At 67.5% G+C, this 57671-nt stretch carries 51 protein-coding genes and 3 riboswitches (1 of these 54 cut by a window edge); of the genes, 30 read left to right on the top strand and 21 right to left on the bottom strand.

What is annotated here, in order from left to right; genetic code table 11:
* The 3 genes in view from R5O87_RS09450 to R5O87_RS09440 are tightly spaced (at most 12 nt apart) and all read right to left on the bottom strand, a layout consistent with a single transcriptional unit that may run on beyond the window.
* Positions 1-1330, bottom strand: the 5' portion of a protein-coding gene (locus R5O87_RS09450) for an APC family permease (protein ID WP_410555281.1). Its footprint begins 233 nt before the window's first position; 1330 of the gene's 1563 nt are visible here — the first part of the coding sequence; its start codon is at positions 1328-1330; its stop codon lies off the left edge, out of view.
* A gap of 12 nt (positions 1331-1342) precedes the next feature.
* On the bottom strand, positions 1343-2368 hold the full coding sequence (locus R5O87_RS09445) for an agmatine deiminase family protein (RefSeq protein ID WP_410555282.1): 1026 nt from the start codon (positions 2366-2368) through the stop codon (positions 1343-1345).
* Positions 2365-3432: a nitrilase-related carbon-nitrogen hydrolase gene (locus R5O87_RS09440; RefSeq protein WP_410555283.1), complete on the bottom strand. Its 1068-nt coding sequence runs from the start codon at positions 3430-3432 to the stop codon at positions 2365-2367. The genes R5O87_RS09445 and R5O87_RS09440 overlap by 4 nt, the downstream gene beginning before the upstream one ends.
* A 215-nt stretch (positions 3433-3647) precedes the next feature.
* On the opposite strand from R5O87_RS09440, the gene R5O87_RS09435 reads away from it, so the two are divergent.
* A complete protein-coding gene (locus R5O87_RS09435; RefSeq protein WP_387105017.1) occupies positions 3648-4127 on the top strand; it encodes a Dps family protein in 480 nt (159 codons plus the stop codon).
* A gap of 126 nt (positions 4128-4253) precedes the next feature.
* Here R5O87_RS09435 and R5O87_RS09430 read toward each other — a convergent pair whose 3' ends face one another.
* Positions 4254-5867 (bottom strand): MFS transporter, encoded by a 1614-nt coding sequence (locus tag R5O87_RS09430; RefSeq protein ID WP_410555285.1) that lies wholly within the window; start codon positions 5865-5867, stop codon positions 4254-4256.
* Positions 5868-5934: 67 nt separating this feature from the next.
* Between R5O87_RS09430 and R5O87_RS09425 the strand changes: the two genes are divergently transcribed.
* The 6 genes from R5O87_RS09425 to R5O87_RS09400 all read left to right on the top strand — a co-directional run bounded on the left by R5O87_RS09425 (position 5935) and on the right by R5O87_RS09400 (position 14733).
* Positions 5935-6474, top strand: a complete 540-nt coding sequence (locus tag R5O87_RS09425; protein WP_410555286.1) for a TetR/AcrR family transcriptional regulator — start codon at positions 5935-5937, stop codon at positions 6472-6474.
* 100 nt (positions 6475-6574) lie between these two features.
* Positions 6575-6673, top strand: a riboswitch (glycine riboswitch).
* A gap of 189 nt (positions 6674-6862) precedes the next feature.
* Positions 6863-9721, top strand: coding sequence for an aminomethyl-transferring glycine dehydrogenase (gene gcvP / locus R5O87_RS09420; RefSeq protein ID WP_410555287.1), 2859 nt, complete (start codon positions 6863-6865; stop codon positions 9719-9721).
* A gap of 26 nt (positions 9722-9747) precedes the next feature.
* Complete coding sequence (gene gcvT, locus R5O87_RS09415; protein ID WP_410555288.1) at positions 9748-10896, top strand: glycine cleavage system aminomethyltransferase GcvT; 1149 nt, start codon at positions 9748-9750, stop codon at positions 10894-10896.
* Between the two features lie 621 nt (positions 10897-11517).
* Positions 11518-11901: a glycine cleavage system protein GcvH gene (gene gcvH, locus R5O87_RS09410; RefSeq protein ID WP_410555289.1), complete on the top strand. Its 384-nt coding sequence runs from the start codon at positions 11518-11520 to the stop codon at positions 11899-11901.
* Positions 11898-13223, top strand: a complete 1326-nt coding sequence (gene glyA / locus R5O87_RS09405; protein WP_410555290.1) for a serine hydroxymethyltransferase — start codon at positions 11898-11900, stop codon at positions 13221-13223. Before gcvH ends, glyA begins: the two co-directional genes overlap by 4 nt.
* 112 nt (positions 13224-13335) lie before the next feature.
* Complete coding sequence (locus R5O87_RS09400; RefSeq protein ID WP_410555291.1) at positions 13336-14733, top strand: L-serine ammonia-lyase; 1398 nt, start codon at positions 13336-13338, stop codon at positions 14731-14733.
* Between the two features lie 58 nt (positions 14734-14791).
* On the opposite strand, the gene R5O87_RS09395 is transcribed toward R5O87_RS09400, so the two are convergent.
* Positions 14792-15409: a TspO/MBR family protein gene (locus R5O87_RS09395; protein ID WP_410555292.1), complete on the bottom strand. Its 618-nt coding sequence runs from the start codon at positions 15407-15409 to the stop codon at positions 14792-14794.
* A gap of 88 nt (positions 15410-15497) precedes the next feature.
* On the opposite strand from R5O87_RS09395, the gene R5O87_RS09390 reads away from it, so the two are divergent.
* From R5O87_RS09390 to R5O87_RS09380, 3 genes are all read left to right on the top strand, one after another.
* Complete coding sequence (locus R5O87_RS09390; protein WP_410555293.1) at positions 15498-16328, top strand: DNA/RNA non-specific endonuclease; 831 nt, start codon at positions 15498-15500, stop codon at positions 16326-16328.
* 108 nt (positions 16329-16436) lie between these two features.
* Positions 16437-17510 carry a lipid II:glycine glycyltransferase FemX gene (locus tag R5O87_RS09385; RefSeq protein WP_410555294.1) on the top strand — a complete coding sequence of 358 codons (1074 nt, stop codon included), beginning with the start codon at positions 16437-16439 and terminating at the stop codon, positions 17508-17510.
* Positions 17511-17567: 57 nt separating this feature from the next.
* Positions 17568-19064, top strand: a complete 1497-nt coding sequence (locus R5O87_RS09380) for a threonine/serine exporter family protein (protein WP_410555295.1) — start codon at positions 17568-17570, stop codon at positions 19062-19064.
* 6 nt (positions 19065-19070) lie between these two features.
* Here R5O87_RS09380 and R5O87_RS09375 read toward each other — a convergent pair whose 3' ends face one another.
* Both R5O87_RS09375 and R5O87_RS09370 read right to left on the bottom strand, forming a co-directional pair.
* Entirely contained in the window at positions 19071-19910 is an 840-nt protein-coding gene (locus R5O87_RS09375) for a siderophore-interacting protein (RefSeq protein WP_410555296.1), read from the bottom strand.
* 10 nt (positions 19911-19920) lie between these two features.
* Positions 19921-20730: a uracil-DNA glycosylase gene (locus R5O87_RS09370; protein ID WP_410555297.1), complete on the bottom strand. Its 810-nt coding sequence runs from the start codon at positions 20728-20730 to the stop codon at positions 19921-19923.
* A gap of 139 nt (positions 20731-20869) precedes the next feature.
* Between R5O87_RS09370 and R5O87_RS09365 the strand changes: the two genes are divergently transcribed.
* From R5O87_RS09365 to R5O87_RS09340, 6 genes are all read left to right on the top strand, one after another.
* Positions 20870-21232, top strand: coding sequence for a DUF3263 domain-containing protein (locus R5O87_RS09365; RefSeq protein WP_410555298.1), 363 nt, complete (start codon positions 20870-20872; stop codon positions 21230-21232).
* A 49-nt stretch (positions 21233-21281) separates the two neighbouring features.
* Positions 21282-21920: a LytR C-terminal domain-containing protein gene (locus R5O87_RS09360; protein WP_410555299.1), complete on the top strand. Its 639-nt coding sequence runs from the start codon at positions 21282-21284 to the stop codon at positions 21918-21920.
* 158 nt (positions 21921-22078) lie between these two features.
* A complete protein-coding gene (locus R5O87_RS09355) occupies positions 22079-22282 on the top strand; it encodes a cold-shock protein (protein ID WP_146033096.1) in 204 nt (67 codons plus the stop codon).
* Positions 22282-23571: an ABC transporter substrate-binding protein gene (locus R5O87_RS09350; RefSeq protein ID WP_410555300.1), complete on the top strand. Its 1290-nt coding sequence runs from the start codon at positions 22282-22284 to the stop codon at positions 23569-23571. Before R5O87_RS09355 ends, R5O87_RS09350 begins: the two co-directional genes overlap by 1 nt.
* Before the next feature lie 290 nt (positions 23572-23861).
* Positions 23862-25490 carry a chaperonin GroEL gene (gene groL / locus R5O87_RS09345; protein WP_410555301.1) on the top strand — a complete coding sequence of 543 codons (1629 nt, stop codon included), beginning with the start codon at positions 23862-23864 and terminating at the stop codon, positions 25488-25490.
* A gap of 104 nt (positions 25491-25594) precedes the next feature.
* Positions 25595-26749, top strand: coding sequence for an RNase H family protein (locus R5O87_RS09340; RefSeq protein ID WP_410555302.1), 1155 nt, complete (start codon positions 25595-25597; stop codon positions 26747-26749).
* A gap of 46 nt (positions 26750-26795) precedes the next feature.
* Here R5O87_RS09340 and R5O87_RS09335 read toward each other — a convergent pair whose 3' ends face one another.
* The 6 genes from R5O87_RS09335 to R5O87_RS09310 all read right to left on the bottom strand — a co-directional run bounded on the left by R5O87_RS09335 (position 26796) and on the right by R5O87_RS09310 (position 33936).
* Positions 26796-27083 carry a WXG100 family type VII secretion target gene (locus tag R5O87_RS09335; RefSeq protein WP_410555303.1) on the bottom strand — a complete coding sequence of 96 codons (288 nt, stop codon included), beginning with the start codon at positions 27081-27083 and terminating at the stop codon, positions 26796-26798.
* A 128-nt stretch (positions 27084-27211) separates the two neighbouring features.
* Positions 27212-28696: a sensor histidine kinase gene (locus tag R5O87_RS09330; RefSeq protein ID WP_410555417.1), complete on the bottom strand. Its 1485-nt coding sequence runs from the start codon at positions 28694-28696 to the stop codon at positions 27212-27214.
* Positions 28697-28770: 74 nt separating this feature from the next.
* A complete protein-coding gene (locus R5O87_RS09325; protein ID WP_410555418.1) occupies positions 28771-29484 on the bottom strand; it encodes a response regulator transcription factor in 714 nt (237 codons plus the stop codon).
* A 61-nt stretch (positions 29485-29545) separates the two neighbouring features.
* Complete coding sequence (locus R5O87_RS09320; RefSeq protein WP_410555304.1) at positions 29546-31189, bottom strand: DNA repair helicase XPB; 1644 nt, start codon at positions 31187-31189, stop codon at positions 29546-29548.
* Between the two features lie 13 nt (positions 31190-31202).
* Positions 31203-33692 (bottom strand): helicase-associated domain-containing protein, encoded by a 2490-nt coding sequence (locus R5O87_RS09315; protein WP_410555305.1) that lies wholly within the window; start codon positions 33690-33692, stop codon positions 31203-31205.
* Between the two features lie 10 nt (positions 33693-33702).
* A complete protein-coding gene (locus R5O87_RS09310; protein WP_331568581.1) occupies positions 33703-33936 on the bottom strand; it encodes a hypothetical protein in 234 nt (77 codons plus the stop codon).
* A gap of 184 nt (positions 33937-34120) precedes the next feature.
* On the opposite strand from R5O87_RS09310, the gene R5O87_RS09305 reads away from it, so the two are divergent.
* Both R5O87_RS09305 and R5O87_RS09300 read left to right on the top strand, forming a co-directional pair.
* A complete protein-coding gene (locus R5O87_RS09305) occupies positions 34121-34504 on the top strand; it encodes a cold-shock protein (RefSeq protein ID WP_410555306.1) in 384 nt (127 codons plus the stop codon).
* A 7-nt stretch (positions 34505-34511) separates the two neighbouring features.
* A complete protein-coding gene (locus R5O87_RS09300) occupies positions 34512-35105 on the top strand; it encodes a DUF3027 domain-containing protein (protein WP_410555307.1) in 594 nt (197 codons plus the stop codon).
* Positions 35106-35254: 149 nt separating this feature from the next.
* On the opposite strand, the gene serC is transcribed toward R5O87_RS09300, so the two are convergent.
* Positions 35255-36385 carry a phosphoserine transaminase gene (serC, locus tag R5O87_RS09295; RefSeq protein ID WP_410555308.1) on the bottom strand — a complete coding sequence of 377 codons (1131 nt, stop codon included), beginning with the start codon at positions 36383-36385 and terminating at the stop codon, positions 35255-35257.
* A 345-nt stretch (positions 36386-36730) separates the two neighbouring features.
* Between serC and R5O87_RS09290 the strand changes: the two genes are divergently transcribed.
* From R5O87_RS09290 to R5O87_RS09245, 10 genes are all read left to right on the top strand, one after another.
* A complete protein-coding gene (locus tag R5O87_RS09290; protein ID WP_410555309.1) occupies positions 36731-37426 on the top strand; it encodes a metal-dependent transcriptional regulator in 696 nt (231 codons plus the stop codon).
* Between the two features lie 187 nt (positions 37427-37613).
* Positions 37614-37856: riboswitch (cyclic di-AMP (ydaO/yuaA leader) on the top strand.
* An 11-nt stretch (positions 37857-37867) separates the two neighbouring features.
* Positions 37868-38689: a M23 family metallopeptidase gene (locus R5O87_RS09285; RefSeq protein ID WP_410555419.1), complete on the top strand. Its 822-nt coding sequence runs from the start codon at positions 37868-37870 to the stop codon at positions 38687-38689.
* A 136-nt stretch (positions 38690-38825) separates the two neighbouring features.
* A riboswitch (cyclic di-AMP (ydaO/yuaA leader) is annotated at positions 38826-38995 on the top strand.
* A 160-nt stretch (positions 38996-39155) separates the two neighbouring features.
* Complete coding sequence (locus R5O87_RS09280; RefSeq protein ID WP_410555310.1) at positions 39156-39758, top strand: C40 family peptidase; 603 nt, start codon at positions 39156-39158, stop codon at positions 39756-39758.
* Positions 39759-39860: 102 nt separating this feature from the next.
* The gene (locus R5O87_RS09275; protein ID WP_410555311.1) at positions 39861-40643 is read left to right on the top strand and encodes an NlpC/P60 family protein; all 783 of its coding nucleotides are present in this window, start codon (positions 39861-39863) and stop codon (positions 40641-40643) included.
* A 222-nt stretch (positions 40644-40865) separates the two neighbouring features.
* On the top strand, positions 40866-41366 hold the full coding sequence (locus R5O87_RS09270; protein WP_003804664.1) for an HNH endonuclease: 501 nt from the start codon (positions 40866-40868) through the stop codon (positions 41364-41366).
* A gap of 35 nt (positions 41367-41401) precedes the next feature.
* Entirely contained in the window at positions 41402-41995 is a 594-nt protein-coding gene (mobA, locus tag R5O87_RS09265; RefSeq protein WP_410555312.1) for a molybdenum cofactor guanylyltransferase, read from the top strand.
* Positions 41996-42030: 35 nt separating this feature from the next.
* Entirely contained in the window at positions 42031-42396 is a 366-nt protein-coding gene (locus tag R5O87_RS09260) for a DUF6457 domain-containing protein (RefSeq protein WP_410555313.1), read from the top strand.
* Positions 42393-43949, top strand: a complete 1557-nt coding sequence (locus tag R5O87_RS09255; protein ID WP_410555314.1) for a molybdopterin molybdotransferase MoeA — start codon at positions 42393-42395, stop codon at positions 43947-43949. Before R5O87_RS09260 ends, R5O87_RS09255 begins: the two co-directional genes overlap by 4 nt.
* A 113-nt stretch (positions 43950-44062) precedes the next feature.
* A complete protein-coding gene (gene fdhD, locus R5O87_RS09250) occupies positions 44063-44935 on the top strand; it encodes a formate dehydrogenase accessory sulfurtransferase FdhD (RefSeq protein WP_410555315.1) in 873 nt (290 codons plus the stop codon).
* A gap of 175 nt (positions 44936-45110) precedes the next feature.
* The gene (locus R5O87_RS09245) at positions 45111-48173 is read left to right on the top strand and encodes an alpha-mannosidase (RefSeq protein ID WP_410555316.1); all 3063 of its coding nucleotides are present in this window, start codon (positions 45111-45113) and stop codon (positions 48171-48173) included.
* Positions 48174-48262: 89 nt separating this feature from the next.
* On the opposite strand, the gene R5O87_RS09240 is transcribed toward R5O87_RS09245, so the two are convergent.
* The 7 genes from R5O87_RS09240 to R5O87_RS09210 form a co-directional block, all read right to left on the bottom strand.
* Positions 48263-49117 (bottom strand): amino acid ABC transporter ATP-binding protein, encoded by an 855-nt coding sequence (locus tag R5O87_RS09240; RefSeq protein WP_410555317.1) that lies wholly within the window; start codon positions 49115-49117, stop codon positions 48263-48265.
* Positions 49104-49769 carry an amino acid ABC transporter permease gene (locus tag R5O87_RS09235; RefSeq protein WP_410555318.1) on the bottom strand — a complete coding sequence of 222 codons (666 nt, stop codon included), beginning with the start codon at positions 49767-49769 and terminating at the stop codon, positions 49104-49106. The genes R5O87_RS09240 and R5O87_RS09235 overlap by 14 nt, the downstream gene beginning before the upstream one ends.
* Complete coding sequence (locus R5O87_RS09230) at positions 49770-50603, bottom strand: amino acid ABC transporter substrate-binding protein (protein ID WP_410555319.1); 834 nt, start codon at positions 50601-50603, stop codon at positions 49770-49772.
* Between the two features lie 301 nt (positions 50604-50904).
* On the bottom strand, positions 50905-51642 hold the full coding sequence (locus R5O87_RS09225) for a hypothetical protein (protein ID WP_410555320.1): 738 nt from the start codon (positions 51640-51642) through the stop codon (positions 50905-50907).
* Complete coding sequence (locus tag R5O87_RS09220; RefSeq protein ID WP_410555321.1) at positions 51639-52370, bottom strand: hypothetical protein; 732 nt, start codon at positions 52368-52370, stop codon at positions 51639-51641. The genes R5O87_RS09225 and R5O87_RS09220 overlap by 4 nt, the downstream gene beginning before the upstream one ends.
* A 51-nt stretch (positions 52371-52421) precedes the next feature.
* Entirely contained in the window at positions 52422-53156 is a 735-nt protein-coding gene (locus R5O87_RS09215; protein WP_410555322.1) for a hypothetical protein, read from the bottom strand.
* The gene (locus tag R5O87_RS09210) at positions 53153-53899 is read right to left on the bottom strand and encodes a hypothetical protein (RefSeq protein ID WP_410555323.1); all 747 of its coding nucleotides are present in this window, start codon (positions 53897-53899) and stop codon (positions 53153-53155) included. The genes R5O87_RS09215 and R5O87_RS09210 overlap by 4 nt, the downstream gene beginning before the upstream one ends.
* A 195-nt stretch (positions 53900-54094) precedes the next feature.
* Here R5O87_RS09210 and R5O87_RS09205 point away from each other — a divergent pair, with 195 nt between their 5' ends.
* Together R5O87_RS09205 and R5O87_RS09200 are read left to right on the top strand one after the other, a co-directional pair.
* Positions 54095-55759 carry an ATP-binding cassette domain-containing protein gene (locus tag R5O87_RS09205; protein WP_410555324.1) on the top strand — a complete coding sequence of 555 codons (1665 nt, stop codon included), beginning with the start codon at positions 54095-54097 and terminating at the stop codon, positions 55757-55759.
* Positions 55756-57669, top strand: coding sequence for an ABC transporter ATP-binding protein (locus R5O87_RS09200; RefSeq protein WP_410555325.1), 1914 nt, complete (start codon positions 55756-55758; stop codon positions 57667-57669). The genes R5O87_RS09205 and R5O87_RS09200 overlap by 4 nt, the downstream gene beginning before the upstream one ends.
* Positions 57670-57671: the final 2 nt, after the last annotated feature.

Here is a 57671-nt window from a genome sequence, read left to right as displayed (position 1 = left end):
TGGGGAACAGCAGCCGCATGAAGAAGTTGCGGACGCTGGAGAACAGGCTGTGCCGGAAGTACCACGTGCAGGCGAAGGCGGTGAGGCCGTAATAGAAGCAGATCATCAGGCCCAGGGCCAGGATGGTGTCGTTGAGGACGTTCTCGCTGACCACCTTCATGACCGCGTAGAAACCGCCGGAGATCCCGCCCGCGACCAGTGTTGCGAAGCCGGGGGACCCGAAGCGCTTGCTGACCGACGCGAAACGCGGCGGCAGGGCGCCGTAGTGGCCCATCGCAAGCAGGCTGCGTGCAGGGGAGGCCATCGTGGACTGCAGGGACGATGCGGTGCCGGAGAGCACGGCGAGAGACATCAGGATGGCCACCGGACCCATGACCGGCGAGGCCAGCGCGGCGAAGATATTCGACTGGTTGTCCGGGTTGTTCAGGCCAATACCGTCGGCGCCCGTGCCTGCCACCATCATGGTGGCCACGATCACTGCGAGGTAGAGGGCGAGGACGGCGATCGCCGTCGTCGTTCCTGCCTTGCCTGCGGTGCCCCTGCCGCCTTTGGTTTCCTCATTCACGGTCAGGCACACGTCCCATCCCCAGTAGACGAAGACGGCCAGTGACATGCCGGCGGTGAACTGCTCAAAGCTCTCGATCTTCGCGGGGTTGAACCAGTCCCAACTGAACGCGAGGGATGTACCGGTGTCACCGGATGCTGCGTGCGTGAGCGCCATGATGATGAAGAGGACCAGGACCAGGACCTGAAAACCGACGAGGCTGTATTGCACGAGCTTGGTGGCGTGCAGGCCGCGGTAGCTGACCCAGACGGCGAGGGCCACGAACGTGAGGCAGGTGGCAATATTGACTGCCGTGTTGGCGGTCAGGTCTGCGAGCTCGGGGTTGTTGAAGACCTGGGCCAGGAAGAGATAGAAGAAGTCCACCGCGACGCCTGCCAGGTTGGACAAAACAATGATGTTCGCGGCGAGCAGACCCCAGCCGCCCATCCAGCCGACGAAGGGGCCGAACGCCTTTGTGGTCCACGTGAACGTGGTCCCGCTGTCCGGGGAGTCGGCGTTCAGCTCGCGGTAGGCGAACGCCACCAGGATCATCGGGATAAAGGCGACGATAAAGATCGCTGGCAGCTGCACGCCCACGGTCCCGACGGCGGGCCCCAGCGAACTGGTGAGGCTGTAGGCCGGAGCCACCGAGGAAATGCCCAGGACGACGACGGCCAGGAGGCCCAGCTGCCCGCCCTTCAGGCCCTTCCCGGTGATGCCGTGCGTTGCTTGGCCAGCCGGGGAAGTGCTGTTCCCGCCGGGCTGGATGCTCGTGGTTTGGCTCATGACAGGCCCTTTCTAGGCGGCAGCGGGCTGCTGCTGGGTGATGCAGTGAATTCCCCCGCCACGGGCGAAGAGTTCGCGGGCATCGATGCCCACCACCTTGCGCCCGGGATATGCGTCCGCGAGGATGCGGAGCGCCTTCTCGTCGTTCGGGTCGGAAAACGTGCAGGCGATGACGCCGCCGTTGACCACCACGTGGTTGATGTAGCTGTAGTCCACGAAGCCCTCCGGATCCGTCAGGGCGACGGGTGCCGGAACCTCGATGATCGTCCACTCCCGGCCTGCGGCGTCCGTGGTGGAGGACAGGAAGCTGATGATCTCGCGGCTCACCTCGTAGTCCGGGTGGGCGGGGTTCTGCTGGGAGTGGACCAGCAGCGTGCCCGGGGACGGGATGGCCGCGACGATGTCCACGTGCCCGCGCGTTCCGAACCGCTGCGAGTCACGGGTCAGCCCGCGCGGCAGCCAGATCACCTTTGTGGCGCCGATGGTCCTGGCCAGTTCAGCCTCGATGTCGGCCTTGCTGAGTCCGGGATTGCGGCCCGGATCCAGCTGCACCGTCTCGGTGACCAGCACGGTGCCTTCGCCGTCCACCTGGATGCCGCCGCCCTCGTTGACCAGCCCGGACACGAGGTGCCTGGCGCTGGACCGGCCGGCCACCTCGGCGGCGACCAGCGAATCCTTGTCCCAGCTGGCCCAGTCCTGCGCGCCCCAGCCGTTGAAAACCCAGTCGACGGCGCCGAGGGCGCCGTTTCCGTCCAGCACGAAGGTCGGACCGATATCGCGCATCCATGCGTCGTTGAGTTGCGCTGTCAGCACCTCAACGGCGGGGGACAGGTAGCGGGCGGCGGTTTCGACGTCGGACGGGTCAACCACCATGGTGACCGGTTCAAACTCGACGGCGGCGTTCGCGACGGCGGCCCAGACGGAGCGGGCGGCGTGCGCCGCCTCCGCCGTGTCGCCGAGGGTATAGCCGCCGGTGGGGAAGGCCATCCAGAGCCGCTCCTGGCGCGCCGTTTCGGCCGGCATGCGCCACGTGCTCACGCGTTCACCCGCTCGCTGGTTGAGGCCGTTTCCTCGCTGGTTGAGGTCGTAACCCTGGCGGCGCTGCCGAACGGTTCCTCCGGGCGGACCGGCTCGGTGAGCCGGGCGTAGGTGTCCGGGCGGCGGGTGGTCAGGAACGGGAACAGGGTCAGCCAGTCCTTGCGCTGGTCGAGGTCCAGGTCGGCCACGAGGACCGCCGACTCGTCGCGCGGCGCCTGGACCAGGATGCGGCCGTAGGGGTCCGAGATGAAGGACGAGCCGTAGAAGTTCAGGCTGCCCTCCTGGCCCCAACGGTTGGGGACCACCATGAACAGGCCGTTGGCGATGCCGTTGCCCACGATGACCTGCTGCCAGAGGGGCTGGGTGTCAAAGTCCGGGAACAGCGGCTCGGAGCCGATCGCCGTCGGGTAGACCAGCAGCTCGGCGCCGCCGAGGGAGTACATGCGGGCCAGTTCGGGGAACCACTCGTCCCAGCAGGTGGGCATGCCCAGCCGGGCGCCGCCGAGTTCGGCCGGGGCATGGACCCGGTAGGCGTCCCCGGCAGCGGGACCCTGGCGGAAGAACTTGTCCTCGTAGTATCCGGCGGTCACCGGGATGTGCAGCTTGTGGGTGCGGGCCAGAAGCTCGCCGGCCGGGGACACCAGAATGGAGGTGTTCAGCCCGAGGCCGTCATCCGAGCCGTCGGGGTTGCCGGCGTGCTGGTAGAGCGAGGCGTGGACGGTGATGCCGTTCCGGCGGGCGGCCTCGGCCGCGAAGCGGAAGGTGGGGCCGGTCAGCAGGTCCTCGGCGCCGTCGGAGGGGCGCGGCCGGTCCTGGCCCTGCCGAACAAGGTCATTCTCCGGAACCTGGTCTGCGGGGTAGCGGGAGAGGGTCAGCTCGGGCAGGAACACCACGGTGGCGCCCAGCCGTGCAGCCCGGTCGATGCCGTCGTTCAATTCGGCGCGGAGCGCGGCTTCGCTGCTGTGCCAGCGGTGCTGCACGAGGCCGACCCTCAGAGCGGGGCGGCCGGACGGCGCTGTCCGGGCGAGCGAGGCAGGCGCGTTGAGGCAGGTTATTTCGATCATGATGATGATTACTCCAGTGAGACGACCGTCACTAAATGAATGACGTTCATTTAGTATGCACGGGCGGCGGGAGTGTGGCAAGGGGTATTTGAATGCCGATCATTTATGACCCGCAAAGTAGTAAGTAAGCTGATCGTGAAATTCGGGCTCCGGCGCTCCCCGTGCCGGGGCGGCTGGGGTAGCGTCGAAACCACTGGACCAATCGAGGAGGATTCATGAAGGCTTCACCGACACTGACCAACAACATGCAGGCCGTCCTGACGGACCTGATCGAACTGCACATCCAGGGCAAGCAGGCGCACTGGAACATCGTTGGGACCAACTTCAGGGATCTGCACCTCCAGCTCGACGAGATCGTGGACGCCGCCAGGCTCTTTGCCGACGACATCGCGGAGCGCATGCGCGCCCTGCACGCCCTGCCGGACGGCCGCAGCGCCACCGTGGCAAAGGCGACCCACCTTCCGCAGTTCCCGGATGGGCTCATCAACACCAAGGATGCGATCGACCGCATCGTGGCGGCGCTCGAGGCGGCCGTGGGCACCATGCGCAAGGTCCACGACGAGGTGGATGAGGAAGACCCCACCACCGCAGACCTGCTGCACACCTTCATCGAAAAGCTCGAGCAGTTCGCGTGGATGGTCGGCGCAGAGAACATGAAGGCATCCGCCAGCGTCACGCACCCCGACGTCAAGTAGCGGCCCGGCGGGACATGCCCGCGTCGATTGCGGCCGGCAGCACCGGAGAATGTCTCCGGTGCTGCCTTTTTGCCGTGCCGGCTTACTTTGCGTTCCGGCGCGGCTGTTTCATCCGCGGGCGCGGCCTTACTTTGCCTTCGGAATGCGGCGAAGTACGACGGCGGCCAGCGCCGACGCTGCGGCCATCAGTACCAGCGCAATCGCCGCGGTGATATGGACGCCGGAATCAAACGCGCCTCGGGCTGCCGCCGTGAGCCCCTCGGCCAGCGGGGCCGGCAGTGATCCCGAGAGCTCCACGGCGCCCGCCAGCGTTTCCCGGGCCTGGTCCGCCGACGCGGCCGGGACCGTCTGGGCAACGGCCTCCGGCAGGGCGAGGTGCTGCTGGTAAGAGGCCGTCAGGATCGAGCCCAGGATGGCCGTCCCGAGGAGGGAACCCACTTCATAGCCCGTCTCGGAGATCGCCGCAGCCGCTCCCGCTTTCTCCGCCGGCACGGCTCCCAGAATCAGGTCGTTCGAGATGGTCTCAGCCGATCCGACACCCAGCGCCAGGATGAGGAGGGCGGCCAGCAACGCGGTGGGCCCGGCGTCGTGATTCCCGAACGCAACTATGCAGTACCCGGCGGCGCTCAGCGCCAGTCCCGCGGCCACCACGAAGCCCGGCCGGACCTTCCGGACCAGCGGAACCACGAGCAGGCCCGCCACCACGGTGGCCGTCAGGGCCGGCAGCATGGCGGTGCCGGACTCCGACGGCGACATTCCCTCGAGCAGCTGCAGGTGCTGGGCCAGGAACAGGATGAAGCCGTTGTAGGAGAACAGCGCCAGGATGTTCGCCGTGATGGCCGTGCTGAACACGCGGTTCCGGAACAGCGACAGATCCAGCAGCGGGGACCTGCCCACCGCCGGGGACCTCCCCGGCAGCGGGGACCTGTTCGCCAGCGGGGACGCGAGGGCCTGCTGCCGACGGACAAACAGAAGGCCCATGGCCAGTCCACAGGCCAGAACTCCGAACGAAGTCGCGCCGGCCCCATGTGTGGCCAGTTCCTTGATGCCGTAGACCACCGGCACCATGGTCAGCATGGACAGCGCCACGCTGGCAAGATCCACTTTGCCCGGGTTGGGGTCCCTGGATTCCGGAATGAGGAAGCGGCCCAGGACCAGCGGCGGCAGCATGATGGGCACTGCCACGAGCAGGACGGCTCCCCACCAGAAGTGCTCCACCAGCCAGCCGCCAAAGATCGGCCCCAGTGCTGCGCCGCCGGAGAATCCCGCGGCCCAGATCGCCACGGCCAGCCTCCGCCTGCCCGGTTCCCGGAAGATGTTGCGGATCAGCGACAGCGTGGACGGCATGAGCATGGCGCCGAAGAACCCCATGGCCGCGCGGCCCGCGATGAGCCACTCGGCGTTCGGCGCGAAGGCCGACGCCGCTGAGACCGCCGCGAAGCCCGAAATGCCGACGAGCAGCAGCCTGCGGCGCCCGATCCTGTCGCCAAGGCTGCCCATGGCAACGAGGAGCCCGGCGAGGACCAGGGCGTAGGCATCCACCACCCACAGAAGCTGCACGCCCGTGGGGTCGAGGCTGCGGGCGATCGCGGGAAGGGCGAACGTCAGCGCGGTGTTGTCCACGGCCACCAGGAGGACCGGGAACATGAGCAGGGCCAGGGCGAACCAGTCGCGCACGCCGCCACCGCTGGCCTGGGCTGCGGAAGTGCGCTCCGGGGAAAGGGCTGAGTGCGTGGTCATAAGATAACTATACCGTCTGGACGGTACAGTTATAAGCCTTCGCCTGGAACCGGGCATGATGGAAGCCATGCCCAGAAAACCGGTCGCCCGCGGCGCAGTCCTCGATGCGTTTGAATCCCTGCTGATCGAGGTGGGGGAGCGCGCCGCCACCCTTGATGCCGTGGCTGCCCGCGCCGGCGTGTCCAAGGGCGGGCTCCTGTACCACTTTCCGAACAAGGAAGCGCTGATCGGCGTCCTGCTGGACCGGCTCGATGAGTTCGCGGAGGCAGACGCGCAGGCCATGGCTGCGGCTGCCGAGGGTGCTGCCGCCTACTTCATCAGGTCGTCCGTCTGGGCGGACACCCCGCTGGACCGTGCCATCGTCGCCGCGACGCGGCTTGCCGAGGTGGCTCACGAGGAGACCCGCCGCCGGTTCGCCCACATCCAACAGCGGTGGCTGGACGAGATCGCCCGCGACGTGGGCCCGGGCCTGGCCAAGGCCGTCCTGTACATGGGTGACGGCCTCTACTTCAACGCCATGCTCTCCATCGGGCCGGCCGCGACGCCATCCGAGACCGCTGCCGACGTCGAAAGCCTGCTGGCCGCGCTTGACCGGCTGCGGGGGTGAGTGGCGTGTGCCAGGCCACGCTGCCACAGTTTGCGGACGCGTTCACGGCGTAGGACAATAGCCTCTGTGACAGCTGTCACCGCTCAATTGAATAAGCCTTTGATCTGCGGCGGGAGAGTCCTGCAAGTAGGTACAAGCAGGCGCCGTAGGAGCAAAACCTCCCCAGGAATCTCTCAGGCCCATGTACCGCCGCGGCAAGGCAACTCTGGAAAGCAGCAGGCTGCCCGCCTGGCATGTTCCGCCGTTGTGCGGACGGTTCAGGGCATGCTGTGCTCACCGACGGTGCAAGCGGTGCTGTGCGAAAGTGCAGCAGCGCGGAAACTCTCAGGTCCAATACAGAGCGGGGAGGAACCCGAATCAATGTGGCGTACCCTGCGCCGCCTTAGTTATGGAGTTCCTTTTGACCGTTAATTCAGCCTCCTCGTCCTTCGTCGACCGGCATATCGGCGCCCGCCGCCAGGCCGACGTCGAAGCCATGCTCAAGGCCGTCGGCTACGACACCGTCGACGCGCTGGTTGATACGGCAGTGCCGAACGACATCCGCCAGGACTCCGCACTGCAGCTCGCCCCGGCGCTGAGCGAGGTTGAAGCCCTCGCCGAACTCCGCAAGCTTGCGGCCAAGAACAAGACCGCCGTCCAGATGATCGGCCAGGGCTACTACGACACCGTGACGCCGCCGGTGATCCGCCGCAACGTCCTGGAAGCACCCGCCTGGTACACCGCGTACACCCCGTACCAGCCGGAGATCTCGCAGGGCCGGCTCGAGGCGCTGCTGAACTTCCAGACCATGGTCCAGGACCTCGTGGGCCTGCCCATCGCCAACGCCTCGCTGCTGGACGAAGCCACCGCCGTGGCCGAGGCCGTGCTGCTGATGCGCCGTGCCAACAAGAACAAGGCTGCCCACGACGGCAAGACTGTCCTGGATGCGGACTGCCTGCCGCAGACCATCGCCATCGTCAGGGGCCGCGCCGAGGCCCTCGGCTTCGAGGTGGAGGTCGCCGATCTCTCCCAGGGACTGCCCGACGGCGACATCAACGGCGTCGTCCTCCAGCAGCCCGGCGTTTCCGGCCGCGTCTTCGACCACAGTGAGGTCATCGCCGCCGCCAAGGAACGCGGCGCCCTGGTGACGGTGGCGGCCGACCTGCTGGCCCTGACCCTGATCACTCCTCCGGGCGAGCAGGGTGCCGACATCGCCGTCGGCTCCGCCCAGCGCCTGGGGGTTCCGCTGTTCTACGGCGGCCCGCACGCGGCCTACATGGCCGTGCAGAAGGGCCTCGAGCGCTCCCTGCCCGGCCGCCTGGTGGGCGTCTCCAAGGACTCTGCCGGTGTTCCGGCCTACCGCCTGGCGCTGCAGACCCGCGAGCAGCACATCCGCCGCGAGAAGGCCACGTCCAATATCTGCACCGCGCAGGCACTGCTGGCCATCGTTGCCTCCATGTACGCCGTCTACCACGGCCCGGAGGGCCTGAAGGCGATCGCCGAAACCGCCCACGGCCATGCGAAGACCCTGGCCGCATCGCTCAAGGCCGCCGGCCTGGACGTCCTGCACACCAGCTTCTTCGACACCGTGACGGTCTCCGCCCCGGGCAAGGCCACCGGCATCATCGCCGCCGCCGAGCAGAAGGGCATCAACCTCCGCAGCATCGATGCCGACACCGTCGGCATCTCCGCCGATGAAACCACGACGCCGGCCATCGTGGCGGACCTGCTGGCCGCCTTCGGTGCCAAGGCCGTGGAGGCGACGGACGGTTTTGCGCTCGACGCCGCCGTCGAGCGTTCCTCCGCATACCTGCAGCACCCGGTGTTCAACACGTACCGCTCCGAGACCCAGCTGCTGCGCTACATCCGCAAGCTCTCCGACCGCGACCTGGCCCTGGACCGGACCATGATCCCGCTGGGTTCCTGCACCATGAAGCTGAACGCGACGGCTGAAATGGAGGCCATCTCCTGGCCGGAGTTCGCCTCGATCCACCCGTTCGCCCCGGACTCCCAGACCGAGGGCTGGCGCGAACTGATCGCCGACCTCGAGGCGCAGCTGACCGAGATCACCGGGTACGACCAGGTGTCCATCCAGCCGAACGCCGGGTCCCAGGGCGAGCTCGCCGGACTTTTGGCGATCCGCGGCTACCACCGGTCCCGCGGCGATGAGCAGCGCAACATCTGCCTGATCCCGGCGTCGGCCCACGGCACCAACGCGGCCTCGGCCGTGTTGGCCGGCATGAAGGTCGTGGTGGTGGCCACGGCCGCCGACGGCACGATCGACCACACGGACCTGTACGCCAAGATCGAGGCACACAAGGACGTTCTCTCGGCGATCATGATCACCTACCCGTCCACCCACGGGGTGTACGACGGTGACGTGCGCGAGGTCTGCGACGCCGTGCATGCCGCCGGCGGCCAGGTTTACGTGGACGGCGCGAACCTCAACGCGCTCGTGGGCTTGGCGCAGCCGGGCAAGTTCGGCGGCGACGTGTCCCACCTGAACCTGCACAAGACGTTCTGCATCCCGCACGGCGGCGGCGGACCCGGCGTCGGCCCGGTCGCAGCGAAGGCCCACCTGGCACCGTTCATGCCTGGCGACGCGACCACCTGGAGCGAAGGCAACGACGTTCCGATCTCCGCCTCGCGGTTCGGCTCCGCCGGCGTGCTGCCGATCTCCTGGGCGTACGTGAAGCTCATGGGCGGGGCCGGCCTGACCGAGGCCACCAAGTCCGCGCTGCTCGCCGCGAACTACGTGGCGGCCAGCCTGAACGACTTCTTCCCCGTGCTCTACACGGGCGAAGGCGGCCTGGTGGCGCACGAGTGCATCCTGGACCTGCGTGAACTCACGGCCAAGACCGGCGTGACCGCCGAGGACGTGGCCAAGCGCCTGATCGACTACGGCTTCCACGCTCCGACCCTGGCGTTCCCGGTGGCGGGCACCCTGATGGTGGAGCCCACCGAGTCCGAGGACCTGGGCGAGATCGACCGGTTCATCAAGGCCATGATCAGCATCCGCGGTGAGATCGACCAGGTTGCCAACGGCGACTTCAGCGTGGAGAACAGCCCGCTGCGCAACGCACCGCACACCGCGGCCGCCGCGATCAGCTCCGACTGGGACCGCGCCTACCCGCGCGAGCAGGCCGTCTTCCCCGGGCACACCCACAAGCAGGACAAGTACTTCCCGCCGGTAGGCCGCATCGACGGCGCCGCCGGTGACCGGAACCTGGTCTGCTCCTGCCCTCCGATCGAAGCGTTCGAGAACTAGATTTCGCCCCACAAAAGGATTCCTCAATGACTGAGAACTACACTGCCCTCTACGAGGAGCACAAGAAGCTGGGCGCCTCGTTCACCGACTTCGGCGGCTGGCAGATGCCGCTCAAGTACGGCTCCGAACTGGCCGAGCACCACGCCGTCCGCAACTCGGCCGGCATCTTCGACCTCTCCCACATGGGCGAGGTCTGGGTGACCGGCCCCGAGGCCGCCGCGTTCCTCGACTACGCCCTGGCCGGCAAGATCTCCGCCATGGCCGTCGGCAAGGCCAAGTACTCCCTGATCTGCAACGAGGACGGCGGCATCATCGACGACCTCATCGTCTACCGCCGCCCGTCCGGGGCTGAGGGCAGCGACAGGTTCCTGGTGGTCCCGAATGCCGGCAACGCCAAGGTGGTGGCCGAGGCCCTGCTGCAGCGGGCAGCGAACTTCGATGCCGCCGTCGAGGATGCCTCCGCGGAAACGTCGCTGATCGCCGTTCAGGGGCCGAAGGCCGAGGAGATCCTCCTGCGCCTGGTCCCGGCAGCCCAGCATGAACTGGTCACCGGGCTGAAGTACTACGCCGCCGTCGAGGTGTCCTTCCTGGTGGGCGGCGCCGAGCGTAACCTGCTGCTGGCACGCACCGGTTACACCGGTGAGGACGGTTTCGAGATTTTCGTGGAGAACGACGGCGCCGCCGCCCTTTGGCAGTCCGTCGTCGCCATTGCGGACGAGGGGGAGCTGACGCCTTGTGGTCTCGCCTCCCGCGATTCTCTCCGCCTTGAGGCCGGCATGCCGCTGTACGGTAACGAGCTCTCCCTCGAAGGCAACCCCTTCGAAGCCGGACTCGGCCCCGTCGTCGCCCTGTCCAAGGAAGGCGACTTCGTGGGCAAGGCCGCGCTGGCCGCCAAGAAGGAAGCCGGTGCCGGGTCCACCACGGGCCGCAAGCTTGTGGGCCTCAAGGGCCTGGGCCGCCGAGCCGGCCGCGGGCACTACCCGGTCCTGAAGGACGGCAACATCGTCGGCGAAGTCACCTCCGGCCAGCCCAGCCCGACCCTTGGCTACCCGGTGGCCATGGCCTACGTCGACGTCGCCTACGCCGAACCCGGCACGGCACTGGACATCGACCTCCGCGGCAAGCCCGAACCTTTCGAAGTCGTCGCACTGCCTTTCTACAAGCGCTCCAAGTAGCCCAACCGACTGTTTCGACACTGGCCGTCCAACGTCGTCCCGTCGTCCCCGGCTCCGGGGCCGGCAGGCCCCAGTTTTCACGCGTGCTGCTCCTTCGTCGCTTTGACGCACGCTTTCGAAAACCGAGGCCAGCCAGCCCCTCGAGGGCAGTTCACCTTTGATGTTGGGCAGGACACAACCGGTCGCCGGCATGAGCGCCTTCGCAAGCCAAAGGTGCTGGGGGAGGGGCCGCGGCTGGTTGAACCTGTCGAAACCTGGCTGGCCAGAACGTCTCTCGACAAGCTCGATCATTGGGGGTTGAGCTTGCCGAACCGGGCACCAGGATTCTTCCTGGAAACTGTTGGCCCCGAAAACTGAACGTAACAGAGGCGGGTGAGGGGTCTCCGGAAGCGTGCTCCCCACCGTCTCCCTAATCTCGCAAGCTCGGCCAGGGAACCCTGACGGCGTGGGCCCCTACGGGAGCGTCACGTCCGCTTAGCGGGCGTCTTCGCGACCGAGCACGCGGAGGAGTTCCCTCATCCGCCACCCAAGCTACGCGACCGAGCACGCGGAGGAATTCGCTCTCCCGCCACCCAAGCTAGACACGAGATTTTGTACCGAACGTAAAGGAAGAAAGAAAACATGGCAAAAGTTGCCGCTGAACTGCAGTACTCCGACGAACATGAGTGGGTTTCCCGCGAGGACGGGAATGTGGTGTCCATTGGCATTTCCGCCGTGGCCACTGACGCCCTCGGCGACATTGTGTACGTAGACCTGCCCGAGGTCGGATCATCGGTGACCGCTGGGGAGACCTGCGGCGAGGTTGAGTCCACGAAGTCGGTCTCGGACCTGTATGCCCCGGTCACCGGTGAGGTCACGGAGATCAACCCGGCCGTCATCGAGGACCCCGCCCTGATCAACAGCGACCCGTACGGTGCAGGCTGGCTGTTCAAGGTGGCTGCGGAGTCCGAAGGCCCGCTGCTGTCGGCCGAGGACTACGCTGCAAAGAACGGCGGCGAGCTGTGAGCGCCGCACAGGCCGCGACTGCCTCGTTTGAGCAGGTCGTGTCCCCGTCGCTGAACGCGGACCTCGCGGAGCTGGATCCGGAGATCGCGGCGAAGATCGACGACGAGCTCGGCCGCCAGCGCGGTGGCCTGGAGATGATCGCGTCGGAGAACCACACGGCCGCGGCCGTGATGCAGGCGCAGGGGTCGGTGCTGACCAACAAGTACGCCGAGGGCTACCCTGGCAAGCGCTACTACGGCGGCTGCGAACACGTTGACGTGATCGAGCAGCTCGCCATCGACCGGGTCAAGGCCCTGTTCGGCGCCGAGTACGCCAACGTCCAGCCGCACTCCGGCGCGCAGGCAAACGCCTCGGTGATGCACGCCCTGATCAAGCCGGGCGACACCATCATGGGCCTGAACCTGGCCCACGGCGGCCACCTGACGCACGGCATGCGGATCAACTTCTCCGGCCGCCTCTACAACGTGATCCCGTACCAGGTCCGCGAAGAGGACCACCGGATCGACATGGCCGAGGTGGAGCGCCTGGCCCAGGAGCATAAGCCGCAGCTGATCGTGGCCGGCTGGTCCGCCTACGCACGGCAGCTGGACTTTGCCGAGTTCCGCCGGATCGCCGACTCCGTGGGCGCGTACCTGATGGTGGACATGGCGCACTTTGCCGGGCTGGTCGCCGCGGGCCTGCACCCGTCCCCGGTCCCGCACGCGCATGTCACGACGTCGACGACGCACAAGACCCTCGCCGGTCCGCGCGGCGGGATCATCCTGACCAACGACGCCGACGTGGCCAAGAAGATCAACTCTGCGGTGTTCCCGGGCCAGCAGGGCGGCCCGCTGGAGCACGTGATCGCGGGCAAGGCCGTGGCGTTTAAGATCGCCGCGTCCGAGGAGTTCAAGGAACGCCAGGAGCGTGTGCTCGCCGGTGCCCGGATCCTGGCCGAGCGCCTGGTGCAGCCGGACGTTACGGCCAAGGGCATCTCCGTGGTCTCCGGCGGCACCGATGTGCACCTGGTGCTCGTTGACCTGCGGAACTGCGAGCTCGACGGGCAGCAGGCCGAGGACCGCCTCGCCGCGATCGACATCACCGTCAACCGCAATGCCGTGCCGTTCGACCCGCGTCCGCCGATGGTCACCTCCGGCCTGCGGATCGGCACCCCGGCCCTGGCCACCCGCGGCTTCGGCGAAGCAGCGTTCCGGGAGGTGGCCGACATCATCGCCGAGGCCCTCACCGCCGACGCTGATGCGGACTTGTCCGGACTGCGCAACCGCGTAGAGGCACTGGCCGAAGCCCACCCGCTCTACCCGGGCGTCGCGAACCTCGGATGATCTCGCGGGTGGAGTTTTTGTCCAGGTATCGTGACTTCGAGGCCCTTTAGCGGCCATTATCTGGACAAAAACTCCACCCACGCCTGACCACATGTCTAGTTAGGATTGATTTATGGCCGTTGGAGTCTTTGATCTCTTTTCCATTGGGATCGGGCCCTCGAGTTCGCACACCGTGGGGCCGATGCGTGCCGCTGCCGTCTTTGCCGGGGAGCTCAAATCCTCCGGGAAGCTGGAGCGCGTGGCGTCCCTGCGGGTTGACCTGTATGGCTCCCTCGCCGCCACCGGGCATGGGCACGGCACCATGACGGCGGTCCTGCTGGGCCTGGAGGGGTACCACCCGGAGCTGATCCTGCCCGATGAGGTTGAGGAGCGGCTGGCGTCGATCGCGGAGACCGGGACCCTGCAGCTGGCAGGGTCGGTGCCGCTTCCGTATGGCGTGAAGGACATGATCCTGCACCCGCTTACCGTGCTGCCGCGACACACCAACGGCATGAAGTTCGCAGTGGCCGACGCCGAGGGGAACGTGCTGCACGAGGCAACGTTCTTCTCCGTGGGCGGCGGGTTCATCGTCCGGGAGGGCGAGGAGGAGGCCGCGCAACAGGAGCTCGACGAGTCCAAGAGGGAGCTGCCCCTGCCGTTCCGGACCGCCGCCGAGCTGCTGGGCCGCTGCCAGTCCAAGGGGCTGTCCATCGCGGACATCATGCTGGTCAACGAGTGCGCGTCGCGGTCCGAGGAGGAGATCAGGGCGGGCCTGCTGCACATCTACTCCGTCATGGAGGGCTGCGTCGAGGTCAGCCTGAAGCGTGAGGGGCTGCTGCCCGGCGGGCTGAAGGTCCGCCGTCGTGCTCCCGATTGGCACGAACGCCTCCTGAAGGAGGACAAGGACCGGGACCCGAAGTACTGGCAGGAATGGGTCAACCTGGTCGCGCTGGCGGTCAACGAGGAGAACGCTTCCGGCGGCCGGGTGGTCACCGCTCCGACGAACGGCGCAGCAGGGATCATCCCTGCCGTCCTTTACTATGCGCTGCACTTCGCGCCGGGCATGGATAAGGCCACGCAGGAAGACCGCGACGACGTCGTGGTCCGCTTCCTGCTGACCGCCGGTGCCGTCGGGGTGCTGTACAAGGAACAGGCGTCCATTTCCGGGGCGGAGGTGGGCTGCCAGGGCGAGGTGGGGTCGGCGTCGTCGATGGCCGCTGCCGGGCTCGCCGAGGTCATGGGCGGCACGCCCGCGCAGGTGGAGAACGCCGCCGAGATTGCCATGGAACATAACCTGGGCCTGACCTGCGACCCGATCGGCGGGCTCGTTCAGGTGCCGTGCATCGAACGGAACGCCATCGCTGCGGCCAAGGCCATCAACGCGGCCAAGATGGCGCTGTGGGGCGACGGCTCGCACCGGGTCTCGCTGGATGAGGTCATCGTGACTATGCGCGAGACAGGCAAGGACATGAGCTCCAAGTACAAGGAAACCGCGATGGGCGGCCTGGCGGTCAACGTCGTCGAGTGCTGACTGGCTGGTTGGGCCCGTCGGAGCCGGGTTTCGAACAGGCTTAACCAGCGGACCGGACCTAGTTGTTGGCGGCCGCCCACAGGTTCAGGCTCGACGCGAAGACGACCCACGACAGGTATGGCAGCATCAGCAGGCCGGCCGTGCGGCGGATCGGACCAAACAGCAGTACGGTACCTGCCACCGCCAGAGCCAGCGCCACGATGATGCCCAGAGCCAGCCAGAGCGCGGCCGCACCCCACGCCGGATACAGCCCGAAGAACACGGGCGTCCACACCATATTCAGGGCAAGCTGCACGCCGTAGAGGGTGAGCGCAGTCCGGCGGTTGGGGCCGTGGCTTCGCCAAACGAGCCAGGCCGCCACGGCCATGGCCGTGTACAGCACGGTCCAGACCGGCCCGAACACCCAGTTGGGCGGGGACCACGGCGCCTTGTCGGCCGCCGCGTACCAGCCCGTGACGTTGCTGATGGTTGCTTGCGATCCCAACCATGCCACCAGGGCGCTGGCGGCAAGAAAGGCCAGGAGAGCGGCCAGGTCGACGGCGGTGCGCCGCGGCTTGGGCCGCGCGCCGTCACCCCTGGTTTCGTCACCACTGCTACCGTCACCACTCTTTCCGCCGCCCCCGGCGCCGGCGTCCCTTCCGGCTCGCGCGGCCGGCCCGCGGTCCCTGCTTTCCATTGCTCTACAGTTGCCAAGGGGGCGGCCGGAGTCAAGGCGGGCATGTCACCGCACGGGCCGGAGCGGATTGTCAGGCCGGCGTGCCACCATGGGAACCATGGGCGAAGGCTACGATCCCGGCTTCCTGCGCGAGGCCGTTGACCTGCCGGACCCGGACGCGCCCACAATCCTCCTCGACTACACGCACTTCTCGGTGCGGCTGTTGCCGGCGCGCAGGCTCGCAGCCGTGACCGGCGTCAACATCAACGGACAAGCGCTGCTGCCGCTTGGGCGCGAGGGAACCTGGCACTACGATCCCCGGGTGCCGCAGGGGCTCCAGACCGGGCCGGAGGTGTACCAGCACAACGACCTGGACCGGGGCCACCTCGTCCGCCGCCTCGACCCGGTCTGGGGCGATGACAACATCGCGCTCACCGCCAACCAGGACACCTTCTCGTACCCGAATGCGGCGCCGCAGGCCGCCGCCTTCAACCAGGGCAAGGAACTTTGGGCCGGTCTGGAAGACCATGTTCTCCACCACGCCAGCCAATACGACGCCAGGATCAGCGTCTTCACCGGACCCGTCCTCGACGCCGGCGACCTGCCGTACCGGGGCATCCAGATACCGCGGAAATTCTGGAAGATCGCGGCCTGGACCATGGACGGGCAGTTGGCCGCGGCCGGCTTCCTGCTGGACCAGTCCCCGCTGCTGGGTCCGGAGGAACTGGCCCGGGCCGCCAGGGACCGCCTGCTGGCGGACGAGCCACCGCCGCTGGGGCCCTACCGGACCTTCCAGGTCCCCATCCCGCACATTGCTGAGCTGACCCGGATCGCGCTGACGCGCCTGGCCGGCGCCGACCGGTTCACAGCCGTCATTCCGGAGGGCGCGCCGCGAGTGCCCGTCCTGCCTCTGACGGACCTCGGGCAGGTGCGGCTCTGACCAGGATCACGTCCCGGCGGCAAGCGGCGCGCGAGGCCGGACGGATAGACTTGAGGCTGCTTCTCCGGCACCTGCACGAAACGTAAGCGAAGATTGGATACGGCACACTTGCGAGAATTCACTGCCCGCTTTGCCACCTCCGAAGAGGTCGCCAACTGGGACGCCCACGTCACCGCGAATCCGAACGGCGGAAACCTCCTGCAGTCGGAGGCCTTCGCCGAGGTCAAGCAGCATTTCGGCTGGAAGACCCTGCACCTCGTGTACGAAACGGCCGACTACACGAGCTACAACCTGGTGCTGGAAAAGAGCTTCCCGCTGCTCGGCAAGCTCTGGTACCTCATCAAGGGACCGGACGTGGCCGGCGTCGAGGACATCCCCGGCATTGCCGCGGCGAACGCAGAGTTCGTCAGGCGCGCACGGCTGGGCGTCTTCGCCATCAAGATCGAGCCGGACATCATCCTCAGTGACGCCGCCCGCGGGGTCATCGAGGGGGCCGGGCTGGTCAAGACCCACAATCTGCAGCCCAACGACTCCACAGCGCTGCTGGATATTTCCCCCGAGGAGAACCAACTGCTGCGCAACCTCCACTCGCGGGGACGGAACGCCGTTCGCCGCGCCATCCGCGAGGGCGTCGAGGTGCACAACGTGGACCCCAGCGAGGAAAACTTCAAGTCCATGTACGCCCTGATGACGGACACGGTCCAGGCGAAGTCGCAGGTCCGGGTCCGCGAATACGACTACTACCGCCAGTTCTGGACGAACTTCATCAAGCGCGGCCAGGGCCGGCTCATGTTTGTGTACGAAAACGGCGTTCCCTCGGTGGGTGCGTTTGTCATCAACTACGGCCGCAAGGGCACCTACAAGGACGGCGGTTCCCTGCAGAAGCGCAGCCAGTACGGCGATTCGCACCTGGTGCAGTGGACCGCGATCAACCAGCTCAAGGAGCTGGGCTGCACGGAATACGACTTCTGCGGAACGCCGCCCAGCGACAAGCTCAAGGACACGTCGAATCCTTTCCACGGGCTGGGACTCTTCAAGACCAGCTTCAGCAAGACCGTCACGGACTTCGTCGGCTGTTATGACCAGGTCATCAGCCCCCTGAAGTACAAGGCGTGGATTGCTGCCGGCGAACGCGTGGCCCGGCAGCTGTACACCCGCCGCACCGGGCAGCAGTTTTACTGAGCCAGGGAACTGGTAAGGCACTGAACTCCTAAGGCACTGACAAAAGGGGGAGCCCTGATGACCAAACAACCCCGTGGCTCCAACCGGCCGCCCACGGACGGGCTGCCCAAGACGGAGCCGCTGACCGCCTCGCAGCTGCACCAGAACGCGGCCGCCAAGCGCATGCTGCGCCGCCTGGTGCAGGGCGAAAATCCGCCGACGGCGCCCCTGAGCATCGTGGACAGGCTGGCCGGGAGTCCCTACGCCAACCCCATGATCCAGGTGGGCGGGATTGATGAGTCCGCACGCAAGACGATGGACTTCGCGCTGCATCTCGCCGAGTCGATGTTCCGGTACGGTGCCGGCGCCCTCGAGGTCGAAACCAGCATCATTGCCGTGACGGCGGCACTGGGGCTGAAAAACATCGAGGTGGACATCACCAACCAGTCCGTGGGCATCAACTATGCCGCCAAGGACCAGACGCCCATCACCCTCCTTCGGGTGGTCCGGTCCTGGACGAACAACTACGCGGGGCTTGCCCAGGTCCACCAGCTGGTCACCGACATCGTGGCTGGCGGCGTCGGCCGCGACGAGGCTGTCCGCCGGCTCGACGAGATTGTCCGGCGCCCCAAGCCGTTCCCGCGCTGGATGGTGACGGTGGCGTTCGCGGTGTTCTCGGCCGTGTTCGTGGCCGTCATCGGCGGCGGTCCCGGGGCGTCGGCCGTCGCGTTCGCCTCAAACCTGCTCATCAGCCTGATAGCCAGGAAGCTGGGCCGCTGGCGGACGCCTGACTTCTTCATCACGGCGGCCTGCTCGTTTGTGGTGACGGTGATCGCGCTGCTGCTGTGGCGGTTCGGCAGTCCTGTGGGGATCCGGCTGGCCCCCGCCATTGTGGTGGTGGGCGGAATTCTGCTGCTGCTTCCCACCGGGCGGCTCGTGTCCTCGGTACAGGACGCCATCAACGGCTTTCCTGTCACGGCGGCCGGCAGGTTCCTGTCCACCCTGCTGACGTTCGGGGCCGTCGTTGCCGGGATCGCCGTCGCGTTTGTGGTGGGGGACAGGATCGGCATGGAGCCGATCGACGTCACAGAGACCTTCCCGCCCGCGTACCCGCTGTGGGTGCAGGTGATCCTGGTGGCCATCGCCGTCGTGGCGATCGGCGTTACGGAACAGACGGACTGGAAGCTGCTGCTTCCGACGGCGGCCGTCGGTGTGGTGGGGCACCTGGCCCTGATCGGCGGCGAGGCAGTAGGCATTGGCCCGCGGTTCTCGCCGGCGCTCGCGGCGGTGGTGATCGGCCTGCTGGCCCGCGTGGTGGCGCTGAAGATGGGCGCCCCGCAGCTGGTGGTCGCCGTGCCTGCCGGCCTGATTCTCCTGCCCGGCCTCACGATTTTCCGGTCGATGTACGTCCTGACCATCGAGGAATCGGAGATCCTGCTCGGGGCCGGCGGGATGCTCAGCGCCGGTGCGATCGTGTTTGGCGTGGCCGGCGGCATTGTGCTGGGTGACACGCTGGCCCGGCCGCTCACCCGCAGCCTTGCCAGCAACGAGCGGCGGCGGTCCCGCCGCCGCTAGGACCGGCTAGATCTTTCCGATCGGGAGCTTCTTCTCGGCCTGGAACACGTCCTCGACGCGGCCCTTGGCCCAGTAGCCGGACAGCGAAACCTGGCTGCGGTCAAGGCCCCGTTCGCGGAATAGCACGTCCCGCAGACCCTTCATGTAGCCGCGCTCGCCGTGCGCAAAAACGTTCACGCGGCCGTCGGGCCACGCGGCGCTGCGCACCGCGTCCACCAGCTGGCTGCTCTCTCCGGCAGGAATCTCGCCGCGCTGCAGCCAGACCAGCTCCAGCCCGGCCGGGACAGCAATCTCCTGGACATCCGCGTCCGTAGCCACCTCGAGGAAGGCCAGGCCGCGGGCGTGCGCGGGGAGGGACTCGATGACGGCTGCCACTGCCGGCAGGGCAGCCTCGTCCCCGGCCAGCAGGTACCAGTCCGCGTCCGGATCGGGGTTGTAGCCGCCGCCGGGGCCCGTGAAGATGAGGCTGTCGCCCGGTTGGGCAGCGGCAGCCCAGGGGCCGGCCAGGCCTTCGTCGCCGTGGACCACAAAGTCGATGGCAAGTTCGCCGGCAGCCGTGTCCACCCGGCGGACCGTGTAGGTGCGGGTGTTGGGCCACTGCTCCCGGGGCATCGTTTCCCGGATGGCCCACAGGTCCAGGGGCTGGGGGTAGTCCACCCCTGGCTGCGGAAAGACGATCTTGACGTAACGGTCCACGAAGTCGTTGTTGACGTAATCAGCGAACCCCGGGCCGCCGGCGACGATCCGCACCATGTGCGCGGAAAGCTGTTCCCGCCGCAGCACAGTCAGGGTGACCTGCGGGCGGGATTTCTTGGTGGCGGTGGTGTCGGCCGGAAGCGAAGTCATGCGGGTAAGCCTAGCCTAAGCTCCTTGGCGCGGGCTGGGGAGCGGGGACCGCCGGAAGCTCCCAGTCCACCGGGCCTGCGCCCTGCTCTTGCAGGAGGGTGTTGGCGTGGCTGAACGGCCGGGAGCCGAAGAACCCCCGTGAGGCGGACAGCGGGCTGGGGTGGGCGCTGGCCACCACGGGGGTGCTGCCCAGCAAGGGGCGGACGCTCTCTGCGTCCTTGCCCCAGAGTACGGCGACGAGCGGCGCTGCGCCTCCCGCTGCTGTCCGGCGGCCGACGACGGCGGCAACTGCCGCCGTCGTAATTGCTTCCCAGCCTTTGCCGCGGTGGGATCCGGCGGTGCCTTCACGCACGCTCAGCACCCTGTTCAGGAGCAGGACGCCCTGGTCCGCCCAGGCGCCGAGGTCACCGTGGATCCGCGGCGGCAGGCCCAGGTCGGAATCAAGCTCCCGGTAGATGTTGGCCAGGCTCCGCGGGATGGGGCGCGTGCCGCCGTCCACGGAAAAGGCGAGCCCCACGGCATGTCCGGGGGTGGGATAGGGATCCTGGCCCACAATCAGGACTCGCACCCCGTTCAGCGGCTGCCGGAAAGCCCGCAGGACGTTCGACGCCGACGGCAGCACCCGCCGCCCGGCCGCCTCCTCGCCGGCGAGGAAAGTGAGTACGGACCGCAGTTCCGCCTCCACCCCGGCCAGGGCCTCCGCCCAGTCGGGTGCCATCAGCTCGCCCAGGGGCAGCGTGGCCAGCTCCGCAAAGTCCGGGCCGGCCGCCGTCGCGGGTTCGAGGTCGAAGAGCGGTTCAGGTTCCGTCACGGTGTCCATTCTCCCGCAACGCTGCCCGGCCCCGGTGCCCGGTCTGAGAAAAACGACCTGCTGGGGCTCCGCGCCGCAAATGACAATGCTGTTATTCCTCCGTAACATAGGGGAGGTACTTTGACCGGATTCAGCTAAGGAGAGCGCAGTGGCCGAGCCGTTGCAGGACCATCTCACTGAGCAGGATTCAGGGCAGGATTCACCGCTGGAGCAGGGGCTGCGAAGCGGCTCGCTGCTGGACGACTTCAAGCTCCGGGACTCGCCGCTGAGCGAGCGGGAGCAGCAGATTCTCGCCCTGGAGCGGCAGTGGTGGAAGTACGCCGGCGCCAAGGAACAGGCCATCCGCGAGCTCTTCGACCTGTCCGCGACGCACTACTACCAGATCCTGAACGCCCTGATTGATACAGAGCACGCGCTGGCCCACGACCCCATGCTGGTGAAGAGATTGCGTAGACTACGTACGTCACGTCAGCGGGCCCGCACCGCACGCCGCCTCGGATCTGACGCGTAACTGCCAGTGCCGCACAGCCGGCGAAAACCAACAAGGACTCCTGTTTACCATGACTAATTTTGCTCGGGACGAATTCGACAGGGTGCCTGAGGTCTCCTCCCGGCAGGGCGTTCACCGCGCTGTCTCCGCGCCGTCGCGTCCGAAGTTGTGGCCGATTCTTTCCGTGGGAATCGGGGCGCTCGCCGTCGGCCTGGTTGCTTTCCTCCTCCTGCCGCAGCTGGGGTTCCAGCCCGCCATCGCGCCGCCGCCCGCCGCTGCGGCTGACACGCCCACCGCGTCGGCCAGCCCCACGGCGACGCCCTCTGCAAGTGCGGAACCCAGCGCCAGCGCCTCGGCCTCGGCGTCCGCTTCCGAATCGGCTTCGTCCTCCGTGCTGGAACCCGCCACTTCGGAAACCGATGCCCCGGCAGCGGTGGACAAGTCGCAGCCGGTAGCCATCTTCAACGGCACGCTGACCTCCGGACTGGCCGGACGCGTGGGCGCCACAGTCCAGTCCGACGGCTGGGTGCTCGGTGAAGTGGCCAACTGGCAGGGCGCTCCCCAGCAGCAGTCGGTGATCTTCTACTCGGACGCTGCCCACCGGGCCAACGCCGAGGCGCTCAGTGCACTGCTGAACATCCCCACGCTGGTGGAGAGCTCGGACTTCCCCACGCCCGTTGCGGTGGTGCTGGGCCCCGGCTACCAGTAGCAATTCCGGTTACGCCTGAATAACTTTTGCCTCCGCTGCGGGCCGCTGGCCTGCGCCGCGCAGGGCCGGACTGGATAGAGTGAAGGCAGGCTGCGAGGCGTAATTCACGGCACACACCGACGTGGGCCTTACGGAAGCAACCTGAAAGTGTGGGGATCATGGCATTGGGAACCGTGAAGTGGTTCAACGCGGAAAAGGGCTACGGCTTCATCACCGTTGACGATTCGGGCGACGACGTCTTTGTGCACTGGTCGGCCATCCAAACCGACGGGTTCCGGGCGCTGGACGAGGGCCAGCGAGTGGAGCTGGAAGTGGGCGAAGGCGAAAAGGGTCCGCAGGCAGAAAAGGTCCGGCCCGTCTAGTGGTACGCAGCGCAGGTCTCAGGGGTTCTGACGTCTGGGGCGCCGCCGTCTGGTCTGCCGCCGCTGCGCTGGCACTCAGCTCCTGCTCCGGATCCGGGGACAACGCCCGGACCGCTCCGGTTGAAGCCAGCGGCGACGGGACCCTGCGGATCGGGCTGATCCTGGACAACGCCGGACCCCAGGCCTTCCTGAACGCCGCCGAGCTGGCCGCCGCCAAGCTCGCCGTCCAGGAGATCAACGCGGCGGGCGGGCACAAGGGCCGGCCCGTAGAGCTGCTGCCTGAATCCACTGGCGGCGATACCGCCGCACAGGCCCGGGCGCTTGCCGACGCCAGGGCGGACGTCGTGATCGGTCCCACCGATTCCAGCCGCGCCCCGGCCGCCATCGACGTGCTGTCCAAGGCCAGGATCACGCTCATCTCTCCCGCGAATACGGCACCTGAGCTCAGCAGCTACAAGAGCGGCGGCTACTACTTCCGCACGGCGGCTGCGGACATCGCACAGGCTCCAGTCCTGGTGAAACTCGCCAAGGACGCCGGAGCCAAGAGCCTCGCGGTGGTTTACGAGGACGGCAGCTATGGCCAGGACGTGTCAGCCGCAGTTACCGCTTCCGCCAAAGCCGCTGGGCTGGACCCCGTGACCGTTTCCGGCTTCAAGTCGGGCGAGGCGCAGACGTCCGCGGCTGCCATCCGCGACGCGGCGCCGGACGCCGTCGTCCTTATTGCCCGGGACGGAGCGCAGGGCGCCATTGCCGAACTCACCAACGCCGGGGTGCCGGGCAACAAGATCGTCCTGGCCGACGGCGCCTTCAGGCAGTACGGCTCCGCTCTCGGATCGAAGTCCCTGGAGGGTACGCGCGCCCTGGTGCCCGGCGTTTTCCCGTCGGCTCACTTCCAGGCTGAACTCGTGGCCATCGATGCGAAACTCAAGGACACAACGTTCGCGGCTGAGACCTATGACGCCGTGAACCTCGCGGCGGTGGCCGCCGCTGCTGCAGAGGACGACGCCGGTTCCTCCATCGCGGGCACGCTCATCTCCGTCTCCGGCGGCACTTCCGGCAGGCAGACATCTGCCTCGCCGGCGGCCCGGCCGACAGCATGCTCGACGTACAAGGACTGCCTTGCCGCAATCCGCGACGGGAAGGGCATCGATTACGACGGCGAATCGGGCCCCATTCGCTTTGATGTGAACGGGGACATCACTGCCGCGAAGTACATGGTGTTCACGTACGGAGCCGACAATAAGGCCAAGCTCACGGGCAGCGAGGCGGCCGGCAGGTCAGCCGGCTGATCGCTGGCAGCGAATAACTCCGCCCGTTCGCGGGATAAACAAGCTCATCTGCTTGCACTCTCCCCGGGGGAGTGCTAATTATTGATTAGCACTCCAGCGTGCCGACTGCTAAAGGGTCGTCCGGTTCAGGCCGGCACAGCCCCGGCAGCGGCGCAAGGAGCGAAAGAAACACCTGGTTGGGGTGAGATCCGGACTGTTGGGCGTACAGAGGCCTGTGGAAAGGATCGTCCGTCGCGGGCACCGCAGCAAGGTTCCTTCTTAACGACTGTCCCGAAAGGACTACTGCCGTTATGGCCAAGATCATTGCATTTGATGAAGAGGCACGCCGCGGTCTTGAGCGGGGCCTTAACACCCTCGCCGACGCCGTCAAGGTGACCCTCGGCCCGCGTGGCCGCAACGTCGTCCTCGAAAAGAAGTGGGGCGCCCCCACGATCACCAACGATGGTGTCTCCATCGCCAAGGAGATCGAGCTGGACGATCCCTACGAGAAGATCGGCGCCGAGCTGGTCAAGGAAGTTGCCAAGAAGACGGATGACGTCGCTGGCGACGGCACCACGACTGCTACCGTCCTGGCACAGGCACTGGTCAAGGAAGGCCTGCGCAACGTTGCGGCCGGCGCTGACCCGCTGTCCCTCAAGCGCGGCATCGAGAAGGCTGTTGAAGCCGTAACCGCTGAACTGCTGGACTCCGCCAAGGAAATCGAAACCAAGGAAGAGATCGCAGCCACGGCTTCCATCTCCGCCGGTGACGACGAAATCGGCGCCCTGATCGCCGAAGCCCTGGACAAGGTGGGCAAGGAAGGCGTCATCACGGTCGAGGAGTCCAACACCTTCGGCCTCGAGCTCGAGCTCACCGAAGGCATGCGCTTCGACAAGGGCTACATCTCGGCTTACTTCGTCACGGACACCGAGCGCCAGGAAACGGTCCTCGAAGACCCGTACATCCTGATCGTCAACTCCAAGATCTCCAACGTCAAGGAACTGGTTGCTGTCCTCGAGAAGGTCATGCAGTCCAACAAGCCGCTGCTGATCATCGCCGAAGACATCGAGGGCGAGGCCCTGGCCACCCTGATCGTCAACAAGATCCGCGGCACCTTCAAGTCCGTCGCCGTCAAGGCTCCGGGCTTCGGTGACCGCCGCAAGGCGCAGCTGGCCGACATCGCCATCCTCACCGGTGGCCAGGTCATCGCCGAGGAAGTCGGCCTCAAGCTTGAGACCGCTGGCCTCGACCTCCTGGGCAAGGCACGCAAGGTTGTCGTGACCAAGGACGAGACCACCATCGTCGAAGGTGCAGGCGACGCCGACCAGATCGCCGGCCGCGTTTCACAGATCCGCGCCGAGATCGAGAACTCCGACTCCGACTACGACCGCGAGAAGCTGCAGGAGCGCTTGGCCAAGCTGGCCGGCGGCGTTGCAGTCATCAAGGCCGGTGCCGCCACGGAGGTTGAGCTCAAGGAGCGCAAGCACCGCATTGAGGACGCTGTCCGCAACGCCAAGGCAGCCGTCGAAGAAGGCATCGTCGCCGGTGGCGGCGTGGCCCTGATTCAGGCCGGCGCCAAGGCATTCGCCAACCTGCAGCTCGAAGGCGACGAAGCAACCGGTGCGAACATCGTCCGCGTTGCCATCGACGCCCCGCTGAAGCAGATCGCCTTCAACGCCGGCCTCGAGCCCGGCGTCGTGGTGGACAAGGTCCGCGGCCTGCCCGCAGGCCACGGCCTGAACGCTGCAACCGGCGAATACGTCGACCTGCTGGCTGCCGGCGTGAACGACCCCGTCAAGGTAACCCGCTCTGCCCTGCAGAACGCGGCTTCCATTGCCGGCCTGTTCCTCACCACCGAGGCCGTTGTGGCTGACAAGCCGGAGAAGAACGCTCCGGCCGTCGGCGGCGGCGACGACATGGGCGGCATGGGCGGCTTCTAGTCTCCCGCTGATCCCAGCTGACTAAGGAGTGCGGCCCCCTCCACGGAGGGGGCCGCACTTTTCGTTTGCGCATTTTTGTCCTTGCAGTCTGGCAGGATGGTTCGGTGACGATTACTGCAGCAGCCGACGGTTCGGCATTGGGAAACCCGGGCCCCGCAGGGTGGGCCTGGTACGTGAACGACGACTGCTGGCGGGCCGGCGGCTGGCCGCACGGCACCAACAACCAGGGCGAGCTGATGGCCGTGCTGGACCTCTTCCGCTCCACCGCGCACCTCCCCGACGAGGACCTGCACATCCTCTGCGACAGCCAGTACGTGATCAACTCGGTGACAAAGTGGATGCCCGGCTGGAAGCGCAAGGGATGGCGCAAGGCGGACGGCAAGCCCGTGCTGAACGTGGACATCCTCAAGGACATCGACCGGGAGCTCGCCGGACGGAAGTACCGGTTCGAGTGGGTCAAGGGCCACGCCGGGCACGAGCTGAACGAGGCCGCCGACGAACGGGCCAGGGCCGTGGCACTCGCCTACCAGCAGGGCGTCGCCGCCCGCTCGGGGCCGGGGTTCCCCAACGCCGGAACGGCTGCAGCCCGGCGGCCAGTCAAGGAGGGCCGCGGCGGGGGCGGCATCCCGTCGCTCTTCGAAGCTGAAGAGCCTGAAGCGCCGGCTGAACCTGAAACAGTGCCTCGCGGCGCGGCTGACACAGCGGGCCGCAGTGCCGCCGGGACCCCGGTCCGCAGCGAAGCGGCCACCCAGGACCGCTTTGAGGCAGGACGCCCGGCTCTCCCCGGAGACGAGCCCGACCTCGTCAGCGGGCCCAACCTCTTCAGCGAGCCCGATCTCTTCAGCGAGCCCGATCTCTTCAGCGAACTGGGCGACGGCGCACTTGGTGACGAGGCATTTGCCGAACTTCCGGCCGGTGCCGCGCCCGAAGAGATCGTCGAGGCCCTGGAACGTGAACTGCTCCGCCCGGACGTCCGCAGCGACATCGGGCGCACAGGACAGCTCCTGCACCCGGACTTCACCGAGATCGGCACCGCTGGCCGGCTCTGGACCCGTGACGCCATGATGATGTCCCTCGAGGAAAGCCCGGGCGGCCATGTCGATCTGGACGTGCTCAGCGCCGACCGGATCGGCACCGACACGGTCCTTCTGACCTACCGCAGCTACTCCCGCGCCGGCTCAGCGCTGCGCAGCTCCCTGTGGGTCCTGGACGGCGGCCAGTGGCGCCTGCGGTTCCACCAGGGCACACCTGAAGCCTGAGCGCCATTTCAGGCGGAAAGCCGGGCGTCAGCTGGACCGCCCGCCGTCAGCTAAAACGCTGGGCGTTGCCGTGCTCCGCCTGGGCGTAGGTGTCAGCAGCCGACGACAGTGCCAGGTTGATGGAGGCGAGCGAGGCCTCGACCTTGCCCTGCGTCAGCGTCCACTCGGCCACAAGAGCCTGGAAGTTGGTGGCAGCCGAACCCCGCCACGTTCCCTGCAGTTCGTCCAGGCCGTGCTTCATCGCCCGGACGTCGGCGCTGATCCGGTCAACAGTCGCCTTGACGTTGGCTGATTTCACCTGCAGCAGGTCGGTATCGACGGAAATGATGCTCATGGCGGGGCCTCTCGACAACTTTGAAGGACTGCCCGGCAGGACAGCCACTGTGGCTGGCGGGCCGGCCGTTCCGGTCCGCTACGTCGAGCCTAGGAACCTGCCGGCACCCGCCGCCACGGCGGGATTCCCTATGTGGATAAGCCTCTGCCGCCCGCAGCACGGTCCCCGCCGACAGTGTCTGAGAACGTTCCGATGCCGTCCGCCTCAGCGGTGTCCGCATCCGGACCGTCCGCCTCCGGCGAGTCCTCGCGGAGGGGGAGGCTGACCACGAGTGTTGCGCCGCCGCCGTCGGTACCGTCCACCCGGACGGAGCCGCCGTGCGAGCCGACGATGGCGGCCACGATCGCCAGTCCCAGCCCGCTGCCGCCCGTCTCCCGGGTGCGCGAGGTGTCGGCCCGGTAGAAGCGCTCAAAGACCTTGGGCGCCTCAGCCTCGGATATTCCGGGGCCGTGGTCGCGGACCTCGAGGACGGACAGGGCTGAACCGTCGTCGGCCCGCCGGACACCCACAGCGAGCTCAATGGGTGTCCCGGCGGGCGTGTAGCGCAGTGCGTTGCCCACCAGATTGCCGATGACCTGGCGCAGCTTCGCCTCGTCGCCGAGCACGGGTGCCGGTTCGGCGCTGCCGTTGTGCAGGCCGGTCAGGGTGATGGTCCGTTTCCGTTCGCTGGCCTGGGTGTCCACCACGGCGTCGTGGGCGAGCAGCTGCAGGTCGATGGGCTTGCGCTGCAGCGGCCGCTGCTCGTCGAGGCGTGCCAGCAGCAGCAGGTCCTCCACCATGGAGCCCATCCGCTTGGCCTCGCTTTCGATGCGGCCCATGGCGTTGGCCACATCCTCCGGGGACTGCAGCGCGCCGTGCCGGTACAGCTCCGAGTAACCCCGAATCGTCACCAGCGGCGTGCGCAGTTCGTGGGACGCATCCGCGGCGAACCGGCGCATCCGGTCCTCGGACGCCATCCTGGCTGCGAAGGCGGCCTCGATGTGGGAAAGCATGGCGTTCAGCGACCTGCCGAGGCGGCCCACCTCCGTGGAGGGGTTCTCCACATCGACGCGGCGTGACAGGTCGCCGGCGGCGATGGCGGCGGCGGTCTTCTCCACCCTGGCCAGCGGCCGGAAGGATCTGGTCACGGTCCAGTTGGCGATGAAGAAGGCGAGGATGAGCGTCAGCACCCCGACACCCACCCCAACCAGGCTGATGTGGCGCAGGACCTCCTCCACCGGAGACAGCGGCAGTCCGATGACCACCACCGCACGCTGCTGTTCGCTGCCCACGACGACGGGAACAGCCACCACCCGCCAGTTTTTTCCGTCGGTGCCACGCACCTGGTAGGGAACGAAATCACGGTCCCGGGCCTCGTCAACGGAGATCGACGCAATGTCGGGGCGGGCCAGCTTGTCGTCGATGGGGTCCCGCTGGGTTCCCGGATAGTAGAGCGTCACGGCGTAGTCCGTGGGCACTGCCGGGTTGGCAATGGGGGAGATGGAGCGCTGCGACTGGGCGGCGGTGACGGCGGCCCGCAGCTTGTCGTCCACCTGGCCCTCGAGGTAGCCGCGCAGCAGCGTCAGCGCACCGGCCCCGGTCACGGCCAGGGCCACCAGCAGGAGGGCCATCATGATGGCCACCAGCTGGGACCGGAGGGTGGCGGACTTCCAGCGCTCCAGCGCGGACTTCCATCGCTCCAGCAAGGTCAGCGCTTTTCTGCTGTCCGCAGCACGTAGCCGACGCCGCGCTTGGTCTGGATGAGGGCCGGGGCATCGGGATCGATGTCCACCTTGCGCCGCAGGTAGGAAATGTAGGACTCGACGATGGAGGCGTCACCGTTGAAGTCGTATTCCCAAACGTGGTCCAGGATCTGTGCCTTGGACAGGACCCGGTTCGGGTTCAGCATCAGGTACCGGAGCAGCTTGAATTCGGTGGGGGACAGCTCGATCACCTTGCCGCCGCGGCGCACCTCGTGGGCGTCGTCGTCGAGCTCCAGGTCATCCACCCGGATGATGGCCTCGTCGTCCTCCAGCAGCGGCTGGGTCCTGCGGAGCACGGCACGGATGCGTGCCACCACCTCATCGAGGCTGAAGGGCTTGGTGACGTAGTCGTCGCCGCCCACCGTCAGCCCGGTGACCTTGTCCTCGGTGTCATCCTTGGCGGTCAGGAAAAGGACCGGGAAATGCTTGCCCGCCGCGCGCAGCCGGCGCGTGACGGTGAAGCCGTCCATGTCCGGCAGCATGACATCCAGCACCGCCAAGTCGGGCGCATGCGCCTCGACGGCGGCCAGCGCCTCCCGCCCGTTGCCCGCAGAGACCACTTCAAAGCCGGCGAAGCGCAAGGACGTGGAGAGCAGCTCGCGGATGTTCGGTTCGTCATCAACCACGAGGAGCTTCGCTTCGGCGCTGTTCTTTTTCATATTTCCCATGATGCTCCCAGAATCTGGGAGTTTTCTGGATGGATGTTGTGTGTTGCTTGGGTCAGCACGATTCGACGTCCTTGGCGTCCATGATGCGGTAGGCGTACCCCTGCTCGGCCAGGAAGCGCTGGCGCTTCGCCGCGAAATCCTGGTCCAGGGTGTCCCGGGCAACGAGGGAGTAAAAGCGTGCCGCGCGCCCGTCCTGCTTGGGCCGCAGCAGCCGGCCGAGGCGCTGGGCTTCCTCCTGGCGCGAACCGAAGGATCCGGAGACCTGGATGGCCACGGAGGCCTCCGGCAGGTCGATGGAAAAGTTGGCCACCTTGGACACCACAAGCGTCTGGATCTCCCCGGCGCGGAAGGCGTCAAAGAGCTTCTGCCGGGCCCGGACCGGGGTTTCGCCCTTGATGACCGGTGCGTCCAGCCGCTCGCCCAGTTCGTCGAGCTGGTCGATGTACTGCCCGATCACCAGGACCTGCTCGCCCCGGTGGTGTTCCACCAGCTGTTCGGCCACGAGCGTCTTCGTCTCGGACGTGGCGCACAGCCGGTACTTGTCCGCGTCCTCGGCCATGGCATACGCCACGCGCTCATCCTTGGGAAGATCCACGCGGACCTCCACGCAGTCCGCAGGCGCGATGTAGCCCTGGGCCTCGATGTCCTTCCACGGCGCGTCGTAGCGCTTGGGTCCGATGAGGCTGAAGACCTCACCTTCCCTGCCGTCTTCCCGCACCAGGGTTGCCGTGAGGCCGAGCCGGCGCCGGGCCTGCAGGTCCGCCGTCATCCGGAAGATCGGCGCGGGGAGCAGATGGACCTCGTCGTAGATGATCAGGCCCCAGTCGTGGCCGTCAACGAGTTCAAGGTGCGGGTAGATGCCGCCGCGCTTGGTGGTGAGGACCTGGTACGTGGCGATCGTTACCGGGCGGACTTCCTTGACCGCGCCCGAATACTCGCCGATCTCGTCCTCGGTCAGCGAGGTCCGCCGGAGCAGCTCGTCCTTCCACTGCCGAGCCGAGACAGTGTTGGTGACAAGGATGAGCGTTGTGGTGGAGCCGGTGGCCATGGCTGCGGCGCCCACGAGCGTCTTTCCGGCGCCGCAGGGAAGCACAACGACGCCGCTGCCGCCGGCCCAGAAGTTTTCCGTGGCCAGCCGCTGGTACGGGCGCAGTTTCCAGCCCGACTCCTTCAGCATGATGAGGTGCGGCGTGCCGTCGACGTAGCCGGCCAGGTCCTCCGCCGGCCAGCCGATCTTGAGCAGCAGCTGCTTCAGCTGTCCGCGCTGGGAGGAATGGACCACCACCGTCTCGGCGTCGATCCGCGGGCCCAGCAGAGGCTGGATCTTCTTGGCCCTGCTGACCTCTTCCAGCACGGGGTAGTCGCTGGTGCGCATGACCAGCCCGTGCTGGGGGTCCTTCTCCAGCCGGAGCCGGCCGTACCGGGACATGGTTTCTTCGATGTCGATCAGCAGCGAGTGCGGCACGGGGAACCGGGAGTACTTCAGCAGCGTATCCAGCACCTTCTCGGCGTCGAGCCCGGCGGCCCGCGCGTTCCACAGTCCCAGCGGCGTGAGCCGGTAGCTGTGCATGTGCTCCGGCGCGCGCTCCAGCTCGGCGAAGGCCGCAATGGCGTGCCGGGCCTCGGTCGCCTGCTCGTGGTCCACTTCGAGGAGAATGGTTTTGTCGCTCTGGACAATCAGCGGGCCGTCGTTCACGCAGGTAGAACCTTCACTGCTGCATTTCCTCTGCTGCCTCGATGTCGATGATCCGGTGGATGGAAAGCACCCGTTCCGTATCCTTCGCGGGGTCGAAGACGCGGACCCGTCCGCCGGCCACGGATACGGGAACAACCGTTTCCAGTTTCGCATTCCCCAGGCTGTCCACGACGTTCATCACCACCTTCTGCCTGAGCCGGATGGCCTTGTGCAGGGTCTCCAGTCCCAGCTGAGTCGCCTCCTCGGCGCCGGCGGTGGCGGGCCGGGAGCCGTTGGGGCTGGCGTGGTCCGCACGGCTTCGGAGGACGGCCAGCTGGGCGGTGACGTCGGCGTCGGGAAGGGCGGTGCGCGGCGCGCTGTAGACGGGGCGGCCGGTGCCCTGAACAGGGGCGGTCCGGTTAAGGCGTACGACGGCGGATCCGGCCTCTTCGACGGCGGGTGACAGTCCCAGCCCGCGCAGCACGAGCGCCGTCTGCCGGGGCGAAGCCATGGAGACCAGGACGGTGGGGGCGATCCGGACCAGGCCCAGGGACGAGGCCGCAGCCTCCCGGCAGAGCTCGCTGAGCGCGGCTTCGTCGTCACTCTGGACGAAGCTGGCAGCCGCCCCGACCCGCAGCTTGCCGTGCCTTGCGGCGGTGTCCTCCACGAGGTACTGCAGCGGCTGCGGCACCGCGGTGGCGGAGTGCCGGCGGAGGAAATCGAGGATAGCGGCAGCATCCTGGCCCGAGTCCAGTGCGCGCCGGATGGATTCCACGGAGAACCGGTACGTCGTGGCCGGTCCCTGCCCTTCGGCGTCGGCCATCCGCTGGAGCCGCTCTGCCAGGTCGGGGGCCAGGTAACCCGGCGCGACCGCGGTCAGGTCGGCCTGCAGGAGCACGTGGTTGAGGGCCGCAGGGAGGTGTTCGCCGAGGAGGTCCATGGCGTCGTCGGGCGCGTCGGCGGCGATGGCGGCACCCAGCTGGCTGAGCGCGCCGGATCCGATCAGCCCCAGCAGCTCAGCCTCGGCCAGGACGCCGCCGATCAGGGAGCTGAACCGCCGCGCCATCCGGGGCTGGGACCACTCGGCACGCTGCAGCACAGCCTCCGCGTTGAGCACCGGCGCCGTCCCGTCCGGCATCTCCGCCTCGAGCGTCAGCTCCCGCAGGATCTCCAGGATCCTCTTCCGGATGACGGGTGCATCGGACCGCTGCGCCTCGGCGGAGAGGGCGTTGACGGTGGCCGCCGGGGCGGCCCGGTGGTTGGCGGGCCCGGCGGGCTGGCCGTTGATGGGCTGGCCCACGAGTGACGGGGCGCGCTCGCTGGCCAGCCAGGCGTTGACGAGCCACAGCCACTGTTCCTGCCGCGGCAGCCCGAGCCATTCCAGCTGGGGCGGCTGCACCCAGCATGAGCTGTCCACGTCCAGCCGGATCAGGCCGGACAGGGCGCAGAGCTCCAGCAGTACCGCGGTGGTGCGGTGGTCGACGCGAAGCGACTCGGCGAGCCGCCGCATTTCACGGATTCCCACCCCGCCGCTGCGCAGCGTGGCCAGGGGCTGATCCCGAACCGCATGCAGCAGTTCGCCAGTGAGGCGCAGGGTCTCGGCGATGGCCCCAAGCGCGGCATTGCGGCGCAGTGCGGCGGTGGTGACGCCGAGCGTTGGAGCCGGGGGAGTGAGGGAGAAATTGTCGATGATGGCGCCGCCGCGCAGGGAGATGCCCACGCTGTGCGGCAGTTCCACGTGGGCGGCATCCAGCGGCACCAGCAGCCCCCGGGCCAGCAGCCAATCGACGGGCCCGACGTCGTGGCCTTCAGTGGTGACGGAAGCCTTCCGCTGGGCCTGCGGCACGGCACCCATGGCCCAGTTGCTGAACCTCGCCAGCAGCGCCGCCGTCCGTTCCGGTGCGCCGGCGAGGAGCGCCTGGAGACCGGCGGGGGAGGAGGTCCAGTGCTGCAGGGCCAGCGCTGCCTCCATGGGAGTGGTGGCCGCCTGCACCGCGGCGCCGCTGCGGTGCAGCTCCGCGACAAGCTGGACAACCCGCTGGGCGAAGGCTGGCTGCAGCCTGACGAGCTCGGTGTAGCTGCGCCCCAGCCCGGCCGGGTAGATGCCGACGACGTCCTTCAGGCTGCTCACCGGAAGGTAGAAGCGCTGCCGCTGGGCGCCGGGTCCTGCGCCGTGCGGCGGTTCGGCCCGCTGCACGAGGGCCAGGTCATGCAGCGACTGCAGGAGCTGCTCGATGGCCGCCACAGTGGACCCGGCGATGGCCTTCTTCAGCACCGTGGCCGATGCGCTGTGTCCGGTGTCCGTGTTGGTGCACAGGTGCAGGGTTTCCAGGACCTGCATCTGGGGACGGTTCAGGCGCTCCAGGGCCCGCTGCACGCTGACCCGTGCGCTGGCGCGGGCGGCCAGGGCAGGAAAATCGGGAACGCCGGGGGAGATCAGGTCCGGCCGCGCAGCAAACAGGGCCCGCAGGGACTCGTCGCTGCGTGCCTCCAGTTCCTTGCTGAGCGCTCGAATGAGGGACATCAGTCCAACGTTACCGCCCGCCCGGGGTTCCTGCCCGGCGGCGGGCGGCAACGCCGTCGGCTACCAGCACGAGCATCAGCAGGAAGGCCGCCGGAAGGCCGTAAAGCGCCGCCGACGTGATCCACTGCGGCGCGGCCTGGCCCGCAGCGGCCAGCGCCATGACCGCCCCCACGGCAGCGAGGGACAAAACTGCAAGGAGCACTGCGGCGGCCATGAGTGGCCGCCGGATACGCGCGGATGTCATGCAAGTAACGCTAACAGCAGCGCCGCGGCCGCGCCTCAAAAGCGGGATTAGCCTGCCAGTCAGGATAACCTTGAAGGAACAGACCAACATGGACCAGGCAGTCATACCCTGAACCCGCACATCGGTGCGGATGCGGTGACGGCCGGCCATGTCCCAGAACGTCAGAACGAAGAAGGTTGATTAGGTGCCTACCGGCAAGGTCAAGTGGTACGACAAGGACAAAGGTTTCGGATTCCTCGCGGGCGAGGACGGGCAGGAAGTGTTCCTCCCCAAGTCCGCGCTGCCCTCGGGAGTTTCGGAACTGAAGGCCGGCACCCGGGTTGAGTTCGGCGTCGCGGACGGACGCAAGGGCGCCCAGGCCCTGGGTCTGCGCGTCCTCGAAAAGACGCCGTCCATCGCCAAGGCCAAGCGCCCCAGCGCGAGGGATCTTGCCCCGCTGGTGCAGGACCTGGTGACGGTTCTGGACAACCTCTCCGGCACGCTGTCCTCCGGCAAGTACCCGGACGGCAACAAGGGCAAGGCCATTGCCGCTGCCCTGCGTAAGGTTGCCGACGAGCTGGACGCCTAGGCCCCCGATGAACCCGGAACCTGAACAGGCCGAATCCAAGGTGGAACCGAAGGCACCCAAGCGGCGCGCCGGAGTCCCGGTGTGGCGGACGGGCAAGCCCGACGCCGTACTGGCCGCTGCCGTGGACACCGCCCGGACCGCCGTCGAGGGCATTGCGAAGGCATCCGAAATCGGGGACCACCTGGCCGCCCGCACGGAGGGCGACCGCGTGGTGACGCACCTTTTCGAATCGAGGCTGCCGGGATACATCGGCTGGCAGTGGTATGCCGTCCTGACCCGCAACTCCCGCTCCAAGGTGATCACGGTCAACGAGCTCGGTCTGCTCCCCTCCGAAGACTCGATCCTCGCCCCCGAGTGGGTGCCGTGGGCCGAGCGCGTGCGCCCGGAGGACGCCCAGGAGCAGGACGCGGAGGACACGCAGGACTCCCGGGAAGACCAGGGGCCGGCTGGCGGCGCGGCTGCGGACGCAGCTCCGGACGAGACCGCCGCGGAAGCAGAATCAGAGTCCGACGGCGTAATACAGTCCGACGACGATACAGAGTCGGGTGACGAAGCAGCGCCTGGTGCCGAAACAGAGTCGGCCAGCCCGGACCAGGGCTGACAACGGCGAACTGACCACAACGCAAACGGCGCCGTCGGGACGAAAGTCCGGACGGCGCCGTCGTGCTTAACCGAAGAGTTTTTGTCCAGATAATGGGGCCAAACGGCCTTCGAACCCCGATTATCTGGACAAAAACTCCTTACGGGCGGCTACTTCTTCAGCTCGCCCACCACGTAGTCGATGCACTCCAGCAGGGCGGAGACATCGGACGGCTCGATGGCCACGAAGGTGGCGATGCGCAGCTGGTTGCGTCCCAGCTTGCGGTAGGGCTCGGTGTCCACGATGCCGTTGGCGCGGAGCACCTTGGCGATGGCGGCGGCGTCGATCGACTCATCGAAATCGATGGTGGCGATGACGTTGGAGCGCTCGGCGGCGTTGGCAACGAACGGCGTGGCGAATTCGGAGGCTTCCGCCCACTTGTAAATGCGGCCGGCCGAATCGGCAGTGCGTCCGGCCGCGAAGTCCAGGCCGCCGTTGGCGTTGAGCCACTGCACCTGGGCGTCCAGCGTGACCAGCGTGGACAGTGACGGGGTGTTGTACGTCTGGTTCAGCTTCGAGTTGTCGATGGCGGTCTTCAGGTCCAGGAAGTCCGGGATCCAGCGACCGCTGGCCTTGACGCGCTCGGCCCGCTCCAGCGCTGCCGGGGAGAAGAGGCCCAGCCACAGCCCGCCGTCGGAGGCGAAGTTCTTCTGCGGGGCGAAGTAGTAGACGTCCGTCTGGGCCACGTCGACGTCGAGGCCGCCGGCTGCCGAAGTTGCGTCCACCAGCACCAGCGCGCCCTCATCGGCGCCGTTGACCCGCTGCACGGGCGCGGCAACACCGGTTGAGGTCTCGTTCTGCGGCCAGGCGTACACGTCAACGCCGGCCTCGGCCTTGGGTGCCGGGCAGGTGCCGGGCTCGGACTTGATGATGGAGGATTCCGCAAGGAACGGCGCCTTGTTCGTGGCCGCGGCAAACTTGGAACCGAACTCGCCGAAGGACAGGTGCTGTGCCTTCTCTTCCACCAGGCCGAAGCTGGCAACGTCCCAGAATGCGGTGGAACCGCCGACGCCGAGGACCACTTCGTAACCTTCGGGGGCACGGAAGAAGGTGCTGAGGCCTTCGCGGACGGAACCTACGAGGTTCTTCACCGGGGCCTGGCGGTGCGACGTGCCAAGGAGCGTCGTGGCTGCTGCGGAGAGTGCCTCGATCTGCTCGGGCCTGACCTTGGAGGGACCGGCGCCGAACCGTCCGTCCTTGGGCAGGAGGTTTGCGGGAATAGTGATGCTGGTGTCGCTCACAATGGCTCCAATTTTCGGCATGGAAAGTGCGGTTCGGCTGGGTCGGGGCGATGGCCGGCAGGCAACCATGACCGCCACGAAGCCCTCCTTATTCTGCCCGAAGCGCGGATACCGCGGGAACACGCCCCCGTCATAGTCCAGTCATTGAGATGGTGCCCGTCACAGGCCGGGCGGATTATCCGGACTAATTCAAAATAGGCTAAGCTGGCACTGGACGTACGGGCAGACAGCCGGTGCTGCGCCGCCGTCATACAGGACCGCCGCTGCAGCTTGCCGGATCCCGGTGCGGCGGGCCCGCGGTACGGTGGGACGGACACACATACTGTGCTCAAGGAGCTGAGCTGAATGACGGATCTGATCGACACCACGGAGATGTACCTTCGCACCATTCTGGAGCTGGAGGAAGAGAACATCGTGGCGCTTCGGGCACGCATCGCCGAACGACTCCGCCACTCGGGCCCCACTGTCTCGCAGACCATCGGCAGGATGGAACGCGACGGCCTCGTCGTCGTCTCCGGTGACCGCCACCTGGAACTGACCGAAGTGGGACGGAAGCGCGCCACCGAGGTGATGCGCAAGCATCGGCTCGCCGAGCGCCTCCTCGCCGACGTCATCGGCCTTGACTGGGCCTACGTCCACGACGAGGCCTGCCGCTGGGAACACGTCATGAGTGAGCGCGTGGAGCGCAGGATCTACGAAATGCTCGACCACCCCACCGAATCTCCCTACGGCAACCCGATTCCCGGCTTGGCAGCACTCGGCGGGCAGCCTGCCCGCCCCTTCTCGGACGGCGTGGTGAACCTGCTCGATGCCATGACCGGCTACGGCCCGGACTCCAAGGTCACCGTCAGCCGCCTGGCAGAACCCATCCAGGTTGAGCCGGAGCTGCTGCTCCAGCTGGATGAAGGCGGGATCCGGCCCGGCGCCACCGTCTCGCTCGAACGCGTGGGGGAGTATATCTCTGTCCGCGTGCCCGGGTTCGAGGGTGCCCTTGAGCTGCCGCCGGAAGTTGCTGCGCACGTGTTCGTGCGCCTGGGCTAGTTCCCCGGGGCCGCGTTGCTCCCTGGTGGCCGGCGGCACCTAAGTGGTCCAGCGGGGCGGAAGCCGCAGCTTGTCTGACATCTGCAGGCAGGATGACCTACCACTTTTGCACAGTGAATATAACGGAATTATTACCGTGCACTTTAATCGCCTATAGTTAAACGGCAACGCCGATACAAAAGCGTTACCTGATCTGGAGCCGAACCCTGCCAGCAGATCAGCAGCACGAGTCACCCACTGGCAGGGGCGGGGGAACCACAACCGGCTGTTTCGAACAGCCTTGGGGTGAAGTCCGCAGCAGCAAGTCTTTTCCGCAGAAGGAATCCTCCCGGGATACCCCTATGCCGGAATGGCTTGTTATGGCGGACCGGGTCTGAACTCTCTGACCCGAATCCGACAGCTAACTTCGCAGGCTATCCAGAGAGGAAGCAGTACTTGTCCATGCAGAATGCCCGGGGCCGCCGCCGCGCGACTGGTCCCGCTCCGGAGCCGCGCCTTGCGGAGGCCGCCGCCGCGGACCGTCCCCGGGACGCCCAGCGCGAAGCGCGCCGCCGCCGGGGCCCGTTCCGGCAGGTTACGGATTTCGCCTCGGCCAGTGGCGTTGGGCAGAAAGCCGGCGTTGCCCTCGCGGCTACCGGCCTCCTGCTGACTGTTACTGTCCCCGCCACCAGTCCTGTCCTGGCTGCCGGCGAGCAGCAGGGAGGGGCATCCGCTTCCGCTGCCTCACCGGCACAGCCGAAGGTTTCGGCGGAAGCGGCAGCAAAGATTGACTTCAGCCGCACGTCCGTCTCCACCACCGGTGACCCGGACGGAAAGCTAAAGCAGCTCCTGAGTGCCCAGTCGGCCGGCAGCATCAGCCGTGCGGCCTCGGCGGGCACCCTGGGCGGACCGCTGACCACGCTGGTCAAGTCCTCACCGTTCGGTTACCGGGTGAGCCCGATCACCGGCGGCGCGGGCGAGTTCCACCGCGGCCAGGACTTCGCCGCGCAGTGCGGCACCGAGGTGCTTGCCGCGGCCAGCGGCACGGTCACCTTCTCGGGCTGGCACCCGTACGGCGGAGGCAACCGCGTGGTGATCGATCATGGCAATGGCCTGGAGACCACGTACAACCACCTGTCGTCCTCCAGCGTCCAGGTTGGCCAGAAGGTCACCCGGGGTGAAGTTATTGCCCTCAGCGGGACCACAGGCGCCTCCACCGGCTGCCACCTCCACTTCGAGGTGATGGTCAACGGGGATGTCGTTGATCCCACCGGCTGGCTCTGAGCCAAGTCGAGTGAGCACTCTCATTCCTGTGACACGCCGTGACCTGAATGTGACATTGGCTCCGAACTGCTGTACCGTCTAAACCGCGTCAACTTTTCCGAAGTTGACGCTCTTGAGTGGATTGCCTAACTCTGCCACCGCTCAAGGTCCGTTCGCATTACATCGTCTGGCAGGGGCGGGGGAACCAATTTTGGTCTTCGCAAGAAGACCTTGGGGTTAAGTCGCAAAGCTTCCCAGGAAGCGGAGCGGCCGGGTGACTCCCATCCGAATCCGACAGCTCACCTCGTAGGCATTGGGAGAGGCTACCTTCGTGTCTTCACGCCACAATGCCGCGCGCCACCGCGCGCAAACGGTTCGTATGAACCCATTGGACTCCGTGTCCAAGGCGGTTAGCGCCAATGCCGGCACAGTAGGTCGCCAGGCAGCTGTTATCGCAGCTGCTTCAGGACTCATCCTGAGCGTTGGCATGCCTGCCAACGCAGCCGACGCCAACATTGGTGTTTCCGCCTCCTCGGAGACCGGATCCCAGGCCGCGCAGCTTGCTGTGACCGCCGCGCCCACCGCCACTGTCTCCTTCGAGCGTCCTGCCGTCACCACCGTGGCAGCCCCGGTCGCCGAAACCATCGCTCCGCAGTCGAACGATGAGAGCCAGGCAGCCGACGCAGGCCAGGGCGGCAACGAGATTGCCGATGCGGCCAAGGCCGTCACCGCCAAGTCCACCGACGCTGCGGCCTCCGCAGCAGCTTCCGGACTGGCTGCAATCGCGTACACCGGCATCGGCCACCCGTACGTCTGGGGCGGCACCACCCCCAACGGCTGGGACTGCTCGGGCTTCACCCAGTGGGTTTACGCCCAGGCTGGCATCAGCATTCCCCGCGTCAACGCGTGGAACGCCATGAAGCCCACTTCCACGCCTGCCCCCGGCGACCTGGTCATGCAGAACGGCGGCGCCCACGTGGGCATCTACGTCGGCAACGGCATGATGATCAGCGCGCTGAACCCTGCTGACGGCACTCTCCTGCACGCGGTGTCCGCAACGGGCACGTCCGCTTTTTACACCCTTCGCTAAGAATCCGATTCGAGGCGGGCCGGCTTACCCCCAAGATGCCGGCGCGTCGATAACCCACGTCCTGCTACCGCGGTCCGTGGAACACGAAAGAGAGAAATTTTAATGACTACACGTGCGACCATTGCACGGCACCGCGCCGAGGTCACCAAGACCAGCTCGCTGGCTGTCATTGCCAAGGCCGTCGGCGACAACGCCGGTGGCATGGGCCGCCAGGCCGCAGTTATCGCTGCTGCTTCCGGTCTTGTCCTGACCAGCGGCATCGCCGCCAACGCTGCTGAGACCAACGTCCAGCGCGAATCCGCTCCGGCTTCCACGCTGGAAGTCCAGTCCGCTGCGGCACCGGCCACCATCTCGGCCGCTTCCAGCATCGCCATCTCCTACGAGAAGCCTGCTGTCTCCACCACCCCGGCTCCCGTCGTCGAGGCCCCGAAGCCTGTTGTCAAGGTCCAGGAAGCCGCCCCCGCCGTTGAGGCCGCTCCGGTTGCTGACGCCGCACCGGCAGTCCAGGCCACCGCCGCCGTCGAGACGGCAGCGCCGAAGACCACTGCCGCCAGCGGCAAGGGCGCTGCCATCGCCGCTGCTGCCTACGCGCAGCTGGGCGTGTCCCAGGACTGCACCGCGCTGGCCACCAACGCACTCGCCGCCGTGGGCATCCACTACCACGGCTGGCCGGCAGGCTACCTGTCCCTCGGCCGCACCGTGAGCGCTGCTGAAGCTCAGCCGGGCGATCTCGCCTACTACCAGAACGGCGGCATGGGCCTGGCCCACATCGCTGTGTACGTCGGCAACGGCCAGGCCGTCCACGGCGGCTGGAACGGCGGAACCACCGCGCTGTTCAGCGTGAACGTCGGTTCCGGCCCCGTCTTCATCCGCGTCGGCGGCTAAGACACCCCAGGCATTACGGAAGGACCCCCGCCAGCTGGCGGGGGTCCTTTTTTTGCTTGCGCCCGCATGAATTTTTGGTGACACGCCATGACGATGCTTGTGTTCGATTCGCTCATCTGCCTAGTGAGTGTTTACTCTTATGGTGTCGATCCATAGCCCGGACATGCAGAGGGCAGCCGGCCCTCGCGCCTCTGCCGGGTGCGGCCGTGAAGAGGTATGTGCATGCGCACACTCGTTCTGAATGCTGGATATGAACCGCTGGCGGTAGTCACTTTCCGCCGGGCGCTGGTCCTTGTGCTCACCGGAAAGGCAAGCGTAGTGGCCGAAGGCGACGATCCTGTCGTCGGGCCGCAGGACATCATGGGCCGTCCGTCCGTGATTCTCCTTAACCGCTACATCCGCCCCCGGTACAACATGATCACCGCAGTGAGCAGGCGCGGCGTGCTTCGCCGCGACGGCCACCGGTGCGCCTACTGCGGCAAGGCAGCCCACACCATAGACCATGTCCAGCCGAAATCCCGGGGCGGTGCCGATTCCTGGGAAAACCTCGTTGCAGCCTGCCTCCGCTGCAACAACGTCAAGGGTGACCACACGCCCAGTGAAATGGGCTGGAAGCTCCGGTTCGATCCGGCTCCGCCCGTGGGCACCATGTGGCAGATCAAGGAGCTGGAGAAGCCCACACCGGCGTGGGACCCGTTCCTGCTTCCGGAGAGAGCAGCCTGACGCTCGCCTGATCACCACGGCGTTACGCTGGGTGTGTGGACTTTGACGCAATAATCCTGGCCGGCGGCCGCTCCTCGCGACTGGGCGGCTCACCCAAGTCTGCCCTAATGTTCGACGGCGCCACCCTCCTTGAGCGCTCCCTCATGGCGGCCGCGGGTGCCCGGCACACTGTTGTGGTGGGACCTGAGCCCGGGGTACTGCCCGGTGGCGTCCTCACCACCCGTGAGGACCCGCCCTTTGCGGGACCGGCGGCGGGGATCGCTGCCGGTCTTGCCGCACTCCGGGAAACCGACCCGGCGGACATGCTCCTGGTCCTTGCGTGCGACATGCCGCGTGTGGACGATGCTGTGAACGCCCTGCTGGACGCCCTTCCCGGCGCAGCCGCTGACGGCGTTATGGCGTCATCCGCTGACGGAAGGCGGCAGCCGCTGGCGGGTTTTTATAGCACAGCTGCGCTGGAACGCGCGGTGCAGGAAGCCGCCGCACGCAACGCCCTGGTGCACGGGTCAGTCTTCGCCCTCCTTGCTAGTCTTGACGTGCAGGCTGTGGTTGTCCCTGCAGGCTCCACGGATGACGTGGACACCTGGGACGATGCGGCCGCGTTGGGAGTAGCTGTCCGGGAGCAATGACCCGATTCCGGACCGCCGTGAATTTGGAGGCAGGCATGAAAAGCCAGGACGAGACGCTTGAGGAATGGTGCCGTCTGCTGCTGCGGGCCTTTGAGCTCGAGGATGTGGACGTGGACATCAATGAGGTGTTGTCCGTCGCGGGAGTGGCTGCGCACTCCGTGGTGCGTCCGGCTGCACCCCTCACCACTTTCATAGCGGGGCTCGCGACCGGCCTAAAGTGCGCTGCAGGCCAGGCTCCGGACGTCCAGGCCATGCAAGGTGCCATGGACGTTGCCCGCTCCGTTGCCAAATCCTACGCGGCCGACGAGGCACAGGCTACGGCAGGTTCCCCGGCGGCGGGCTCCGCCGGAACGTCGTCGCCCGCCGGAACCTCGGTGCCCAGCGGGACTCCGGGGGAATGACAGCCGCGCCCGAGCACCGCTCCGACGACCCACTCGCCTCCACGGAGGAAACCCCCGCCGGGGACGCAACTGCTGCCGACGACGAAAGTTCTTCGGCCGCCGTCGAACCAGCGTCCGCCACTGATTCCGACCTGGTCGCCGATCCCGCCGCGGCGGGCGGGCACGAAGCCTTGGCGGACCCGGACGCCCCGGGCGAGCAGGAAGCACCGGGGGAGCAGGACGCGCATGCCAAGCACCTGGCGCACACCTGGGAGGAGGCCCGGCAGGCCGCCTTCGACTGTGCTGCCCCCATCCCGGCGGCACCCGTTCCCCTGCGCGAGGCCGTGGGCAGGACCCTGTCCTCGGACATCACCGCCCACCAGGACATGCCGCACTATGCGTCGTCCGCCATGGACGGCTGGGCCGTAAATGGAAGCGGCCCGTGGATCCTGGCCGAGCCGGGGCATCGGCTGGCCCCGCACCAGGCGAGCGTGATCGTAACGGGCGGACTGATTCCGCCCGGCGCCAAGGCGGTGCTCCGCACCGAGAGCGGTGTGATCTCCACGGACGACGACGGGCTCCCCGTCCTGACGCTGGGCGGCGCCGCCCGCCCCGGCGAACCGGGGAACGGCCAGCACATCCGGAAGGCGGCAGAGGAGGCGGAGGCCGGAGACGTGCTGGTCAGGGCCGGCGTCGTGCTTAACCCTGCCCATGTGGCCTTGGCCGCCCTCGCCGGGTACGACGAGGTGGAGGTTTTGGGCAAGCCGGTGGTGAAGCTGCTGCTGACAGGCTCCGAAGTGATCGAGCAGGGACTGCCCGAGCCAGGGCGGGTGCGTGACACGTTCGGGCCGCAGCTGGCAACTGTCGTGGAGATGCTGGGCGGCCTGTGCCGTGAACAGGCGCGCATCGGTGACAGCTACACAGAATGGCTGGAGGGTCTGGAAGACTCAGGCATCCCCGAGGCACTGAACCTGCCGGCCGACGTCGTCATCACCACCGGCGGTACCGGCCGTTCCGGCACCGATCACTTTCGGCGTGCCGTGGCGGACCTGGGCGGACGGCTGATTATCGACGGCGTCGCCATGCGGCCGGGACACCCTGCCGTCCTCGCCGAACTTCCGGACGGGCGCTTCGTCCTGGGGCTGCCGGGCAACCCGCTGGCGGCGATGATGGCCCTCTGCACGGTGGGCGCGCCGCTCCTCGCCGCCCTGGGGCACGGCCAGCTGCCGCCGGTCCGCGAGGTTCCGTGCGGCACCATGATCGAACCCGATCCCGGCCGCACCCGGCTCATGCCCTTCCGGCTCCTCTACGGCATGGCCTCGCCCGCGCAGCATACCGGCCCGGGCATGATGCGAGGACTGGCATCGGCCGACGGGGTCCTGGTGGTGCCGCCGCATGGCGTGCAGCTGGGCGAGATGGTGCCCGCGTTTGCGCTGCCCTGGGGCCCGGACATCCCCGAGCCCAAGACCGCCGAATCCAAGCCCAAGAGCCCGGCGCGGAAATCCGCGTCCCGGACCTCCGCCAAGCAGGCAGCCCAAAGCGGGCCGGTGGACTGGAGCGCCCTGCTCGATTAAACGCGTGCTTGATGGAATTGCCTGCTTGATTGAAGTGCCTGCTTCATGGAAGTGCCTGCCCGGCTGAGATGCAATGATGGAAGCATGAACAGCCACTCAGCGCGGAGTCTCTCATGGGCCGTGTAACGCAACGACGCAAGGTACACCGCTACGTCCTGGACGGCTCGGCCGCGGCACTGGAGTTCCCGGTCCGGCACCGTGAGGACGTGCTGGCGGTGGAGGAGCCTCTTGAGATCCGGCTGGGCACCCTGTCCTTCTCGGTCACCATGCGCACGCCCGGCGACGACTTCGACCTCGTGGCCGGTTTCCTCGTCTCCGAAGGTGTCATCTGGGACGCCGACCAGCTGATCTCGCTCAGGTTCTGTGCCGGCGAGGACGAAAACGGGGTCCAGACGTTCAATGTGGTCGAAGCCCAGCTGCGGCCCGATGTGCCCCTGCCGGACACGGGCCGGCACGTCTACACCTCCAGCTCGTGCGGGATCTGCGGCACGGACTCCATCGAATCGGTGACGAAGTCCTCGCACTTCAACCCCGCCGCCGACCGGCTCACCGTTCCGGTCGAAACGCTTGCCTCCCTCCCGGACAAGCTGCGCGAGGCGCAGGCGGTCTTTGAGGTGACCGGGGGAGTGCATGCGGCCGGACTGTTCAGGATTGACGACGACGGCGGTGCGGAGCTGCTGTGCCTGCGGGAGGACGTGGGGCGGCACAACGCGGTGGACAAGGTGGTTGGCTGGGCCCTGCGCGAACGCCGGCTGCCGCTGACCAACACCGTGCTCCAGGTTTCCGGACGGGCCTCCTTTGAGCTCGTCCAGAAGGCCGCGCTGGCCGGCATCCCCGTACTGGCTGCCGTCAGCGCACCCTCGAGCCTCGCGGTGGAGCTTGCGGAGTCCACCGGCGTCACGCTTGCCGGTTTCAGCCGGGGAACCAGCCTGAACGTTTATGCAGGATCCGGCCGTATTTCGACGCCGGCATCGGTGCCGCGGTAGGGGCGTGGCCCCTTGGCGGCCGGGCGCCAAGGCAGTAGATTTTATCCATCGAATGGAAGCGTAGATCCGCTCAGACGGCAACTGAACTGCCGGGAGCCAAGCTGACCGCCACGCCCATGCCCGCACGAAAGCCAGCACCGCCCGCTTCTGCTTTCACGTACTAAAGAGGTACACATTGCACGACGACCGCCGGATCACGGAAGTCCGCCTGGACCGCTTTCTCCGCGAACGGATCACCCCCGCCATCTACGGGCGCAGCGTGCCGCTGGAGCTCAGCAGCTGGGACGTGCCCGATGAACCCGTCCCGGTGCTGGAGGCCCTGCGCCAGGAGTTCGTCCCGCAGGAGCACGGGGCCGCGTGGGGCCGCCCGTGGAGCACAAAGTGGCTGCGGCTCCGGGGAGAGGTGCCAGACCCCTGGGGAACTGCGCCGGATACCGAAGTGGAGATCGTGGTGGACCTGGGGTTCACCACGGAGATCCCCGGCTTCCAGTGCGAGGGGATCGCGTGGCGGCCGGACGGCACCATCATCAAGGCCATCTCGCCCCGCAACCAGCACATCCCGCTGAAGCTGCTGGGCAGCGGCCTCGCCGTCGACTTCTATGTGGAGGCGGCAGCCAATCCCGATGTGGCCCAGGGCTGGAGCTTCGCGGCCACTCCGTACGGGGACAAGGCCACGGCGGGCAATGAACCGCAGTACCGCCTCGGCAGCATCGCCATCGCGGAGCTGAACCGCGCCGTGTGGGAGCTCCAGCAGGACGTGCTGACGCTCAGCGGCCTCATGCACGAGCTCCCCACCGAACTGCCCCGCCGGCATGAGATCCTCCGTGCGCTCGAGCGCATGATGGACACCATGGACCCGGACGACGTCGCGGGTACGGCGTCGGCCGGGCGGGCAGCGCTGGCCGAGGTGCTGGCCAGGCCTGCCTATGCCTCCGCCCACCGGCTGCTCGCCACCGGTCATGCGCACATCGACTCGGCCTGGCTGTGGCCCGTGCGGGAGACCATGCGCAAGTGCGCCCGGACCTTTTCCAACGTGGTGGCCCTCATGGACGAGGACCCGGACTTCGTGTTCTCCTGCTCCTCGGCCCAGCAACTCGCCTGGATCAAGGAGTACTACCCGGAACTCTTCGAACGCATCCGCGAGAAGGTGAAGTCCGGCCAGTTCATTCCGGTGGGCGGCATGTGGGTGGAGTCCGACACCAACATGCCCGGCGGTGAGGCCATGGCCCGGCAGTTCGTGGAAGGCAAGAGTTTCTTCCTCAGGGAATTCGACGTCGAGTGCAGGGAAGCCTGGCTCCCGGACTCCTTCGGGTACTCCGCTGCCCTGCCGCAGATCGTCAAGGCCGCCGGCAGCCGCTGGTTCCTGACCCAGAAAATCTCCTGGAACCAGATCAACCGGATGCCGCACCACACCTTCAGCTGGGAAGGCATCGACGGCACCCGCCTCTTCACGCACTTCCCGCCGGTGGACACCTACAACTCCGAACTCAGCGCCCGGGACCTGGCGCACGCCGAGCGCAACTACCGGGACCACGGATACGGCACCACCTCGCTCGTCCCGTTCGGCTATGGCGACGGCGGCGGCGGACCCACGAGGGAGATGCTCGCGGCTGCGCACCGCGCGGCCGATCTGGAAGGCTCGCCGAAGGTCCGGATCGGAACGCCGCGCAGCTTCTTTGAACAGGCCGAGGCCGAGTACAAAGCGCTGCCGGTGTGGGTGGGGGAGATGTACCTGGAGCTGCACCGCGGCACCTACACGAGCCAGGCCAGGACGAAGCAGGGCAACCGCCGGTCCGAGCACCTTCTCCGCGAGGCGGAGCTGTGGTGCGCCACCGCCGCCGTCCGCTCCGGCGGGGAGTACACCTACCCCGCGGCCGAACTGAAGCGGCTGTGGCAGCTGGTCCTGCTGCAGCAGTTCCACGACATCCTGCCCGGCAGCGCCATCGCCTGGGTGCACCAGGACGCCGAACGCAACTACGCCGCCGTGGCCAAGGGGCTGGAAGCGCTCATCAGCGACGCGTCCGCGGCCCTCCTTGGCGAAGGCACGCAGGAGTTCCTGCTCAACGCCAGCCCCCATGCGCGCCATGGAGTCCCGGCGCTCGCAGCCGCCGCGCCTGCTGTGTCCGGGAACGCAGCTGCAACCCAGGGCACAGCAGCAACCCTGGAGCACGTTACGGCCACGCCGCTGGATGGCGGCTTTGTCCTGGACAACGGCGTGATCCGTGCCGTGCTGGATGACAACGGCCTTCTGACCTCCCTGCGGGATCACGGCACAGGCCGCGAGGCGATCGCCCCGGGCGAGTTCGGCAACCACCTGGAACTGCACCGCGACACCCCCAACGAATGGGACGCCTGGGACATCGACGAGTTCTACCGGCGGAACGTCACCGGCCTGACCGACGCCGCGGAGGTACGGCTGGAGCGGGACGGCGGGGACGCCGTCGTCGTGGTTGAACGGCTCACCGGATCCTCCCGCATCATCCAGCGCATCACGCTGGCGCCGGGCAGCCCGTCGCTGGCGATCTCCACCGAGGTCGACTGGCAGGAACGCGAGAAGCTGCTCAAGCTGGGCTTCCCGCTGGACCTGAGGGCCGACCGGTCGGCGGCCGAGACCCAGTTCGGCCACGTCTTCAGGCCCACGCACGTGAACACGTCGTGGGAAGCAGCGAAGTTCGAGATCTGCGCGCACCGGTGGATCCATGTGGCCGAGCCAGGGTACGGCGTGGCCATCGCCAACGCATCGACGTACGGGCACGACGTCGCCCGGTCTGTCCGGAACGACGGCGGGACCACCACCACCGTCCGGCTCTCGCTGCTGCGCGCGGCCAAGTTCCCGGACCCCGAGGCCGACCGCGGCCGGCACGTGCTAGACGTCTGGGTCCGGCCGGCAGCGGGAATCGCCGAGGCCGTGGAGGAAGGCTACCGCGCCAACCTCGCGCCGAGGACGGTCCGGGGCTCGCACCCTGCGGAGGCCCTGGTTTCCGTGGACAACCCGGCCCTGGTCATTGAAGCGGTGAAGCTGGCCGAAGACGGCTCCGGCGACGTCATCGTCCGGCTGTACGAATCACTCGGCCAGCGCTCGGCCGGACGGCTCACGGCCAACTTCCCGGCCACGGGCATCCAGGCCGTGGACCTGCTCGAGCGGCCGGTCGAGGCGACAGGCGTGGTGGCCGGGACGGCTTCCGCCGAGCTCACGCTGCGGCCGTTCCAGCTGGTGACCCTGAGGCTCGCCCGCTGACAGCGAGCGGTCAGGCGATTTACCAAAAAGGGCCGCTCAGCTTGCTGCTGGGCGGCCTTTTTTGGCGAAACGGCGAAGGGTGTGGACGGTCAGAACTCGTGGAGCAGGCGCCGGACGAATTGCCGGGTCCGCTCCTGCCGCGGCGCGCGGAGGACCTCGGCGGCCGGTCCGCGCTCCACCACCAGGCCGCCGTCCATGAAGATGACCTCGTCCGCCACTTGCCGGGCGAAGGCCAGCTCGTGGGTGACGATGACCATGGTCCACCCCTCGTCGGCCAGTTCCTGGATGACGCCCAGGACGTCGCCCACGAGCTCCGGGTCCAGCGCCGAGGTGGGCTCGTCGAACAGCAGCAGCTGGGGTTTCAGGGCAAGGGCACGCACAATGCCCACGCGCTGCTGCTGGCCGCCGGAGAGCTCGAACGGATAGGCGTCGCGCTTGTCCGCCAGACCCACCCTGGCAAGGAGCTTTTCGGCGTCGGCCACGGCCTCGGCCCGCTTGCGCTTCTGGACCTGGACCGGTCCTTCAATGATGTTCTGCAGGACGGTCATGTGCGGGAACAGGTTGTAGTGCTGGAACACCATGGCGCTGCGGTCCCGCAGGTCCGAGATCTCCTTCTTGGAGACCTTGGCAGAGAAATCCAGTGCAAGGTCTGCCCCCGCCCCTCCGGACGTCCCCGCACCCGCGGAGGTGCCTGGCCCGGCAAAGGTGACCGTCCCGGCGTCGGGCGTTTCCAGTCCGTTGAGTGAGCGCAGCACGGTGGTCTTGCCCGAACCGGACGGCCCGATCAGGGCCACCACGTTGCCCCGGCGCACGTCGAGGTCGATGTCCCGCAGCACCACGTTGCTGCCGAACGCCTTCGCGAGATTGCGGACAGACAGCACCGGCCTGGCCTGTGATGCTGCGCCGTGGGGAGCGGGTCCCCGGCCTTCGTCAGTGGGCGACATAGCGGTCCAGCCTCCTTTCAAGGACGGACTGCCCGGAGGAGAGCGCCAGGCAGATCACCCAGTAGACCAGGGCCGCCTCGAGGTACAGCACCATGAACTCCTGGCTGAAGGCCGCGATCTGCTGGGCGTTGCGGAAGAGCTCCGTGACCAGGATGAGGGAGGCCAGGGACGTGTCCTTGACCAGCGAAATGAAGGTGTTGGACAGCGGCGGCACGGACACCCTGGCGGCCTGCGGAAGGATGATGCGGCGCAGCGACTGGCCCCGGGACATGCCGATGGTGTGGCCGGCTTCCCACTGGCCCTTGGGCACGGAGAGGATGGCAGCGCGGATGACCTCGGCGGCATATCCGCCCACGTTCAGCGAGAAGGCGATGATGGCGCTGGGCCACGGGTCGAGCTTCACGCCCAGGCTGGGCAGTCCGTAGAAGATCACAAACAGTTGCACCAGCAGCGGCGTACCGCGGATCACCGAAACGTAGAACCGCGCCACGCCGGACACCGCCACGTTCCGGCTCAGCCGCATGAGCGCCACCAGCAGGGCCAGCGCCAGGCCGATCACGAACGACGCCAGCGTCAGCGGGATGGTGCCGGTGACTGCCCCGGTGACAAGGGGGCCGAAGGAGCTCCAGACGAGATCCCAGTTCAACGGCATCTACTTGGTGACGTCCGTGCCGAAGTATTTCTCCGAGATCTTGGTCAGCGTTCCGTCAGCGCGGAGATCGTCCAGCGCCTTGTCCACTGCGGAGGTGAGCTCCGTGGAACCCTTGCGGAACACGAAGGCGCTTTCGGACTTGTCGGTGGTTTCGGCGGCGATCTTCAGCCCGGCGTCGGGATTGGTCTTGGCGTAGTCGAGGTACGTGAGCTTGTCGTTGACGATGGCGTCCACGCGCCCCTGCCGGACCAGCGCCACGCCCTGGGCCCAGCCCTCCACGGACTGGACGTTGGCACCCGCGTCCACGGCCAACTTGTAGAAGTTGCTGGTGAGCGACTGGGCTGCAGTCTTGCCCTTGAGGCTCTCGAAGCTGTTAATGCTGCTGTTGTCCGCCTTCGTCACGATCACGCCGGTGGAGACGGTGTACGGCTTGGAGAAGTCGTACTTGGCCTTGCGTTCGGCGTTGATGGAGATCTGGTTGGCGATGGTGTCGAAACGCTTGGCGTCGAGGCCCGCGAAGATTCCGTCGAACTGGGTCTCCTGGAACTTGGCCTTCACGCCGAGCTTCTCGGCGACGGCGCGGGCGATCTCGACGTCGTAGCCCGTGAGGTCACCGGCACCTTCCGCGTGGAAGCTGAAGGGCTTGTAGGTGCCCTCGGTGGCGATGACGATCTCGCCCTTGGACTTCACATCGCTGAGCGACGTGTCCGAGCCGCCCGAGGCGGGTGCCGAGGAAGCTCCGCCGCCGGAGCCGCCGCCGCAGGCCGTCAGTGCCAACGCCAGTCCGGCAAGGGTGGCTGCAAGGGCGGAGCGGCGGGAATGGACACGGTTCATGGCGGGTACCTTCTTCGTTCGGCTGCGGCGGCTGGCATCGCGGCCGCCGGTCCGGCTTCCGGCGATGCCACTGCGTGCAACGCATGGGCAAAGACCTTTTATTTCGCCATCATACGGCGGCTGGCCTTCCCTTCCGGGCAGGCCCTTAAACAGGCTGAGTGGGGGCGGTCCCCAACGGCCGCCACCACTCATCCCCCCAATGTGTGATCCGGCAGGCGCCACGGCTTGTGAGCCAGGCAGCAGCTGCTTTCACACATTCATGATTCTCTCACGGTCTAATGATTTTGTGAATCCCGGTTTGCTACCTTTCGGTAGATGACGTTCCGTTACTGCCAGGCCTGGCCGCCTTCACCCTCGCCAACCACACCATTACCAAGCCGGCTACGAAGAAGACCACCGCTGCGTTGTTCACCGCCGGTGACGCCGCGAGTAGCTGCCGCGGGGCCAACTCGAGGCAGAATCCGGCAACAGTAGCCACCGCTCCTGCCGCCATCAGCGCGGCCCCGGTCCGGACGAGCGTGGGCAGTCTGTCCCTGACGCAACGGAGCAGGGCAGGCAGCAGGGCGAGCGAGACGTACGCCAGATAACCGCGCGCGACGGCCCAGTAGTAGGGCATGAGCACCTCATTCCGGCTAGTTGCCCCGGCAACGTCCCGAAAGCCTGCCGACGTTGTTGAGGGATCCATCAGGAGGAAGACGGCCACGAGGGCAGCGGAGAAAACCGCCAGGACTGCCAGTCCGGGACGCCCGGCGATCATGCGATGGGCGTCGGGGGCACCAAACCCCTTCGTGACCCGGACGGCGATGAGGTAGATCGTGGCGAAGACAACCAGGCGCAGCAGGACATGGGCAATGTTTATGCCGCCGAGGGCGCCGTCGATGGCCACATAGAACTGTCCGATGCTGAGGACCGCGGCGGCCGTCGCCAACAGGAAAATGTAAAACAGCGCCGGGTTGACGCCGCGCAGGGTGCTCGGGATTCTGGCCAGGGCGGCACCCGCGCACACCACCAGCGTGATCCAGGGAAGAACCTCGCTCATACCAGGTTCTCCCAGATTCTTTCGGTCTGTTCCTGGTCCTGTTCCTGCCGCCGCAGGGTCTTGCCGAGTGCCTGGAGGCGTTCCCCGGCCAGCGCGGTGAGGTCGCCGTCGCTGAGCCGGTCCAGGGCGGCCTGCCGGGCGCCGGCCGGCCAGCCGGCTTCGGCTTCGGTGACCAGGCCGGCGGCTACCAGTCCGCCTGCGAGTCCGACGCCGGCGGCCCGGGAGGTGGCCAGGGCCAGTTCGGGGGCGAGCCGGTTGGCGGTCAGCTGCGCGGAGTAGTTTTGGGGTGCGACGCCGGTGGCGGCGGAGACGCGGTGGCGGAGTTCGCCGTCGTCGATGGCGTCCACCCAGTTCTTCACGGAGGTGGCGTGCGGCGGCGGGCTGAGCCCCGGCGTGCCCTTGCCGGCGGAACCACTGGGAGCGGTGCGGACAATGACGGCCCGCAGGAGGTCGACGGTGGCGATTTGGCTTACCAGTTCCTTGTCGGTGGGAGGGATGGCGGAACTGGCGAGGTCGGTATAGGGCTCGAAAGTGGCCAGGGCGGCAACCGGGTTGATGCCGTAGGCCCGGCTGATGCTCACGACTGTAGTCTCGGCAACCTTTCCCCGCACCATCTGCTGGGCGAGGGTGGTGCGCTTGACCCCGGAGACCCTGCACACATCGGCCGTGCTGGTATCCGGTGCCACGCCACTAAGCCAGCGCTGGAATGCTTTGGCGGGGAGGGGCATGAAACGCTCTCTGCTGAACGAAGGTTTGACTCATACTAGCGTCGTTGGAATTTAGCGGCGCTCGACGGAAAGCGCTCCTTGCCGCCGCCCCGCCCGGCCGCTGGCCACCCAGATGAGCGCCAGTCCGGCGACAAAGCAAAGGATGGCTGTGTAGTTGATGACGAATTTCAGGTATCCCACCGCGGGCGGGATGAGCGGGAACAGCACGGAGACCGCGATCGCCGCACTCCCGACGGCCAGAAGGAGCGCGCTGGCCCGCAGCACTGCGGGCAGGGAACTCCTGAACGCCCGCACAGTCCCCGGCAGCAGGACAAGGCACACATAGGCCGGATAGGCCCGGCCGGCGGCGGCGTAGTACTCCACGACCACGGCGTTCCACTCGTTCCTGTCGTCCACGGTGCCCATGCCCACCGAGGATCCCGCGGTGTCCATCAGGATGAACGAGACCAGCAGGGCGATGGCGACCAGGCCGAAGGCGAGCATGCCGGCCGGGCCCCGGACCAGCCGGAGACCCCTTTCATCGCCGAATCCCGCTGCAATCCGGATGCCCAGGAAGTAGATGGCTCCGAGGATGACGAACCGCAGCAGGAGGTTTGCCATGTTAGTGCCCCCAAGCAGGCCGTCAATTGCCAGGTACGGGCCTTTGATGCTGAGCAGGATCGCCAGGGTCATGAGGCCCAGAATGTAGAACATGGAGCCGTTCTTCCGCCGGACCAGGTTCGGGATCCGACTGAGCGTGGCGGCGCCGGACGCGATCAATGTGGTCCATTGCAGCATTTCAATCATCCGAGGTTCTCCCAGATCTGTTCGGTTTGACGTTGGTCGTGTTCCTGGCGGCGCAGGGTTTTGCCGAGGGCCTGCAGGCGTTCGCCGGCCAGGGCGGTCAGCTGGCCATCGCTGAGCCGGTCCAGGGCGGCCTGCCGGGCGCCGTGCGGCCAGCCGGCTTCGGCTTCGGTCACAAGTCCGGTGGCCACCAGTCCGCCTGCGAGTCCGACGCCGGCGGCGCGGGAGGTGGCGACGGCCAGTTCGGGGGCGAGCCGGTTGGCGGTCAGTTGTGCTGAGTAGTTTTGGGGTGCGACGCCGGTGGCGGCGGAGACGCGGTGGCGGAGTTCGCCGTCGTCGATGGCGTCCACCCAGTTCTTCACGGAGGTGGCGTGCGGCGGCGGGCTGAGCTCGGGCGGTCCTGTGCCTTTGGCCTTGGCACCTGTTCCGGTGTCGGCCTCGGTGCGGGCAATGATGGCGTGCAGCAGGTCCGCGGTGGCGATCTGGCTGACCAGTTCCTGCAGTGTGGGCGGGATCGGCGGCTTTCCCAGGTCCCGGTATGGCTCGAAGGAGCCCAGTGCGGCCACCGGATTGAGGTTGAACGCCCGGCTGATCCCCACCACGGTTGCCTCGGCCACCTTCCCGCGGACCAGCTGCTGCGCGAGGGTGGTGCGCTTGACCCCTGAAGCCCTGGCCACATCGGCAACGCTGGCATCCGGCGCGACGCCGTGCAGCCAGCGCTGGAAGGCCTTGGCGGGTAGGGGCATGGAACGCTCTCTGCTGACGGGCGGGGTGCTGCGAAGTGGCGGCCCGCAGGCCTCGATTTTACGTAGCGCGCCGCTTCCACTATGCTAAATGGTCGAACCCGCTGGTCCGTACACCCCCCAAGTCCGGACCAGCGGGTTCTTTCATGCCCGCCTGAATTTTCGGGCGAAAACGGGCAGCGGTGAGAGGATGGATTGATGACTGCAACCCTTGTTGCGAAAGACCTTTCGGGCGGTCATGATCACCGCACCCTCTTCTCCGGGCTGTCCCTCACGGTGGCCCCCGGGGACGTTGTTGGCGTGGTCGGCGTCAATGGTGCGGGCAAGTCCACGCTGCTGCGGCTCCTTGCCGGCGTGGACCAGGCGCAGGACGGCACCGTCAGCCTCGCGCCCGCCGACGCCTTCGTGGGCTGGCTGCCGCAGGAACATGAACGCGTCGCCGGCGAGACGGTTGCCGCCTATATCGCCCGCCGCACTGGCTGCGCGAAGGCCACCGCTGAGATGGAATCCACCGCCGAGGCCCTCGGCTCGGGCGCGCCCGGAGCGGACGACGCGTACTCGCTGGCCTTTGACCGGTGGATGGCCTCCGGCGCCGCGGACCTGGACGAGCGGATAGCCCCCGTCCTCGCGGACCTGGGCCTGGACGTCGGCCCCGACGCCGAGATGACCGGGCTCTCCGGCGGCCAGGCCGCGCGTGTGGCGCTCGCCGCCCTGCTGCTGAGCCGCTTCGACGTCGTGCTTTTGGACGAGCCCACCAACGATCTTGACCTGGACGGCCTGGCCAAGCTGGAATCCTTCGTGCAGGGCCTGCGCGGCGGCGTGGTGCTGGTCTCCCACGACCGCGAGTTCCTCGCCCGCTGCGTGACCTCCATCGTGGAGCTGGACCTGGCCCAGAACTCGGTGGCCGTGTACGACGGCGGCTACGAGGCCTTCCTGGAGGAACGCGCCGTGGCCCGCCGGCACGCCCGCGAACGGTACGAGGAATTCGCCGCGACCAAGGCGGACCTTGTGTCCCGCGCCCGCACCCAGCGGGAATGGAGCTCGCAGGGTGTCCGCAACGCCATGCGGAAGAGCCCTGACAACGACAAGATCCGCCGTGCCGCCAGCACCGAGTCCTCCGAAAAGCAGGCGCAGAAGGTCCGGCAGATGGAATCGCGCATCGCCCGCCTCGATGTGGTGGAGGAGCCGCGCAAGGAATGGCAGCTGCAGTTCAGCATCGGCCAGGCGCCCCGCTCCAGCTCCGTGGTGGCAACGCTGCGCGACGCCGTCGTCCGGCAGGGCAGCTTCACCCTGGGGCCGGTAAACCTGCAGCTGAACGCCGGTGAGCGGATCGGCATCACCGGACCCAACGGGGCCGGCAAGTCGACGCTGCTCCGGCTGTTGCTGGGAACCCAGGAACCGGACTCCGGCGACGCCTCCCGTGGTGTGTCCGTGGCCGTCGGCGAGATCGACCAGGCCCGCGGGCTGCTGGCCGGTCACCTGAAACTGGGTGCCGCCGTCGAAGCCGTGCTGACCGACTACACGTCCGCCGAGGTCCGCACGCTGCTGGCGAAGTTCGGCCTCAAGGCGGACCACACCCCGCGCACCGTGGACTCGCTCTCGCCGGGGGAGCGGACCCGTGCCGCCCTGGCCCTGCTGCAGGCCCGCGGCGTGAACCTGCTGGTCCTGGATGAGCCCACCAACCACCTGGACCTTCCGGCGATCGAGCAGCTGGAGGAAGCACTGGAAAGCTACGACGGCGCGCTGCTGCTGGTCACCCACGACCGGCGGCTGCTGGAAAACGTCCGCCTGGACGTGCGCTGGAACGTGGACAACGGCGTCGTCACCGAACTGGTGGCGGGCAAGATGGAGCAAACGAAATGAGCATGGACGGCGTCGCCTGGCGCTCCCTTTACAACATCACCCGGGCCAAGAGCGGTTCCCGGCCGTTCTCCAGGGAGACCCTGAAGCGCGTCATGGGCTTCGCCCGGCCGCACCGGGGAAGGCTGATCGGGTTCGTTGCCGTCTCCGTCGCCATGGCCTTCCTGGCGGTTGCGACGCCGGTGCTCGCCGGCCAGGTGGTCAACACGATCGTGGCCCGCGCCGACGCCGGCGAAGTGATCCGGCTGGCGGCCCTGATCGCCGGTGTGGCCGTGGCCGAGGCAGCCCTCGGCATGGTGAGCCGCTGGCTGTCCTCCACCATCGGCGAGGGCGTCATCGTGGACCTGCGCACCAAGGTGTTCGACCACGTGCAGAGAATGCCCATCGCGTTCTTCACCCGGACCCGCACCGGCGCGCTGGTCAGCCGTCTGAACAACGACGTCATCGGCGCCCAGTCCGCGTTCGCCGGGACCCTGTCCGGCGTGGTCAGCAACGTCGTGGCCCTCATCCTCACCCTCGTGGTGATGCTGAATACGTCCTGGCTGGTCACCGTGCTGGCCATGATCCTGCTGCCGATCTTCCTCATTCCCGCCCGGCGGATGGGCTCCCGGCTGGCGGACCTGCGGCGCGAGGCGGCTGAGCACAATGCGGCCATGGGCACCCAGATGACCGAGCGCTTCTCCGCCCCCGGCGCCACCCTGGTCAAGCTCTTCGGGCGGCCCGACGAGGAGTCCCGCGAGTTCGCACTGCGGGCCGGCCGGGTCCGCGACATCGGCGTGCGGACGGCCATGCTGCAGTTCACGTTCGTGACGGCGCTGACGCTCGTCTCAGCCCTGGCCCTCGCCCTGGTCTACGGCCTGGGCGGCTGGCTCGCCATCGGCGGGCAGCTCGCCCCGGGCGACGTCGTGGTGCTGGCGCTGCTGCTCACCCGCCTCTATGCGCCGCTCACCGCGCTGTCCAACGCGCGCGTGGAGATCATGAGCGCCCTGGTCAGCTTTGAGCGGGTCTTCGAAATCCTGGACCTGAAGCCCCTCATCCAGGAAAAGCCGGGCGCGCTGGCGGTCCCGCCGGGGCCCGTGGCCGTGGAGTTCGACGACGTGCGCTTCTCCTACCCCTCGGCGGACAAGGTCTCGCTGGCGTCGCTGGAGGAGGTCTCCACGCTGGACACCCGCGGCGGGGAGGAAGTGCTGCACGGCATCAGCTTCCGGGTGGAACCGGGACAGACCGTCGCTCTCGTGGGCTCCTCCGGTGCCGGCAAGTCCACGGTGGCCCAGCTGCTGTCCCGGCTGTACGACGTCGATTCCGGCGCCGTTCGCCTCGGCGGCACCGCCCCGGCCTCCGGCCTGGACGTGCGCGACCTGACCTTTGATTCCATCCGCGCCACCCTGGGCATGGTCACCCAGGACGGGCACCTGTTCCACGAAACGATCGCCTCCAACCTGAGGCTGGCCCGCCCCGACGCCACCGACGAGGACATGTGGGCTGTCCTGCGCCAGGCCCGGCTCGAAGCCATGATCCGGTCCCTTCCCGACGGCCTGGAAACCGTGGTGGGGGAGCGCGGCTACCGGCTCTCCGGCGGCGAACGGCAGCGGCTCACCATCGCCCGGCTGCTGATCGCCCAGCCCCGCGTGGTCATCCTCGACGAAGCCACCGCCGCGCTGGACTCCACGAACGAGGCCGCCGTGCAGGCGGCACTGGGCGCTGCGCTGGAAGGTCGCACCGCCGTCGTGATTGCCCACCGGCTCTCCACGATCCGTGCGGCCGACGCCATCCTGGTGGTGGAGGACGGCCAGATCGTGGAGCGCGGGACCCACACGGAGCTGCTGGCCGCCGACGGCCGCTACGCCGAGCTGTACCGGACCCAGTTCGCCGAGGCCACGGCCGTGGCGGAGGAAGCGGTTCCGGAGTACTGACG

The sequence above is a fragment of the Arthrobacter globiformis genome (assembly GCF_046536215.2).
GTDB lineage: Bacteria > Actinomycetota > Actinomycetes > Actinomycetales > Micrococcaceae > Arthrobacter > Arthrobacter globiformis_E.
This window is presented reverse-complemented; position numbering and strand designations above follow the sequence as displayed.

Coding starts and splice junctions, on each gene's coding strand:
- R5O87_RS09440 (WP_410555283.1), bottom strand. CDS start 3,432: ATGATCGAAATAACCTGCCTCAACGCGCCTGCCTCGCTCGCCCGGACA.
- R5O87_RS09435 (WP_387105017.1), top strand. CDS start 3,648: ATGAAGGCTTCACCGACACTGACCAACAACATGCAGGCCGTCCTGACG.
- R5O87_RS09430 (WP_410555285.1), bottom strand. CDS start 5,867: ATGACCACGCACTCAGCCCTTTCCCCGGAGCGCACTTCCGCAGCCCAG.
- R5O87_RS09425 (WP_410555286.1), top strand. CDS start 5,935: ATGCCCAGAAAACCGGTCGCCCGCGGCGCAGTCCTCGATGCGTTTGAA.
- gcvP (WP_410555287.1), top strand. CDS start 6,863: ATGGAGTTCCTTTTGACCGTTAATTCAGCCTCCTCGTCCTTCGTCGAC.
- gcvT (WP_410555288.1), top strand. CDS start 9,748: ATGACTGAGAACTACACTGCCCTCTACGAGGAGCACAAGAAGCTGGGC.
- gcvH (WP_410555289.1), top strand. CDS start 11,518: ATGGCAAAAGTTGCCGCTGAACTGCAGTACTCCGACGAACATGAGTGG.
- R5O87_RS09400 (WP_410555291.1), top strand. CDS start 13,336: ATGGCCGTTGGAGTCTTTGATCTCTTTTCCATTGGGATCGGGCCCTCG.
- R5O87_RS09395 (WP_410555292.1), bottom strand. CDS start 15,409: ATGGAAAGCAGGGACCGCGGGCCGGCCGCGCGAGCCGGAAGGGACGCC.
- R5O87_RS09390 (WP_410555293.1), top strand. CDS start 15,498: ATGGGAACCATGGGCGAAGGCTACGATCCCGGCTTCCTGCGCGAGGCC.
- R5O87_RS09380 (WP_410555295.1), top strand. CDS start 17,568: ATGACCAAACAACCCCGTGGCTCCAACCGGCCGCCCACGGACGGGCTG.
- R5O87_RS09375 (WP_410555296.1), bottom strand. CDS start 19,910: ATGACTTCGCTTCCGGCCGACACCACCGCCACCAAGAAATCCCGCCCG.
- R5O87_RS09370 (WP_410555297.1), bottom strand. CDS start 20,730: ATGGACACCGTGACGGAACCTGAACCGCTCTTCGACCTCGAACCCGCG.
- R5O87_RS09360 (WP_410555299.1), top strand. CDS start 21,282: ATGACTAATTTTGCTCGGGACGAATTCGACAGGGTGCCTGAGGTCTCC.
- R5O87_RS09355 (WP_146033096.1), top strand. CDS start 22,079: ATGGCATTGGGAACCGTGAAGTGGTTCAACGCGGAAAAGGGCTACGGC.
- groL (WP_410555301.1), top strand. CDS start 23,862: ATGGCCAAGATCATTGCATTTGATGAAGAGGCACGCCGCGGTCTTGAG.
- R5O87_RS09335 (WP_410555303.1), bottom strand. CDS start 27,083: ATGAGCATCATTTCCGTCGATACCGACCTGCTGCAGGTGAAATCAGCC.
- R5O87_RS09330 (WP_410555417.1), bottom strand. CDS start 28,696: ATGATGGCCCTCCTGCTGGTGGCCCTGGCCGTGACCGGGGCCGGTGCG.
- R5O87_RS09325 (WP_410555418.1), bottom strand. CDS start 29,484: ATGAAAAAGAACAGCGCCGAAGCGAAGCTCCTCGTGGTTGATGACGAA.
- R5O87_RS09315 (WP_410555305.1), bottom strand. CDS start 33,692: ATGTCCCTCATTCGAGCGCTCAGCAAGGAACTGGAGGCACGCAGCGAC.
- R5O87_RS09310 (WP_331568581.1), bottom strand. CDS start 33,936: ATGACATCCGCGCGTATCCGGCGGCCACTCATGGCCGCCGCAGTGCTC.
- R5O87_RS09300 (WP_410555307.1), top strand. CDS start 34,512: ATGAACCCGGAACCTGAACAGGCCGAATCCAAGGTGGAACCGAAGGCA.
- R5O87_RS09290 (WP_410555309.1), top strand. CDS start 36,731: ATGACGGATCTGATCGACACCACGGAGATGTACCTTCGCACCATTCTG.
- R5O87_RS09285 (WP_410555419.1), top strand. CDS start 37,868: ATGCAGAATGCCCGGGGCCGCCGCCGCGCGACTGGTCCCGCTCCGGAG.
- R5O87_RS09280 (WP_410555310.1), top strand. CDS start 39,156: ATGCCTGCCAACGCAGCCGACGCCAACATTGGTGTTTCCGCCTCCTCG.
- R5O87_RS09275 (WP_410555311.1), top strand. CDS start 39,861: ATGACTACACGTGCGACCATTGCACGGCACCGCGCCGAGGTCACCAAG.
- R5O87_RS09270 (WP_003804664.1), top strand. CDS start 40,866: ATGCGCACACTCGTTCTGAATGCTGGATATGAACCGCTGGCGGTAGTC.
- R5O87_RS09260 (WP_410555313.1), top strand. CDS start 42,031: ATGAAAAGCCAGGACGAGACGCTTGAGGAATGGTGCCGTCTGCTGCTG.
- R5O87_RS09255 (WP_410555314.1), top strand. CDS start 42,393: ATGACAGCCGCGCCCGAGCACCGCTCCGACGACCCACTCGCCTCCACG.
- fdhD (WP_410555315.1), top strand. CDS start 44,063: ATGGGCCGTGTAACGCAACGACGCAAGGTACACCGCTACGTCCTGGAC.
- R5O87_RS09240 (WP_410555317.1), bottom strand. CDS start 49,117: ATGTCGCCCACTGACGAAGGCCGGGGACCCGCTCCCCACGGCGCAGCA.
- R5O87_RS09235 (WP_410555318.1), bottom strand. CDS start 49,769: ATGCCGTTGAACTGGGATCTCGTCTGGAGCTCCTTCGGCCCCCTTGTC.
- R5O87_RS09230 (WP_410555319.1), bottom strand. CDS start 50,603: ATGAACCGTGTCCATTCCCGCCGCTCCGCCCTTGCAGCCACCCTTGCC.
- R5O87_RS09225 (WP_410555320.1), bottom strand. CDS start 51,642: ATGAGCGAGGTTCTTCCCTGGATCACGCTGGTGGTGTGCGCGGGTGCC.
- R5O87_RS09220 (WP_410555321.1), bottom strand. CDS start 52,370: ATGCCCCTCCCCGCCAAAGCATTCCAGCGCTGGCTTAGTGGCGTGGCA.
- R5O87_RS09215 (WP_410555322.1), bottom strand. CDS start 53,156: ATGATTGAAATGCTGCAATGGACCACATTGATCGCGTCCGGCGCCGCC.
- R5O87_RS09210 (WP_410555323.1), bottom strand. CDS start 53,899: ATGCCCCTACCCGCCAAGGCCTTCCAGCGCTGGCTGCACGGCGTCGCG.
- R5O87_RS09205 (WP_410555324.1), top strand. CDS start 54,095: ATGACTGCAACCCTTGTTGCGAAAGACCTTTCGGGCGGTCATGATCAC.
- R5O87_RS09200 (WP_410555325.1), top strand. CDS start 55,756: ATGAGCATGGACGGCGTCGCCTGGCGCTCCCTTTACAACATCACCCGG.